Consider the following 57,508-nt stretch of genomic DNA (forward strand, 5'->3'; position numbering starts at 1 on the left):
GGCTCGATGGAAAAGCCGGTGCGCGGCAGGATGCGACGGGTGTCGTGGGTCTCGAGGTTGTCGAGATTGACGCCAAGCCCGTGCAGCCGCTTGCCCGGCCCCATGCTATGGCCGGTGCGATGGTGGAAATACTCGCCGTAGCCGGCCGCGGCGATGAGGCCGCGCGAGACATCGTCGACCTGCCAGCCTTCCAGCACCTCGCCCAATTGCCAAGCTTTCTCAATGACTTGCAGCGCCGCGTCACGAGCGCGGCGGACGATGTCGAAGATTTCCTGCAGCCTCGGCGGCACGATCGCGCCGGCATAGGCGCCCCAGGCGATGTCGGAATAGACATTGCGCTCGCCGGGATAGCGGGCCCAGAAATCGATCAAGAGCCAGTCGCCGGCGCCGATATGCGCCGAGCCCTCCGGCTTCGGCTCGTAGGAGACGATGCCGGAATGGCCGTTCACCTGCACGACCGGTTGGCCTTCCGTCTCCAGGCCGAGGCGGTCGAACTCGGAGAAGATGAACTGCTGCAGCTCGAATTCCGTTAGCGGTTTGTTAACCCGGATGGCCGTTTTCACGCGGTCGAAGGCGGAGTCCTTGATGCCGGCGACGACGACGCAGGCGCGCTTGTGGCTTTCGATCGCAAAGTCGTCCCAGGCAGCGGCCGAGACCTGGAACAGGTCGGCCGAGGTGACGATCTGATAGTGCCAGCTCCGCAGCAGCTCGACCGTGCCGGCATCGGCCCAGGAGACGGTCGGCACGCCGCCCTCTTCCGAATATTCGAGCGCCAGCCGCCGCGCCGGTCCGAGCAGCTCGCGCAGCATCGCCCGCATCTCGACCCAGCCGCGAAAGATCCGCTTGTCGAGTTCGACGTCGTGGAAGAAGAACTGGTCGACGGTATGGATCAGCAGCACCGGCGGACCGGAGCGCGGCACAACCAGGAAGGCGCGCCGGGTCGGATTCCGGACGACACCGAGGATGTGCCAGAGCAACGGATTGCTGCCGCGATAATCGACCAGCAGCCAGGCATCGATGCCCTCGGCCTGCATGAAACGCTGGGCGGTGTCGAGATCGAACATGGTGTAATCCTCGGTCGGCCCCCTCTCCCTTCTGGGAGAGGGTTGGGGTGAGGGTCTTCCTGAAGATCGAGACAGGAGAAAGAAAGGCCCTCACCCAACCCTCTCCCGGAGGGAGAGGGCTTTCGTGGGCCCTCCCCGATATCGGCGCCGGTACCCTCTCCCCAGCCCTCCCCACAAGGGGGAGGGAGAAGGGAGAGCCCCTACCCGCGCCGGTACTTCTTCCCCGGATGGTCGTCGCGGAGCTGCTTCTGGCCGGCGCCGAGGAGGTTTTCGCGGAAGGTCGAGCCCGCATAGGCCGGGCGCAGCAGGCCGCGCCGGCGCAGTTCCGGCACGACGTATTTCACCGTGTCGACGAAGGTGCCGGGGCGGATCGCATAGGTGATGTTGAAGCCGTCGAGATCGGCGATATCGACCCAGCGCTGCATCTCGTCGGCAACCGTCGCGCCGGAGCCGACGAATTTCGGGCCCATGCCGCCGACGCCCATGTAATGGGCGATGTCGCGCAGCGTCCAGACGACGTCGGGATCGGCGTCGGCGAAGAGATGGCGGGCGAAATGCGCCGCGTTCGGATTGATCTCGGTCAGCGGCTGGTCGGGATCGAATTTCGCAACGTCGAGACCGAGCGGCCCGGCGAACTGCACCATCGCGCCCTCATAGTCGGCATAGGAGAGCAGCTCGGCATATTTCTCGTCCGCCTCGCCGTCGGTCGCGCCAGCGACGATAGTGGTGACGGCAAAGACCTTGAGGCTCCTCGGGTCACGCCCCTGCGCCGCCGCGCTGGCGCGGATGTTGGCGACGACAGGCGCGATCACCTCCGGCCGCGTGCCGTGCACGAAGACGGCCTCGGCATGGGTGGCAGCAAAAGTCTGGCCGCGCGAGGAGGACCCGGCCTGGAACAGCACCGGGGTCCGCTGCGGCGACGGCTCGGCGATGAAGGCGTCGGGCACGTTGAAATAGCGCCCGGCATGCCGGATCGGATGCACCTTGGCGGGATCGACATAGATGCCGCGCGCCTTGTCGATGACGACGGCGCCGTCCTCCCAGGAGCCCTCCCAGAGCTTGTAGAGCACCTCCATGAACTCGTCGCCGCGATCATAGCGCTCGTCATGCGAGAGCTGCTCGCCGCGGCCGAGATTGCGGGCGGCGCTGTCGAGATAGGAGGTGACGATGTTCCAGCCGACGCGACCGTTGCTCGCGTGATCCAGGCTCGTCATCTTGCGGGCGAAACCATAGGGCTGCTCGTAGGTGAGCGAGACCGTCGCGGCGAAGCCGAGATGCTTGGTCGCCGCCGCCATGGCGGAGATGATCGACAGCGGGTCGTTGATCGGCACCTGAATCGCATTGCGCAACGCCGCGTCCGGCTTGCCCTCATAGACGTCGAGCATGCCGAGCACATCGGCGAGGAAAATCGAATCGAACCCCGCCTCCTCCAGCATCACGGCGAGCTCGGTCCAGTAGGAAAGATCCTTGTAGCGATGCGACTGGTCTTCCGGGTGACGCCAGAGGCCGGCCGAGATGTTGACTGGCGAGCAGTTCTCGAAGGCGTTCAGATGGATGGTGCGGGCGGTCATGGGCGGGATCCGGTCTGGCTTCTCACCTCTCCCTGAGGGAGAGGTCGGCTCGTAGAGCCGGGTGAGGGTTTAGGGAACTATCCGGTGAGGCCGTAAACCCTCACCCGCCGGCCTGCGGCCGTCGACCTCTCCCTCAGGGAGAGGTGAAGAAAGCTTGGCCAACACCAGCCTCTACTCGACAGAGCCGGCCGGCTCGGCGTCCTGGTAGGCCTTGGCGACGGCTTCGATCGCCGCGTCGACGTCGACCTTGTGGCCGAGCGAAGCGAGCGCCCTGCCATAGGCGACGACATTGGCGAGCACCGGCCGATAGGCGGCGCGGAGGCCGGTGTGGTTGAGACGGACCAGCAGCGTCTCGACGCCACCGACGCCGGGACTGATGGCCGCGTCCTCGATCGCCTTCGTCGCCGCGACCAGCTCCTCCGGCACGATGCCGTCCGGGATCGGCGCCGCCGTCACCAGCGCCGAGGCGCTGGCGTCGTCCTCGATCCACGGGGTGATACCGAGCGCGCGCAGGCCGGCGCGGGTGGCGCGGGCGGCGATTTGGTGGCGCTCGACCACCGTCTCGATGCCGTCCTCCTCCGCGTCGATCCGGTTCAGCGCCGCGTCGAGCGCCCAGAATTCCAGCGGCGCCGGCGTGCCGGGCAGCGCATCGGCGCCGCGATCCAGCCAGTTTTCCTTGAGATCGAGCAGGGACAGCGTCGAAAGCCGCAGCGCCGGCGCCTCGGCAATCTTCGCCCAGGCCGCCTCGCTGACCGAGATGGCAGAGAGGCCGGCAGGCCCACCCAGCCCCTTCTGAGGCCCGATGACGGCGATATCGATGCCGAGCGTCTGCACCTCGAACGGATGCGCGCCGATCGACGCGACCGCGTCGACCACCAGCAACGCGCCGCGCGCCTTGGCGGCTTCAGCGATCTCCGGCAGCGGGTTCAGGACGCCGTTGGCCGCCTCGCCATGCACGAGCACGACGACGTCGACCTGCTCCATGGCGTCGAGCGCGGCCTGGAACGCGGCGAGTTCGACCGGGCGGCCGAGCTTGGCGACGACGTTCTCGACATCCGCGCCACCGCGGCGCAGCCAGGTGGCGAAGTAGTCGCCATACATGCTGGTGACGACGTTCAACACCCTGAGGCCCGGCTTGGCGAGGCTGGCCGCGACGGCTTCCAGCGCCACGACCGCTTCCGCCTGCACGAAGACGATATCGTCGAAACTGCGCATGACCACGCCGATCTGGTCGGCCAGCACGGCATAGCCGACGCTGGGATAGGCGGGCGGATCGAGCAGGTCTTCGGTGGAGAACTGGGTCATCGTCTTCCGTCTCATGCTGGCGCCGGATCCGGGGGGAAGATCCGGCTTTTCAACTCGTGCTGAGGGAACCCCGCCCCCAACATCCTGAGAAGGCCCAAAGGGCCGTCTCGAAGGACGCAGGGTGTCGGTGCGCTCTCAAAGGGGAACTCGCCCAATCATCGTGCGTCCTTCGAGACGGCCTTCTGCGAAAGCCTCCTCAGGATGTTGGGGAACGGGGACTGCAATCTCGCCGCCTCCTTCTTTCAGCGCGCCGCGGCGCGATCGGATTTCCGGCTCAGGCGGAAGCAGAGCGCCGCCAGCCCGAGCAGGGTGACCGTGAAGAGAAACACGACCGTCGCCGCCGCGTAGACGGAGGGCGCCGGGCCGTATTGCAGGCTGCCATAGAGATAGACCGGCAGCGTGTTGACCGCCGGCGTCGTCAGAAAGGCGGCGACGACGAGATTGTCGAAGCAGAAGGCATAGGACATCAGCCCGCCGGCGAGGATCGCTGGCAAAAGCTGCGGCAGCACGATGAACCAGAGCGTCTTCAGCCGCGTGCTGCCGAGATCGGCGGCCGCCTCCTCCAGCTTTGGGTCGAGCGTCAGCGCCCGCGCCCGCACGATCAGCGCCGTGACCGCGATCGCCGCCGGCGTGATGCCGGCGATCAGCGTCGCCGCGCCGAGCGGCACGCCGGTGACGGCGTAGAAGAGCAGCAGCGACACGCCGATGACGACTTCCGGCACGATCAGCAGGATGTAGGTCAGCCCCGAGAGCCAGCGGCGAACGCGCGGGCTCGGATGGCGCACAAGCGCGTAGCCGAGCGACGCCCCCATGGCGAGGGCGATCAGCGCGGCCCAGAACGCGACATAGAGGCTGGTCTGCACCGAACGGCGCAGCGCCAGGTCGTTCCAGGCGGCCGGATACCATTCGAGCGTCCAGCCGGTGAAATGCGAGGTCTGCTTGCCGACCACGCCGAGATTGAACGAGTAGAGGATCGAGACGGCGATCGGCGCGAACAGGAAGAGGATCGCCAGCACGAACCAGATCGACAGGCCGGCGTCCGTCGCCCGCCGGCGGAAATCGCCCTGCCCCGGGCTTGCCGCGCTCATGCCGACACCTCGGCAAAGCCCTTGGTGAGGCGCGCCAGCGCGGCGACGACGACGGCGACCGCGATCAGCACCAGCACGGCCATGGCGGAGCCGAGCGCATAGTTCTGAGATTGCAGATACTGCGACGAGATCGCCTGCCCCATCAGCACGCCGCGACTGCCGCCGAGCAGTTTCGGGATCACCATCTCGCCCAGCATCGGCACGGCGGTGAGCAGGACGGCGGTGGCGATGCCGGGGCGCGCCAGCGGCAGCGTTACGGCCCAGAAGGTCTGGAAACGGCTGGCGCCGAGATCCCGGCTCGCCTCCAGCAGCGGGCCGGGAATGCGGTCGAGCACGACGAAGAGCGGCACGATGGCGATCGGCAGATAGGCGTAGACCATGCCGATGAAGACGGCGGTCTTGGTGTCGAGCAGGTCGAGCGGCCCGTCATGCAGATGGAGGAAATTCAGGATCACCTCGACCACCCCGCCGCGCGCCAGCAGGATCTGCCAGGACATGACGCGGACGAGGAACGACGAGAAATAGGGGATGAGAATGAGGACGAGCGCCAGCGTCCGGAACCGCCCCGCCTTGCGCGCGATGAAATAGGCGACCGGGAAGGCGACGCCGAGGCAGAGCGCCGAGGCGGTCACCGCGAACTGCACGGTGCGCAGGAAGGTGGTCAGGTAGAAGCCGGACAGCGCGGTCTGGTAGTTCTTCAGCGTGAAGCCGAGCTCGACCGCGCCGAACAGCGAGTTTCCGAAGGAATAGACGACGGTGAAGCCGAGCGGCGCCAGGAAGAAAAGCGCCAGCCAGATCGTCGGGATGGCGGCGAACAGGTGATCGGAAACGCGCGCCGAGGGCGCGCGTTTCGATGGGGTCTGACCTGTTTTGTTCGCGGAAGTCATGAGTCTCTTGGATCGGCCATCTGCCAGTTCACCTCATCCAGGAGCGTCGTCCCTAGCGCAACGCCGCTCCGGATAACGCTCCGCCATCATCCTGAGGTGCTTCGCGGAGCGAAGCCTCGAAGGAGGGTCCAGCCTGACACTCCAGTATGCCGACACGGACCAGAACTCCGTAGAGATCCGTCCGCGATCGGCATCAAGGCGTTCCCTGGACCCTCCTTCGAGGCCCGGCTTCGCCGGGCACCTCAGGATGATGGTCGAGTTGTGCAACGCTATTCCTCAGAGAGGATGGGCTTGCGCTTAACCGCCGGCCGCCGCCTGGATCTCGGTCTGCACCTCGAGATAGACGCCGACAGTTGCCGGATCGACGACGAAGGAGGTGAGCTTGTCGAAATCGAGGTCCTTGCCGCCGAAGATCAGGTCGACGTCCTTGGTGTCGGCCGGCAGCTTGTCGCGGAGGCCCGCCAGCGCGGCCGGGAAGCCGATATACTGCGTCTCCGAGATCTGTACCGCGGGCTCGAGCTGGTAGGCGAGGAAATCATAGACCTGGTCGAGGTTCGGCGCCTTGGCGGGAATGGCGTAATTGTCGACCCAGAGCTCGCTCATCGGGCCGGGCACGACGAATTTCAGCTTCGGATTGAGCGCGATCGCGGCGCGCGCCGTGCCCTGGTTGGTCTGGGCCAGCACGATGGCGCCGTTGGCGAGCTGGTTCGGATCGAGGCCGCCGAAGGTCTTCACATGCTTGGCGAAGGCCTTGATCTCCTCGCCGGCGGCGCGGATTTCGGCCTCGGTCGCCTTGTTCCAGTCCTTGCCATGGGTCCAGAGCGACATGCCGATCGTCTCCCAGCCGGAATCCGACAGGCGGACCTTGCCGCTAACGCCGGGCTTGGCGCCGGCATCGAGGAAATCCTGCCAGGTCTTGATCTCGCCGCCGACGGCTTCCGGGTCATAGACGACGCCGAGAACGCCCCAGTCCTTCGGGATCGAGTACTTGTTGCCGGGATCATAGTCGCGGTTGAGCAGCGAAGGATCGAGCGAGCCGAAGTTCAGGCGGCTGTGGTCGATCTCCTGCAGCAGGCCGCGATCGGCCAGCTGCTTGATCCAGCTCGAGCTCGGGATGACGAGATCGAAATCGGCGCCGGCCGGGCTGTTCAGCTTGGCGAACAGCGTCTCGTTGGAATCATAGGAGGTGATGTTCGGCGTCACGCCCGACTTCCGCGCATATTCCGCGAGGCTGTCGTTGGAAAAGTAGTTCGGCCAGGAGAAGACGTTGAGCGCGCCGCCGCTGACCGGCTCCGCGGCGGAGGCCCGGCCCGGAAACGCCGATTGCAGCGCCAGCGCCGCCGGCGCCGCACCGAGGAGGCCGAGCATGGAGCGCCGGCTGAAGCCCGCGCGCTTGGAAGATCCCTGGGGAAGAAGCAGATGCCGGGTCATGACACGTTCCTTTCAAGAGGACGGGCGGGAGGGTAGCGGCTCCGCGCGATAGGCGCGCGCGGCGGAAGCGTCGAAGCTGACGGTGACCGGATCGCCCGCCTGCAAAGGCGCATACTCGGACGGGGCGTCGCCGCGCGGCTCGATCGATTCGAACTCCGTACCGCCGGCCGTGACGGCGCGGAGCCGCAGCGACGGCCCGAGCGCGACGGCGTCGACGAGGCGGGCGGATATCGCGTTGGGCCCGGCGACGGGCGTGCGGGAAAAGCGGGTCTGTTCGGGCCGGACGATGACCAGCGCAGGGTCGCCGGCGGCGAGATCGGCGGCGACATGGCCGGCGGCGAGCGGGCCGAGATCCGAGGCGAGCGCGTCGCCCTCGCCCACCGTCGCGGCGATGCGGTTGGCGCTGCCGAGGAACAGCGCCACCCAGGCGTCGGCCGGCTGGTCGTAGAGCGTCGCGGGGTCACCGATCTGGGCGAAGCGGCCGTCGCGCATGACGGCGAGGCGGTCGGCCATGCCGAAAGCCTCTTCCTGGTCGTGCGTGATGTAGATGAAGGTGGCGCCGAGCTCGGTCTGGATACGACGAAGCTCGCGCTGCATCTCTTCCCGCAGCTTCCGGTCCAAGGCCCCGAGCGGCTCGTCGAGCAGCAGCACGGCCGGCTGGTTGGCGAGCGCGCGGGCAAGCGCCACGCGCTGCTGCATGCCGCCGGAAAGCTGGGCGGGCTTGCGATCGGCGGCGCCGGAAAGGCGGACCAGATCGAGCAGCTCGCCGGCCTGGCGCCGCCGCTCGGCCCGCGGCACGCCGCGCATCCTCGGGCCGTAGGCGACGTTGTCGAGGACGGAGAGATGCGGAAACAGCGCGTAGCTCTGGAACACGGTGTTGACGTCGCGCCGCTCGGCCGGCAGCCCGGTGACGTCCTCGCCGGAAATCCAGACCGAGCCCTCGTCCGGCGTCTCGAAGCCGCCGATCAGGCGCATCGCCGTGGTCTTGCCGCTGCCGCTCGGGCCGACGATCGCCAGGAACTCGCCGCGCGGCACGTCGAGCGAAAGCCCGTCCAGCACCGTCTGCTCGCCAAAGCGCTTGACGACGCCCCGAAGGGCGACGGCGGAGGTATCTGGCCTTTGCGTCATCGACTGTCGACCAAGCGAAGCGGGATGGAGGCGCACAGCGGCTCGGGGGAAACCGCGACGGCCCGGATTGAAACTAGTACGGCGGGCATTACGAAGAAGCGAGTTGGATTGTTCCGAAATTCGCCCTGCCCGGGGTATCTTGTGCTCCCCCGGACCGGCATTTCAGGCAGCGTTGGAACTGCCGTTGCGTCAGACCCGCGCTCCCGGCCCGGTGAGCTGCCCGGCGGCGCGGCGCACGATCTCCACGACCGGCACGTCGACAGCGACGGCGAGCACGTCGGCCTCGTCCGCGCCCGGCCGCTCCAGCGTCGCATACTGGCTGGCGAGCAGGCTCGGCGGCATGAAGTGGCCCTTGCGGGCGCCGAGGCGGTCCTGCACCAGCGATTGCGGCGCGTCGAGGAAGACGAAGCGGATCGGCTGGCCGGCCGCGGCGCGGATGCGGTCGCGATAGATCTTCCGGAGCGCCGAACAGGCGACGACGATGCCGGCGGGATGCGCGGCGCGATCGCCGAGCGTCCGGCCGATCTTGTCGAGCCAGGGCCAGCGGTCGTCATCGACCAGAGGCGTGCCGCTCGCCATCTTGGCGACGTTCTCCGGGCTGTGCAGGCCGTCGCCATCGACGAAATCGATGCCGAGCGCCGCCGCCAGCCCCTCGCCGACGCTCGACTTGCCCGAGCCGGACACGCCCATCACGATGATGGCCGTGCGTGCCTGTTCCGATTGCGTCGCCATGAAATCCGCCTGCTCCCCCGCTCGCGTTTCGAGACAGCATTATCGCGGAGACGGCCGCCGGTCCACCGGCGAAGGCGGGTTCCGGAGGATGCCGGATCACCCCTCCATGGCGCGCAGCAGCGCGTCGATCCGCATCGTCGCGAAAGTCGAGGCGGTGTCCGAAACGGCATAGGGCAGGATGATGTGCTCGCCATGCCGCATCGCGCCGCAGGTATAGACGACATTGGGCACATAGCCCTCGCGCTCCGACGGCTCGGGCCGGATGATCGGCTCGCTGGAGCGGGCGAGGATCTTCGACGGATCCTTCTTGTCGAGCAGCGCCGCGCCGATCGAATATTTGCGCACGGGGCCGACGCCGTGGGTGAACAGCAGCCAGCCCTCGTCGAGCTCGATCGGCGAGCCGCAATTGCCGATCTGCACGAATTCCCACGGAAAGCGCGGCCGCATGAAGGGCACGCCGCCCTCCCACGAATACAGATCGTCGGAGTGGATCAGATAGAGGTTCTCGTTGTCCTGCCGGCCGATCATCGTGTAGCGGCCGTCGATCTTGCGCGGAAACAGCGCCATGCCCTTGTTGCGCGCGGCGCTGCCATAGAGCGGCGACATGCGGAAATGGATGAAATCGTCCGTCTGCAGCAGCTCGGAGCGGATCGCGCTGCCGCTATAGGCGGTGTAGGTCGCGAAGTAGGTGCGCTTGCCCTCGTCCTCGAAGCGGACGAAGCGGGCATCCTCGATGCCGTTCGACTGCGACAGGCTGAGCGGGAAGATCAGCCGCTCGGTGATGTCCTCCTCGGGCGTGAAGGCGAGATCGATCACCTCGCCGTCGAGCACCGGCGCGCGGTTGACGACCTTCGGCACCGAAGCGAGCCGCACGGTCGGCTCGACCGCGACGGCGCCGTCGCGGGTGATCGTGCCGGAGCGAAAGGTCAGCGACGAGATGTGCCCCTCGCCGACCGAGCGCAGGCTGAGGATGAAGCGGCAGCCTCCCGCCGGCGCGCCGCTCTGGTCGGGATGCAGCACGATGCTCGGATTGAACAAAGCCGCCGATTCGAACGAGTATTCATGCAGGAAATAGGCGCCGATCAGCTGGCGCTGGATCCGGCTGAACTCCTGATGCGACGAGAAGGCGTCCTCCATCTCGTCGGCACGGTTCTCGAACGTCTTCAGGAGGTTGCGGTGCCGGCCGTCGAAATTCTCCAGAACGTCGATCAACTGGCTGGCCGCAGCCTCCGGGCTGAGGGCGAGGACGCGGTCGACGATATGGTTCGCCCGCGTCTTCTCCTTCGGATGCAGATCCCTCGGCTCCGTCGCCGGCTTGAACGGCCGCACGACCACGCGCGAGGGATCCGGTCGCAGAAACAGAGCCTGCCGGTTCAGGAACGAAGCATGAGACAAGGCGTCCTCGGCTGTTTTGACGGTATTTAACACGGTCGTCACGCGCGCACGGCGCGCAGCTCGCGCCGCACATGATCGCCGTCAAGCCGCGCCAGCTGGCGCATCTCGGCAAGGCTGAGCAGGTAGGACACCACGGATTCGCCTCCACGGTTCTCGTTGGCCCGGTCCGGATGCAGCCCGTCCCGGCAGCTGCCGGTTTCCGGATCGACCAGCGACGTCTTGAGATCGTTCTCGCCGAGGAACCAGGCGAAGGCGCGCCTCGCCTCGCGGATCCAGGTGCGGGCGCCATCGGCGCGCCACGCGGCGAGACAGGCGGAGATCGTCGCCGTTGCCTCGAGCGGCTGCTGGTCGAAGGCGAGCGGCGGCTTGCGGAGGTCGCCGAAAGTCTCGCTGCCCACCGGGCGGAAGCATCCGCTCGGCGCCGTCTGCACGCTGGTGAGCCAGCGCAGCGAGCGCAGCCCGGCCTCGACATGCGACGCCGTCCCGCTCGCCATGCCCGAAAGGATCAGGGCTTCGGACAAGCGGGCATTGTCATAGGCCAGCCCGTTCTCGAACCAGACCCAATCGGGCGTCTCAGTCCCAGCGAATATCGACATGAGCTTTTCAGCCAGCAGATCCCGGTGACGACGGGCGACAGGATCGTCCGGAAATGCGGCACAAAAAGGCGCGAGCCCCAGAAGCGTGAACGCCCAGGCGCGCGGCGACCCGAAATCGGCCACCGTCGGCAACGCTGCGATGAACAGCGACGCCGCCCAGCGCCTCCGCGACGGGCTGCTGTCGCTCGCGGCCGCCTCGCCCAGCGCCCAGAGGGTGCGGCCGTGGCTGTCCTCCGAACCGCGCTCTTCCAGCCAGCGCCGGTCGAAGCTCATGAAATTGCGGAAATGCCGGTTATCCGGGTTCCACGCATGCTGGATGAAGGCGGCGAAACGGGCCGTCAGCCCCTCGGGCAGGCGCTGCTCTCCGGTCCGGTTCAACGCGCAGGCGACGAGCAGCGCGCGGGCGTTGTCGTCGACGCAATAGCCGTGATGGCGATCCGGCACCGAATGCACGGCGTGCTGGAACAGGCCGGTATCATCGCACATGGCGAGGAAATGGCCGAGCTGCATGGCCGGCGGCGTCGCGTTGGCGAGCGCGCGCGCGTCCGAGCCGAACCGGGAAATCAGCTTGAGGCGATCCATCGGCCGACGTGCCGTCTCGAAGGCGGCGAGATAGCGCTTGGCGGTATTCTCCCAGGTCATGGCGCGGCTGGACGAATAGGCCCGCTTGCGCATGGCGTCGCGACGATCGCCGTCGGTCAGGAGATCGGCGATCGCATGGCCGGTCGCGGCCGCGTCGCCGAAGGGCACGAGCACGCCGCGTCCCTCCGCCAGAAGCTCGTTCGCATGCCAGTAGGGTGTCGACACGACCGCCTTTCCGAGACCGAAGCTGTAGGCCAGGGTCCCTGAGGTCATCTGTGCCTCGTTGAGATAGGGCGTGACGTAGAGATCGCACATGGCGATGTAGTCGAGCAGCGTGTCGCGGTCGACGAACTGGTCGAGGAAGACGATGTGGTCCTCGATGCCGAGATCGCCGGCGCGCGCCTTCAGACGGTCGCGATAGCTCTCGCCCTGGTCGCGCACGAGATTGGGGTGGGTCGCGCCGAGCACGACATAGACGGCGTCGGGCCGGCTCTCCAGGATCTCCGGCATCGCGTCGATCATCACCTCGATGCCCTTGTTCGGCGACAGCAGGCCGAAGGTCAGGATGACGGTTCGTCCGGCGAAGCCGAGCTTCTCCTTGACCGGCTCGGGATCGACAAGGTCGAAATCGGGGATGCCGTGCGGGATGACCTCGATCTTCTCGTCCGGCACCCGGTAAATGGTCCGCAGCATTTCGCGGCCCTTCTCCGCCATGACGACGAGGCGGGCCGAGAGATCGATGATCCGGTCGAGCACGCGGCGCTGCGCATCGGTCGGCTCCGCCAGCACCGTGTGCAGCGTCGTCACCACCGGCATGTCGAGCCGCGCCAGCAGCGCGATGACATGGCTGCCGGCCTCGCCGCCGAAAATGCCGAATTCGTGCTGCAGCGAGACGACGTCGAAGTCGCCCTGGTTCAGGTAGTCCGCCGCGGCGACATAGTCCTCGAGCCTCGCATCGTCGATCTCGACGGTGACGGCCTCCGGATAGTCATAGCTTCGGCCATGATCCGTCATGGCGACGACTTCCGTCTCGGCGGCGACGGAATCCGCCATCGCCTGACGCAGATCCGTGGTGAAGGTGGCGATGCCGCATCGGCGGGGAAGCGAGTTGCCGATGAACGCCACACGCAGGGTCGAAGGCCGGCGTACCGATTTCATAGGGTATTCTCCGCGATGCGGGAGGGCGCCGGGGCACTCCCCCTGGGTTGGGAAATCGACGCGCCTCGGGGTTGCTCCGCGGAAGGGTCGACACGGGTCTGGTCGGGGATACGCAGCAGGTCGCGACGCGGCTCGGGGCCGAGATAGGCGACGAGCGCCCTGAGGCCGGCGTGGCCGGCGTGGATCGTGCAGCGTTCCTGATCGAGGAAGGCCGCCTCGCCGACCGAGATATCGGTCGACCCGAGGGAGGCATCGCCGGAGAGGCCGAGCATCCAGGTTTCCTGCGACGCGTTCAGGACCCGCGTCGCATCCGGCGCCAGTTCCACGCGCTCCAGCACGAAATACGGATTGGTGACCAGCAGGGTGCGGCTGTCGCCCAGCGAACGCGGCGCCTCCGCCGGCGCCATCGGACCGGCTTCCGCGACGGCGACGCCGGCGTCGACATGCAGCTCGCGCTTGCGGCCATAGTCGAACAGGCGGAACGTCACGTCGCTCCGCTGCTGGATTTCGGCGAGCACCAGCCCGGGGCCGATCGCATGGATGGTGCCGGCGGGGATGAAGATGGCCTGGCCGGCGCGAACCGGATGCCACGCCACCAGATCGGCGATCGAGCCGTCCTCGATGGCGGCGCGCAGCGCCTCCGGCGTCAGTTCCTGCTTGAGACCGGCCGCGATGGCGGAATCCGGCTCGGCCGAGAGGATGTACCAGGCCTCGGTCTTGCCGTGCGGCTCGCCCATCGTGCGGGCATAGGCATCGCCCGGATGCACCTGGATCGACAGGGCCTGGCGGGTGAACAGCAGCTTCAAAAGCAGTTCCGGCGTCGGCGCAGCCGCATCCGCCCGTTCAAACCACAGTTCTCCGATCGGTTCGGCATCGGGCCTGAGCGCACTCCAAGGACGAAGGTTCCAGCTTCCCCAAGGTTTTTGCACAGCCCGTATCAAGGCATGTTCGATTGCCATGAAACGCTCCTGTTCTTTTGCTTTTCAGACGTTTCGACGTGGCAGTCAGCGGGAAGAATCCCGACTTCGGCTGCACGGAAGACAGGGACTAAACGTCACCGTCGCCGCTCCGTTCCCAACGAAACTGCCCGAATAAAGAGCTCTTTCTGCGGGACGGCGCGGCAGGCGAAGGCCGATCGGCGGCGGCAAGCGGCCGGAACGGGCAGGCTCCGGCCGCAAGCGCACCGGTAATGACAGCGCAATCATTTGGCGGCTTGACAGGCGATGGCGTCGCCTGTTTAACAAACTGGTCTGCTGGTCCGATCAGTCAATTAGTGGTGCGATGACGGTTTCGACGAAGAACCTGGATCCTGCGCTTCTCGCCGAGCTCCCGAGCTTTCGCGAGGCCATCGTCAAGCGCCCGATCACCAGCGTCATCAGCGACAAGATCGCCGCGCTGATCGCCTCCGGCATCCTGCAGGTCGGCGACGCGCTGCCGAGCGAGCGCCATCTCGCCACCGCCCTCAATGTCAGCCGCGACGCCGTGCGCGGCGGCATCCAGATGCTGGCGGCGCGGGGCATTCTCGATGTCTCGCATGGCGCGCGGACGCGGGTGCGCAGCAATGAGGTCGGCCCGATCGGCGTCGGCTTTGCGACCGCCCGCGCGGTGAATTCCTACGACATCGAATCCGTGCACGCGGCGCGCCTGCTGGTCGATCGCCAGGTGGTCGCCGACGCCGCCCGCAACATCGATGACGCCGGGGTCGCGATCCTGCAGTCGCTGCTGGAAGCGCAGGTCGAGGCGCTCGACGACCCCGTCCGCTTCCTGATCTCGGACCGTGAATTCCACGTCGCCATCTACCAGGCCTCCGGCAACCCGCTGCTCGCCGACATCAGCACCGACCTCTACGCCTACATGATGGAATATCGCCGCGAGGCGCTGACCAGCCCGGGCGCCATCGCGACCAGCTATGCCGACCACGTCGCCATCGTCGAGGCGATCCGCGCCCGTGACCCGGAGGCGGCGGCGGAAGCCTTCATGACCCATACCGGCCGCATCTACGTGACGACGCAGCCCTTCCTGAAGGGAGGCGGCTGACCGACCGACCGGCGCGCGCGAACGGGGGATCGCAGCGCGCGCACCGGCGCATCCATTTCTGCAACGCAGCCGATTCCGGCTGATCCAATGGGAGGAACTCTATGGAACGTCGCACATTCCTGAAGCTCGCGGCCGGCACGACGCTGCTCGCGGGCTCCGGCCTCGCCGGCATGTCCGCCGCTTCGGCGGCCGGCAAGGAAATCGTCTATCTGACGCCCGGCCTCGACCTGCCGTTCTGGCGCTACCTGTCGAAGGGCATCGAAGCCACCGTCAAGGAGAAGGGCTTCAACTTCCAGGCGCTCGACAGCCACAACAGCGCCGAGACGCAGCTGCGCAACGCGCAGGATTCGATCGCCCGCGGCGTCGCCGGCATCATCATCTCGCCGACCGATTCCTCGACCGCGCCCAGCGTGCTGGCGCTGGCCCAGAAGGCCAACATCCCCGTCGTGATCGGCGATATCGGCACCAATAGCGGCGACTATTCCTCCTTCATCATCTCGGACAACTACAAGGGCGCGCATGACGTCGGCGTCGCGCTGGCCGAAGCGCTGAAGGCGAAGGGCTGGGAAGGCGGCTCGGTCGGTATCGTCGCCATCTCGCAGGCGCGCAAGAACGGCCAGGCCCGCACCAAGGGCTTCCTCGACGGCCTGAAGGAAGGCGGCTTCACCGGCAAGGAAGCCGGCCTGCAGCAGATGCAGAGCTACACCGCCGACGAGACCTTCAAGTTCACGCAGGACTTGTTGACCGCCAATCCGGACATGCGCGGCCTGTTCATCCAGACCGACCAGCCAGCGATCGGCGCGCTGCGCGCCATCAAGGCGGCCCGCCGCAACGGCGAAGTTCTGCTCGCCGCCTTCGACGGCATTCCGGAATTCGTCGACCTGCTGAAGTCGGGCGACCTCGTCGTCTCCGGCATGCAGCAGCCCTACCTGATGGGCGTGAAGTCGGGCGAAGCGCTGCTCGAAGTCCTCGACGGCAAGACGCCGGAGAAGGAAATCACCGTGCCGATCGTCGCCATCACCAGCACGAACATCGAGCAGGAACTGCCGACGATCCGCCAGACGGTCTTCGCCAACGAAGTCTGATCATAGCCTGCCGCGCGGCGCCCGTCGTCGCGCGGCCGGTTGCGAGCCCTCTCGCCACCCGTGCCCGTCGCGGCGCGCGCGTGGCCGTGCCCAGGAGCATGACCCTTGCAGCCCAACACTGCCCCCCTCGCGGAGACGGGCCACACCACCCTTCTCACCGCCCGGGACATCACCAAGACCTTCGACCGCACGCGGGCTCTGCAGGGCGCGAATTTCGAACTGCGCGAAGGCGAGGTGCACGGCCTGCTCGGCGCGAACGGCGCCGGCAAGTCGACGCTCTCCAAGGTGATCTCCGGCCACTACACGCTTGATACCGGCGAGCTCACCTATCGCGGCCATGAGATCCGCCTGCGCTCGACCCGCGACGCGCTCAGGATCGGCATCGGCATCGTGATGCAGGAGACGAGCCTCGTCCCCGACCTGACCGTGCTCGAAAACATCTTCCTGCCAGAACTCGGCCGCCCCGGCCGGCTCGACTATGGCCAGCTGCGCAAGCGCGGCCAGGAAATCCTCGACGATCTCGGCCAGGGCGACAGCCTGCCCTTCGACTGGGAAGTGCGCCGCCTCTCCTCGGCGCAGAAGCAGCTCGTCGAGATCGCCAAGGCGCTCGGCGTGCGCGCCAAGCTTCTGATCTTCGACGAACCGACCGCGTCGCTCAGCCCCGGCGAGGCGGAGCGGCTGTTCGACATCATGGCGCGGCTGCGCGCCTCCGGCCACGGCCTCGTCTTCGTCTCGCATCGCCTCGAAGAAGTCTTCGCCATCACCGACCGCGTCACCGTCATGCGCGAGGGGCGCACGGTGATGAACGCGCATCCGACCGCGACGCTGTCGCAGGCGGATCTGATCCGCGCCATGGTCGGCGCCGAGCTCGGCGCGATCTACGAGCGCGGCGAGACCCACCACGTCGCCGAGACCGACGCGCCGGTGGCGCTTGCCGTCCGCAACCTGGCCTCGGCGCCGGAAGTGCGCGACGTCTCCTTCTCGGTCCGCAAGGGCGAGATCCTCGGCCTCGGCGGCCTCGTCGGCGCCGGCCGCTCGGAGACGGTCGAAGCGATCTTCGGCCTCCGGCCCCGCACCGGCGGCACCGTGACCCTCAATGGCAAGCCGCTCAAGGCCGACAAGCCCCAGGCGGCGATCCGTGCCGGCCTCGGCTTCGTCGCCGAGGACCGCCGCACGCAGAACATCGTCCCCGACCTCTCGGTCAAGGAGAACCTGCTGCTCGCGCATCTCGGCGCGCATCGCGGCTTCTTCTGCAGCTACGCCTCGCGCGAGAAGAAGGTGAAGGAGCTGCTCGCCAAGCTCGGCATGCCGGAGGACCGGGTGACCGACGCCTCGATGCTGAACTTCTCCGGCGGCATGCAGCAGAAGATCATCATCGCCCGATGGCTGCTGCTGGAGCCGGACGTACTGATCCTCGACGAGCCGACCAAGGGCGTCGACATCGGCACCCGCGCCTCGATCTACGCCATGCTGCGCGACATCGCGGCCGAGGGCGTCGCCCTCGTCGTCGTCTCCTCCGATTTCGAGGAACTCCTCGGCCTCTCCGACCGCGTCGTGGTGATGAGCGACGGCCGCACCATCGCCGATCTGCCGAGCGCCATGCTCGACGAGGAGAGCCTGACGCTGCTGGCAGCACCCCGCACCTCGATGGTCCGCAACACGGCGATGCTGAACGATCTCGCCCGCGAGCATGGCGGCTCCGGCTTCTGGGCGCTGATCGAGGGCGAGCGGCTGATCTGCCTCAACGCCGTCGTCGACAATCCGGCGCTCGATCCCGGCTTCAAGGCCGGCCAGGCGCGCGAACTCGGCGCCACCCAGATCCCCGAGGCGCTCCGCCGCCGCGAGCCGATCTTCGTGCCCGAGGCCGACCGCGCCCGCACCACGCTGGTCGTTCCGATGACGAGCCCGCGCGGCCACGACCTCGGCTGGGTCGGCCTGTCGCTGCCGGCCGATCGGCCGCTGCCGGCGCCGGAAACGATCAAATCCCGTATCGACACCATGGCGGCAACGCTGTGAGCAAGGATCTTTCGCCCATGGCTACTCAAACCCTGAACCGACAGGCCCCCGCTTCGCCGCTGAAGAAATTCGCGCAGCGGCTCGAAGTGCGCATGCTGCTTTTGGCGCTGCTGATCGCCGTCTGCCTGTCGTTCCTGTCGCCGTTCTTCCTGACCAAGTCCAACATCTTCAACCTGCTCGACCAGTCGGTGGTGATCGGCATCGTCGCCGTCGGCATGACCTTCGTCATCCTGACCGGCGGCATCGATTTGTCCGTCGGCTCCGTCGCGGGCCTCACCGGCATCATCCTCGGCCTGTCGCTGCAGCATGTGCCGATCGTGCCGGCGATCGGCATCGCCGTGGTCGCCGGCGGCTTCATCGGCCTGATCTCGGGCACGCTGATCACCGTCTTCGGCCTCGCGCCCTTCGTGGTGACGCTCGGCGTCATGGCGATCGGCCGCAGCCTCGCCTACATCTTCTCCGGCCAGACGGCGATCTCGAACATCCCGATGGGCATGCAGGACATCGTCTACACGAATTTCCTCGGCATCCCGTCCAACGTGCTGTTCCTGATCGCGCTCTATGCCGCCGCCTGGGCTTACCTGACCTATACCAAGGGCGGCCGCACCATCTACGCTGTCGGCTCCAACAAGGAAGCCGCCCGCGCCGCCGGCCTCAACACCACCTTCTATTCGATCCTGCCCTATGTGCTCTCCGGCGCCTTCGCCGCCGTCGCCATCACCTTCTCGATCAGCCAGCTGCTCTCCGCCGATCCGCTGATGGGCAACCAGATGGAGCTCGACGCGATCGCCGCCGTCGTCATCGGCGGCGCCAGCCTCTATGGCGGCCGCGGCTCGATGATCGGCACGCTGTTCGGCGTCTTCATCATGGTGATGATCCGCAACGGGCTGAACCTGATGGGCGTCTCGCCCTTCTGGCAGGGCACCGCGATCGGCACCATCATCATCCTGGCGCTCCTGGTCGAACGCCTGGTCTCGTCGAGGATCAGCCGATGAGCAAAGCCCCCTCCCTCGAAATTCGGCTCTTCGGCACCGACGAGCCCGTCACGCCGCTCCGCATCCTGAGGGCGGGGGCGCTCACCGCCGAGCTCGACTCCGGCAATCTCCGCCATATCCGCTATGCCGGCGTCGAGATCATCCGCGCCGTCTCCTTCATCGTCCGCGACAGGAACTGGGGCACCTACAACCCCATCCTTTCGGACCTCGTCGTCGACGAGCGCGCGGACGGCTTCACCGTCACCTACAAGGCGCTCGCCCTCGACGACAACCAGGCCTTCCGATATGCCGCGCGCATCGAGGGCTCGGCCGACGGCACACTCGATTTCTCGGCCGAGGGCTATGCGGAAAACCCCTTCCTCACCAACCGCACCGGCTTCGTCGTGCTGCATCCCATCAACGGCGTCTCCGGCCATCCGGTGACGATCGAGCATGTCGACGGCTCCATCGTCGAAAGCCGCTTCCCCGACATCATCGATCCCGTGCAGCCGATGATGGACCTGCGCGCCCTGACCCATGAGGCGGCGCCGGGACTGAAGGTGACCTGCCGGATGGAGGGCGACACCTACGAGATGGAGGACCAGCGCAACTGGACCGACGCCTCGTACAAGACCTATGTCCGGCCGCTCGCCCTGCCCTGGCCCTACACGCTGCAGAAGGACGAGACCATCCGCCAGGCGGTGCGCGTCACCGTCGAGGGATCGCTCGCCGACACCGGCGCCGGCGGGCAAGCGGGCGTGGTCGCGCTCGGCGAGCGGATCGGCACGGTGCCGCCGCTCGGCCTCGGCCTCGATCCCACGGAGATCACCGACACGATCGCGCAGGCCGACACGCTGCGCCTTGTCGGCGCCAAGGTGCTGGTCGGTTATTACGACCCGTCGCGCGGCCATGACGAGGCGACGCTCGCCGGCATCGTCGAAGCGGCTGATGCCATCGGCGCCGAGCCTTGGCTGGAGGCGGTCGTCCAGTCCGTCGACGGCTTCGAGGCGGAGATTTTCGCACTCGGCAAGACCGTCGCCGAAATGGGCTCGCCGTTTCCGACCGTGCTGCTGTCGCCGCTGCCGGATTTGAAATGCACGCTGCCCGGCAGCGTCTGGCCGCCGGCGCCGCCGCCTCGCGACTTTTTCAGCGTCGCGCGAAAAGCGTTCCCGAAGGCGCGGCTCGGCGGCGGCATGTTCAGCCTGTTCACCGAGATGAACCGCAAGCGGCCGCCGGTCGATCTGATCGACCTCGTCTCGTTCACGACGACGGCGATGCTGCATGCCGGCGACGACCACTCGATCACCGAGGGGCTGGAGACGCTGCCGGCGATCGCGCTCAGCGCGTCGGCCATCGCCGGCGACAAGCCCTATGCGGTGGGCCCGAGCGCCATCGGCATGCGCATGAACCCCTATGGCGACGCGCCGTTCCCGAACCCCGGCAATATCCGCCAGGCGATCAACTTCAACGATCCGCGCCATCGCGGCCTGCTCGGCGCCGCCTGGGCGCTCGGCTTCTTCGCCCGCTTCGCCGCCGGCGGCGCCACGGTGATCACGCTCGGCGGCACCACCGGCGCCTTCGGCCTGGTCTTCGTGAAGCATCCCTGGACGCAGCCCTGGTTCGACGAGTCCGGCGGCGTGTTCCCGATGTTCCACGTGCTCACCGGCCTGGCGCGGCTCGCGGGCAAGCCGCTCCGCGCCGTCGCAACACCGGACACGATCGAGGCGATCGCCGCCGAGACCGGGGATGGCGCGGAACTCTGGCTTGCCAACCGCACGGGCACAGAACAGTCTGTCGCCCTGCCCGGCGCGCCGCGCGACCTGTTCCTGCTCGACGCCGACAGTTTTGTCGCCGCCACGCGGGATCCGGATGCGCTCGACACGCTGACCAAACCTTTCGACGGCCGGACGCTCGTGCTGGCCCCCTATGCGGTAGCCCGTCTCCGACTGTCCTGATATCGTTTCATAATTCGAGGTTATACTATGCATATCCTTATCATCGGCGCGGCTGGCATGGTCGGTCGCAAGCTGACGGAAAAGCTCGTCGCGGACGGTCATCTGGGCGGCAAGGAAATCAGCCGGTTCACGCTTGCCGACGTCGTCGCCCCCGACGCGCCCAAGGGCTTCACCGGCCCGGTCGACACGCTGACGATCGACCTCTCGGCGCCGGAAGCCTCTGAGACGCTGATCGCCAACCGCCCCGACGTGATCTTCCATCTGGCGGCGATCGTCTCCGGCGAGGCCGAGGCCGATTTCGACAAGGGCTACCGCATCAATTTCGACGGCACGCGCTACCTGTTCGACACGATCCGCCTCGAGAACGGCAAGTCGGGCTACAAGCCGCGCGTCGTCTTCACCTCGTCGATCGCCGTCTTCGGCGCTCCCTTCCCGGAAAAGATCGCCGACGACTTCTTCACCACACCGCTGACCAGCTACGGCACGCAGAAGGCGATCGGCGAACTGCTGCTCGCCGACTATTCGCGCCGCGGCTTCTTCGACGGCATCGGCATCCGCCTGCCGACGATCTGCATTCGTCCCGGCAAGCCGAACAAGGCGGCCTCGGGCTTCTTCTCCAACATCCTGCGCGAGCCGCTGGTCGGCCAGGAGGCCGTGCTGCCGGTGTCGCCGGATGTCCGCCACTGGTTTGCGAGCCCGCGCGCCGCGGTCGGCTTCCTCGTGCATGCCGGCACGATCGATCTCGACACGGTCGGCCCGCGCCGCACGCTGAGCATGCCGGGCCTTTCGGCCACGGTGGGCGAAGAGATCGAGGCGCTGCGCCGCGTCGCCGGTGATGCCGCCGTCAAGCTGATCCGCCACGAGAAGGACGAGACGATCGACAAGATCGTCGCCGGCTGGGCGCGCGACTTCGACACCAAGCGCGCCGAGGGCCTCGGCTTCAAGGCCGAGACCTCGTTCGACGAGATCATCCGCGCCCATATCGACGACGAGCTCGGCGGCAAGATCGGCGGCTGAGCCGTCCCAATCCCACGCCAGAACTGAACGGAACACCGATGGCGACCGACTTCTTCTCCCTCTCCGGCCGCGTCGCCGCGGTGACCGGTGGCGGCTCCGGCATCGGCCTCGCGGGCGCGCAGGCGCTGGCGCAGGCCGGCGCCCGCGTCGTCCTGCTCGACCGCAATCCGGTGGCAGACGACATCCTCGCGACGCTTGGCGGCGACGCTGAACACTTCGCCCTCGTCGCCGACGTCGCCGACGAGGCGAGCCTCGAGGACGCCTTCGGCACGATCGTCGATCGCGCCGGCCGGATCGACATCCTCGTCAACAGCGCCGGCACGGCGATCCGCCGCCCGGCGGTGGAGCTTTCGCTCGCCGACTGGGAGACGGTGGTGAACGTCAACATGACGGGCACCTTCCTCGCCTCGCGCATCGCGGCGCGCCACATGATCGCCGCCGGCACCGAGGGCGCGATCGTCAACGTCTCGTCGATCATGGGTTTTTCCGGCGGCGGGCTCTACCCGAACATCTCCTACCAGACGACCAAGGGCGCGATCGTCAACATGACGCGGGCGCTCGCCGTCGAATGGGCGCCGAACGGCATCCGCGTCAACGCCGTGGCGCCGACCTATGTCCGCACGCCCTTCATCGCGGGCCTCGTCGCCGATCCGGAACTCGTCGCCCGCATCGAGGCGATGACGCCGCTCCGCCGCCTCGCCGATCCGGAAGAAGTGGCGGCCGCGATCCTCTTCCTCGCCAGCCCCGGCGCCGCGATGGTCACGGGCCACACGCTGCCGGTCGACGGCGGCTTCCTCGCCCAATAACGAACGACTTCTGGAAGGAAACCCCATGTCCAACAATGGCAAGATCGCCCTCGTCACCGGCGCCGGCACCGGCATCGGCAAGGCCGTCGCGCTGGCGCTCGCGAGCGCCGGCTACACCACCGTCGTCACCGGCCGCCGCGCCGAGCCGCTCGAGGAAGTCGTGAAGGAAGCCGGCGGCAACGCCGTTGCGATCCCGTCCGACATCACCGACGAAGCCTCGGTCGCCGCCCTCTTCGGCGAGATCAAGAACCGCTTCGGCCGCCTCGACGTGCTCTTCAACAATGCCGGCGTCAACGCGCCGAACGTCAACATCGAGGACCTTCCCTTTGCGCAGTGGAAGGCCGTGATCGACACCAACGTCACCGGCGTCTTCCTCTGCACCCAAGCCGCCTTCCGCATCATGAAGGACCAGAAGCCGATGGGCGGCCGCATCATCAACAACGGCTCGATCTCGGCCGTGATGCCGCGCCCGAACTCGGCGCCCTACACGGCTTCCAAGCACGCCGTGCTCGGCCTGACGCGCTCGACCGCGCTCGACGGCCGGAAGTACGACATCGCCTGCGGCCAGATCGACATCGGCAACACCGAGACGCCGATGGCCGCCAAGATGAAGAGCGGCGTGCTGCAGCCGGACCTCTCGATCAAGGTCGAGCCGACCTTCGATGTCGAGCACGTCGCCAACGCGGTCGTCCACATGGCCAACCTGCCGCTCGACGCCAACGTCCTGCAGATGACGATCATGGCCACCAAGATGCCGCTCGTCGGCCGCGGTTGATCCTGCCCCACTTATGACATGACGGTTCCGGCTCAGGCCGGGACCGTCATCCCGCCTCCGCGCAGACGATCTGGACCGTGAAATCCCGCCCGCGGGCGGCGATATCCGATGCCGGCATCTTGGCGTCACCAGCGGCCGCGCTCGGCTCGATGCCGTTGGCGCGCAGGAAGCTCATCACGAAATCCGCGCGAATGGCGAAATTCACGTTCTGCGGCAGGCTTCCCGAGTTCTTCAGCATGTTGATGTCATTGAGGCGCGCCGTGACGACACCGGCGACGGTGCCGAACTCGTCCATCAACGGGCCGCCGGAATTGCCCGGCTGCACCGCCGCCGTCACCTGAATGTAGCGGCTGTCGTTCTGGATGCCCGCCAGCGAGCTCACCAGCCCGTTGGTGAAATTCAACCCGTTGTCGAGCGTGCCGGCATAGGGATAGCCGAGCGCATAGACCGCCTCACCAAGCTGGATCGGGCTCGACCGGAACCGGACGGAATGCCCCTGCCCCGCCGTGCGCAGCAATGCCAGATCATTGCTGACGTCGCGCGCCAGGATAGTGGCGGCCCCGACCTTCAGCACGTCGATCGACGTGCAGTTCTCGACCACATGATTATTGGTGACCAGCAGTCCGTCATCCCGAACGAAGAAGCCTGAGCCCGTGCTCACGCCGCCGCGCGATCGCTCCGGCGGAGCGGGCGCGGGAGCCGGCGCAGCGGCGATCTGCGCCGGCGCCGGTTCCGACCGATCTTCCGCGACCGGGGAGGACTCTGGCGCCACGCCCGGAAAGAAGGTGTTCGACATCAGCACGGCGAGACGGTCGCCGACGCCCATACGGGTTGGATCCCAGGCAAGCGTAAAGCCGACCAGATAGCCGCGATCATAGGCGTATTTCGTGTAGTAATCGCGCGAGCCGAGCGAGCCGGAGACGACGAAAAAATCATCCCGCAGGACCTTGTACTTCACCGCCCGCCGGCCGGCCGACTTAGAAATCTTGCCATAAAGCTCGGCGAGCGAGTATTCGCCGGGCGAATAGACCGACAGATCGATCGCAACGGAGCTATCCGCCGCCTCGTAGGCCCGCCCCCGCGCGGTCGCCTGCGGGTAGCCAACGAGATTGAGGGGCAGATAGAGCACGCCGCGCCCCATCGGCAACTCGCTGCTCTGCAGGCCCCATCGACGCCAGATCTGAAAACCCTCGCGATACAGGATGTCGGTCTGGCTCGGGGTCAGGATGCCCGTCGGCGCCGCCCGCAAACTGGCCTGATACTCGAGAATGCCGCGATAGATCCGCTTGTTCAGCTCGCCGCTCACCATGCCGTTGTAGCGGCCGATGGTGACGAGCATCAGCGGGATGGTCAGCCTGGAACCGGCATCCAGACGATTGAAGGCGGCGCGCGCCTCGGCATAGTCGACGGCCTGCGTCCGGGCAGGCGCCCAGAACATCACGATCAGCAGAAAGAGAATGAAACGCCGCACAATGCCCAGCCAAGTGTGGCCGCCCCCCCGGACGACAAGGCCTTGATCGTAGGAGATTGGCGCGCCGAGTTCCAGCAGCGCGCCGATCGGATCAGCGCGCCGCGAGCTCTGCGACGTGGTCCGCCAGCGCCAGCGAGGCGGTCAGGCCGGGGGATTCGATGCCGAAGAGGTTTATGAGGCCGGCGACGCCGTGGACGCTTTGGCCCTGGACGACGAAGTCCTGGCCTGGCGCGCCCTTCGGCACGATCTTCGGGCGGATGCCGGCATAGCCGGGCTGCAGGCGGCTGACGTCGATCTCCGGCCAGTAGCGCTTCACCGCCTCGACGAAGAGCGGCATCCGCGTCGCGTCGACGTCGTAGTTGATCGCATCGATCCACTCGACATCCGGCCCGAAGCGCGCCTGGCCGCCGAGATCGATGGTCAGATGCGTGCCGAGGCCGCCCGGCACGGGGACGGGATAGATCAGCCGCGAGAAGGGCGAGCGGCCGGACAGCGTGAAGTAATTGCCCTTGGCGTAGTATTCCGTCGGGATATGCGCCGGATCGAGGCCTGCGATCGTGCGGGCGACGGCGGGGGCGAACAGGCCGGCCGAATTGATCAGGAGCCGCGTCTTGAGCTGCATCGGCTCGGCCCCGCCGACCGAGAGCACCAGTCCGTCGCCGTCCGGCGTCGCCGCGACGAGCGGGCTTTCGAACACAACCATGCCGCCTGCGGCTTCCAGGTCGCCCTGCAACGCCAGCATGTAGGCGTGGCTGTCGATGATGCCGGTCGAGGGCGACAGCAGCGCGCCGGAACTCTGGAGATTGGGTTCGAGCGCCAGGGCCTCGGCCGCCGTCAGCTCGACGAGATCGTCGACGCCATTGGCGGCCGCGCGGGCGATGATCGCCCCGAGCTTTTCCCGCTCGGCCTCGTCGGCGGCGACAATCAGCTTGCCGCAGCGGCTGAACGGCACGCCGCGCTCGGCGCAATACTCATAGAGCGCCAGCTTGCCGGCGACGCAGAAGCGCGCCATCAGGCTGCCGGCCGGATAGTAGATGCCGGCGTGGATGACTTCGCTGTTGCGCGACGAGGTCTGCGTGCCGATGGCGTCCTCGGCCTCGATCACCAGCACCTCGCAGCCGGCATTGGCGAGCGCCCGCCCCACCGCGAGACCGACAACGCCCGCGCCGACAACGACGCACTCGACTTCATCCATCAGAGCACCCTGCAACCGCTCACGCCCGACCCGGCGCGTTTCCGGCTCTATAGAGCAAGATCCATGGGGGTGGAATCCGGTTGTTGGGAGAGCCCGGTAGAACGCGGTTTCCGAGCTCGCCCCTTTCGACGGCCCCGCACAGCCATCATCCTGAGGTGCCCGGCGCAGCCGGGCCTCGAAGGAGGGTCCAGGAAGCTCCCTTCGGCGAACCGAAGGGGAGTTTCCAAGCTCCGCTGGACCCTCCTTCGAGGCTTCGCTTCGCGAAGCACCTCAGGATGATGGGCGGGGGTTAGTTCAGAGGGGGAGCGAGCTGACGTCCGGAACCCTCCCCTTGAGGGAGGGTCAAGACCGCCTACAGGCGGTCTTGGGGAGGGGTCGCTTCGTCGGAATTGCCGCGAGCCGCGCGAATACCCCCTCCCGAAAACGCAAAGGCGTTTTCGACCTCCCCTCAAGGGGGAGGTTCAAGCAAGGAGGACGGCTCCATCCGGATATTGCAGACCGGCCCCTCAGGAGGCTTTTGCAGAACACCACCCCCATCATGCTGAGGAGGCCCGCAGGGCCGTCTCGAAGCACGCAGGCAGGCCGTGCCATCGAAGCCCCGCCGAGACCGTGCGTCCTTCGAGGCTTCGCTTCGCGAAGCACCTCAGGATGATGGCTGGAGTGAGTGAAGGCGCTCCGACGCCGCTTACGCGCTCTTGCGCGCCTCCATCCGCAGGCCGCCGTTTTCGACGATGAAGTCGACGACGGCGTCGAGGCCCTTGCCGCGCGACAGGTCGGTGAAGCCGAAGGGCCGGGTCCCGCGCATCCGCGCCGCGTCCTTCTGCATGACGTCGAGATCGACGTTCACATAGGGCGCGAGGTCGCTCTTGTTGATGACGAGGAAATCCGAACGCGTGATGCCCGGCCCGCCCTTGCGGGGGATTTCCTCGCCCTGGCAGACGGAGATCACATAGAGCGTCAGGTCTGCGAGATCGGGCGAGAAGGTGGCCGCCAGATTGTCGCCGCCGGATTCGATGAAGACGATGTCGAGGCCGGGGATGCGGCGGTTCATCTCGGCGATCGCCTGCAGGTTGATCGAGGCGTCCTCGCGGATCGCCGTGTGCGGGCAGCCGCCCGTCTCGACGCCCATGATGCGCTCTTCCGGCAGCGCCTGACGGCGCGCCAGGATCAGCGCGTCCTCCTGGGTGTAGATGTCGTTGGTGACGACGGCGATCGAGAATTCGTCGCGCATCGCCTTGCAGAGCTTCTCGGTCAGCATGGTCTTGCCGGAACCGACGGGTCCACCGATACCGACGCGCAGGGGTCCGTTCTTCGATGTCATGGTCTCAAGCCTCCGAGGGCATCGGGTCCTGACCGGACGACGCCCCGCGCCGCCGGTCCTCGCTCAGTCGTGACGGTGACCATGGCTATGGTCATGCGCATGGTCATGGCCGTGATGGTGGTCGTGCCCATGGTCGTGATCTTGCCCATGATGACCGCCGCCATGCGCATGATCATGAGAGTGACCCTGCGCGTGCTCGCCATGGCCGGAATAGGCGCCGCGCACCGGATTGAACTGGGCGACGATGTCCTTGACCCGCGCGCCGAGCCCTTCGAGCATCGCCTTGATGACGTGGTCGCGCAGGATGAGGATGCGCGTCGGCTCGATCGCCGCCGCGAGATGGCGGTTGCCGATGTGCCAGGCGAGTTCCATCAGGTGCACGGGATCCTTGCCGTAGATCTCGTAGAGCGGCTCATAGGCGGCCGCGACGACGATCTCGCCGCCATCCTCGATCACCAGGCGGTCATCCGCCTCGAGAACGACCGGCTCCGCCAGATCGACCAGCACCTTGCGGCCGTCGACCAGCTCGATGGCGCGGCGGCGCAGGTGCCGCTCGTCATGCGGCAGCACGGCCCGGCCGAGCGGCGTCGCCTCACCCTCGCCCGCGACTTCCCCTGCCCGCCGGATGGCGATTGCCCTCAACATCGAAATTCCCCGCTTCCTGATCCCGGCTGCCGAATCCCGCCTTGCGGACGGCACAGTCCGCTGCACTATATCAGCGCCGCGCGTGCTGATCGCCAGCTGCAATCTGCGCCATTTTCGACGCGGAAGGAAAGCGGCGGCGCGGATTGCGGGACGGCAGGTCATGTGGCGGGACCCAGCGCCTAGCTGCCGTCGTTTTGGGCAGCGGCGACTGGAATTTGTGATTGTCCCGGGCATTCGGCCGTGTGATAGCCTGACGGCACAACCCCGCTGGATGCCCGCCCGACTTCCGTTCCGGAGCCGACCAAGTGAAGCCGCTGCTGCTCGCTGAAGGTGCCATGCCCGACGCCGTCGTCACGGCGCGCGCGCACTATGACGCGGCGCCGAGCCACTGGAACGCCGAGCTGGAGCTCTGGTTCGCGCCGAACGCCGGCAAGACGCGGCTGATGCGCCGCCGCCATCTCGGCCCCCTTGTCGTGCAGAAGCCGTTTCATCCGGAGAAGGACGGCACCTGCCACGTCTATCTGCTGCATCCGCCGGGCGGCGTTGCCGGCGGTGATCAGCTCGACCTCCGCTTCCACGTCGCGGACGAGGCGCGCGCGCTGCTGACGACGCCGGGCGCGACGAAATTCTATCGCAGCGAGCACGGCCGCAGCACGCAGCGGACAGTGATCGATGTCGGCGCCAAGGCGGTCTGCGAATACCTGCCGCAGGAGACGATCCTGTTCGACGGCGCCAATGCGGTGATCGACACCCGCGTCACGCTGGCCGAGGGCGCCACCTATGTCGGCTGGGATTTCATCTGCCTCGGCAGGCCGGCCGCCGGCGAGCGCTTCGAGAGCGGCAGCCTGAGCCAGCGGATCGAAATCCTGCGCGACGGCAAGCCGATCTGGTTCGAGCGGATGCAACTTCCAGGCGGCTCGGAACTGACCCATGCAGCTTATGCGCTTGCCGCTCAGCCGACATGGGGTACGATGATCTATGCTGGGCCGCTCGCCGAGGACGCTGCCGAGCGCGTCCGCAATGCGATCGGGAGCCGGGGGGACGGCGTGTTCTCCGTCAGCCAGCTCGAGCAGGGCGTGGTGTGCCGCTATCTCGGCCCCCGCGTTTCCGAGGGAAAGTCGCTCTTCGTTCAGGCGTGGGATGCGCTGCGGACGTCATGCCAGGGAAAGGCGGCGAACGCGCCGCGCATCTGGGCAACCTAGACACGTTACGATTGGGGACCGCCGATGGAACTTCTGCCACGCGAGAAAGATAAGCTCCTGCTGTTCACGGCGGCTCTGCTCGCCGAGCGGCGCCTCGCCCGGGGCGTCAAGCTGAACTATCCCGAAGTGATCGCCTACATCTCGGCGGCGATCCTGGAAGGCGCCCGCGACGGGCGCACGGTCGCTGAGCTGATGTCCTACGGGGCGACGCTCCTGACCCGCGACCAGGTCATGGACGGCGTGCCGGAGATGATCCACGACATCCAGGTCGAAGCGACCTTCCCCGATGGGACCAAGCTGGTCACCGTCCACAATCCCATACCGTAGGGGCGTGTCATGATCCCAGGCGAATACATCCTCGAGGACGGCGACATCGAATACAATGTCGGCCGCGCCACCATCTCGATCGACGTCGCCAATTCCGGCGACCGGCCGATCCAGGTCGGCTCGCACTATCATTTCTACGAGACCAACACGGCGCTGCATTTCGACCGTGACAAGGCCAAGGGCTACCGGCTGAACATTCCGGCCGGCACCGCCGTCCGCTTCGAGCCGGGACAGGCGCGCACGGTCGAGCTGGTTGCGCTCGCCGGCGACCGCGTCGTCTACGGCTTCAACGCCAAGGTCATGGGAAAGCTGGAGGTCTGAGATGGCGCGCATCACCCGCGAAAACTACGCCTCGCTCTATGGCCCCACCAAGGGCGACAGGGTCCGGCTGGCTGATACCGACCTGATCATCGAGATCGAGGAAGACCGCACCGTCTATGGCGACGAAGTCACCTTCGGCGGCGGCAAGGTCATCCGCGACGGCATGGGCCAGAGCCAGAAGAATGCCGCCGAGGTCGCCGACCTCGTGATCACCAACGTGATCCTGCTCGATCACTGGGGCATCATCAAAGCCGATGTCGGCGTCAAGGACGGCCGGATCTCCGGCATCGGCAAGTCGGGCAATCCCGACATCCAGCCGGGCGTCGACATCATCATCGGCCCGGGCACCGACGTCATCGCCGGCGAAGGCAAGATTCTGACCGCCGGCGGCATCGACACCCACATCCACTTCATCGCACCGCAGCAGGCCGAGGAAGCGCTCACCAGCGGCACGACGACGCTGGTCGGCGGCGGCACCGGCCCCTCGGTCGGCACGCTCGCCACGACCGTGACGCCCGGCCCCTGGTACATCCACCGCATGCTGGAGGCGATCGAGGCGCTGCCGATCAATGTCGGCCTGCTCGGCAAGGGCAACGCTTCCCTGCCGGAGCCGTTGCGCGAACAGATCCGCGCCGGCGTCATCGGGCTGAAGCTGCACGAGGACTGGGGCACGACGCCGGCGGCGATCGACAACTGCCTTTCGGTCGCCGACGAGATGGACGTGCAGGTCGCCCTCCACTCCGACACGCTGAACGAGAGCGGCTTCGTCGCCGACACCTTCGCGGCGATGAAGGGTCGCGCCATCCACTCCTTCCACACGGAAGGCGCCGGTGGCGGCCATGCACCCGACATCATCACGGCGGCGGGCCAGGAGAACATCCTGCCCTCGTCCACCAATCCGACCCGGCCCTACACGATCAACACCATCGACGAGCATCTCGACATGCTGATGGTGTGCCACCACCTGAGCCCGCAGATCCCGGAAGACGTCGCCTTCGCCGAATCGCGCATCCGCAAGGAGACGATCGCGGCCGAGGACATCCTGCACGATCTCGGCGCCTTCTCGATGATGTCGTCGGATTCGCAGGCCATGGGCCGCATCGGCGAGACGACGCTGCGCTGCTGGCAGACCGCACACAAGATGAAGGTGCAGCGCGGGCCGCTGCCGGAAGATAGCGACCGCAACGACAATTTCCGCTGCAAGCGCTATGTCGCGAAGTACACGATCAACCCGGCGATCACGCATGGCTTCGCGCATGAGATCGGCTCGATCGAAGTCGGCAAGCGCGCCGACCTCGTGCTCTGGAAGACGGCCTTCTTCGGCGTCAAGCCGTCGCTGGTGCTGCTCGGCGGCATGATCGCCACCGCGCCGATGGGCGACCCAAACGCCTCGATCTCGACGCCGCAGCCGGTGCATTACCGCCCGATGTACGGCGTGCTCGGCCGGGCGCGCGGCAAGACCGGCGTCACCTTCGTGTCGCAGGCGGCGCTCGACGACAATATCGGCGAGAAGCTGCAGCTGCAGAAGCAGCTGGTCGCGGTCAAGGGCACCCGCGGCGTGCGCAAGAAGGACATGATCCACAATTCGCTGACGCCGAAGATCGAAGTCGATCCGCAGAACTACCAGGTGCGCATCGACGGCGAGCTGATCACCTGCGAACCGGCGGAAACCCTGCCGATGGCGCAGCGCTACTTCCTGTTCTGACGGGAAGCCGGCGGCGACAGACACAGACCCCATCGGACCGGAAACGTCCGGTGGGGTTTTTCTTTGGGGGCCAGCTTGGCTGGCCTCTCACCTCTAGGAGACCTTTGCACAACACTGCCTTCGTCGCGCTAGTCAGACCGTCCCACCCTCCGCCGCCATCCCGGCGAAGGCCGGGATCCAGACACACCGGCCTGTGGCCGATAGGCTGGGCCAAGCTTTCTGGGCCGGTGTTCATGGGCCCCGGCCTCCGCCGGGGCGACGGTGCCCTGCCCAGAGGCCATGGGCTGCATGGCGAGCGTTCGTGTTTTGCAAAGGCCTCCCTCAGGGAGAGGTGAAGAATAGCTTCGGTGTTCCAAGACCAATTTGACCTGCTCCAGGGGGGGGGAGAGATGACCCAGACAGAATTTCCGTTTCAGGACCGTTTTCGCGACCACCCGACGCTCGGTTTCGTCGACTGGAGCTTGCGCGGCATCGGCCAGGTCGTGTTCCAGAACAATCCGCTTTCCGGCCTGATCATCCTGCTGGCGCTCTATTTCAACTCCGCCGTCTACGGCACGATCTGCATTCTCGGCGTCGTCGTGGCGACGGCGACGGCGATCCTCTTGAAGGCGGACAAGGGCCTGATCCGCGACGGGCTGTTCGGCTTCAACGGCGCGCTGGTCGGGCTGGCGCTGGTCGCCTTCACCAGCGCCGATTTCCGCACCGGCGCCGTGCCCTCAGCCGCCATGACGGTCTACATCATCTTCGCGGCGGCGATGACCACCATCGCCTTTTCGACGATCGCGACGCTGCTTGGGGCCCACAAGGTCGCGGCGCTGACCTCACCCTTCGTGCTGATCGGCTGGCTGTTCCTATTCGCCGTGCTGAAATTCGCCAATATCGAGGCCGGGCCGCTGGCGAAGCCGGTATCGCCCGACCAGTACGCCCTCGACGTCGCCTATGCGCTGCCGACCTGGTACCAGGGCATCGGCAACGCCATCGGCCAGATCTTCTTCCAGGACAACTGGATCTCCGGCTACCTGATCGTCATCGGGATTGCCGTCAATTCGCGCATCTCGGCCGGCATGGCGCTGATCGGCGCGGCAGGTGCTGCGCTGGTCGCGGTGATCTTCGGCGGCCCGGAAGGCGCGATCCGCGACGGCCTGTTCGGTTACAACGCGGCGCTGACGGCGATCGCGCTCGGCGGCTTCTTCCTGGTGCTGACCTGGCGCAGCTTCGTCTACACGCTGTTCGGCATCGTCGTGACGACCTGGCTCTGGGCCTCGATCGCCATCTTCCTCGGCCCGATCGGCATGCCGGTCCTGACCTCGACCTTCGTGCTCGTCACCTGGCTGATGCTGCTCGGCCAGTACGGCTTCAAGGCGCTGGTGCCGGTGCCGCCGGCCGAGGCGACGACAGCGGAGGACAACCGCGCCCGCTACCTGGCCGGCGGCGCGTCCTAGCACCGACTGGGGACGGCCAGCCAGTCACGGAGCCACCGGGCGACCACGCATTGCGATTGTATCCGGCCGTCTTCAGCCGGTAGAGTTGCCGAAACTGATTTGCGGCGGGTCCGGACCGGGCTCGCCGCCTCGATTCGGAGCTCGATATCCCATGGCGTCCTGGCTGCACCCTTCCCGCCGTTCCCTGCTTCTCGGTTCCGGCGCGCTGGTCGCCACGGCGGCGCTGGAAGGCGCCGTCGCCGAGATCGTCGAGACGGTGGAGCAGCTGAAGCCCGGCGAATTCACCTGGCACCCCGAGCGCTCGCCGGTCGGTCCCGTCGCCGTCGTCGTCTCGCTGCCGGATCAGCGCGTCTATGTCTATCGCAACGGCGTGCGCATCGGCGTCTCGACCTGCTCGACCGGCAAGCCCGGCCACGAGACGCCGACCGGCGTGTTCACGATCCTGCAGAAGGACAGAGATCACCACTCGACCACCTATGACGACGCGCCGATGCCGAACATGAACCGGCTGACCTGGTCGGGCATCGCGCTGCATGCCGGCAAGCTGCCGGGCTATCCCGCCTCGCATGGCTGCGTCCGCCTGCCGATGGCGTTCTCGGACAAGCTCTTCGGCGTCACCCATGTCGGCACGCCGGTCATCATCGCCGACACCACCGCCTTCCCGTCGAGCGTCATCCATCCGGGCATGGTGCTCTCCGACACGGCCGAGCAGGATTTCGACCACGCGGTCGCAAACCTGAAGGACAAGAACATCCCGACCTCGGCCGAGCATCCCTACCAGCCGCCGGCGACCTCGATCCTGGTCTCGAGCGCCGACAAGCGCATCCTGGTGCTCGACGACGGCCATGTCGTCGCCGAGGGCAAGGTCACGCTGATCGCCCCCTCCGAGCCGCTCGGCAACCACGTCTTCGTGCTCTCGCATCTCGATACCGGCGACAAGGAACTGCACTGGAAGCCGATCGGCTTCAGCACCAACCCGCAGCAGCCGGCACGCGGCGCCGGGCAGGACACACTGACCCGCATCCGCGCCGATCGCCCCGTCAACGACGCCATCCGCGCCCGCATGAAGCCGGGCGTCGTGATGGTCACGGTCGACCTGCCGCTCTCGGCCGACAGCCGCTCGGGCCGGGATTTCGTCATCCTGAACGACCAGCACACGGTGTGAGGGCGGCGTTCCCGTCGGTCTTCAGCCCAGTCTGATGGGTCTCCGTCCTCCCCGCATGGTTTCCGTCATCCCCGCGAAGGCGGGGATCCATGCAGCCGAGGCATCGGGCGTCTCGCACGACGAGCAACCCGGCCGAATGGATCCCGGCTCGAGGCCGGGATGACGGCGAGTGTGGGGCTGGCGGCGGAGAATGGCTGGCGATGGAGAGTGGCTGGCGGCCGGTGGCGTACGAGTAATGGTAGGCCGGCTTTCCTTTCATCTCGCCCTCAGCCTTGCCCGTCGCAAAACTCGACCATCATCATGAGGTGCCCGGCGAAGCCGGGCCTCGAAGGAGGGTCCAGGGAGCGCCCCTGCTTGGATCGCGAAGGGCTTAGCCGGACTTCGTCTGCGAACCGAAGCGCCTCGCTGGAGCCTCCTTCGAGGCTTCGCTGACGCGAAGCACCTCAGGATGATGGCGGAGCCGGTCGATTGGACCGGAAGGTCCGGCGATTTGGATAGCCACCGCCCCCTACGATCTAAACAGCCGCGAATACTGCGTTTCGTGCCAGGCGCTGGCCATCGCCATCGCCACCGAGACGTTGCCGATCTCATCGTCGTCGAGCGTCCGCGCCGTCGCGACGCTGCGCTCGATCACCGGCGTCGCCGCGATCAGGATGCGCTGGCCGGCCGTGTGGCCGAGGCGGACGAGGCGCATCGCCGCCGCCACCTGGCCCTCGACGATCGTCCACATCAGGCCCTTCAGCGCCGCGGCTGGCGAGACTTCCCAATGATGCGCGGCGATGGCGAAGGCGGCGGGATAGGTGAGCGTCTCGCCCCGGACGCGGAGCGCGCGGGGCACCTCGAGATCGGCGAGGAGCGTCAATAGCGCCTCGCCCATTCGGCGGTCTTCGAGCTGCAATTCACGGCTCTCGCGGCCGGCGGCGAGCCAGGCGTCGAAGCGCAGGAATTCGCCATGATCGGCGGCGGCCAATGCCGCCATCATCCGCCAGAACAGCGCGCCGTCGAGGCGGGCGAAGCTGTTCTCCAGCGTCCCGAGGATCCAGTCTTTCGCGGATGCCTCGTCCGTGACCCAGCCGGCCTCGGCCGCGAATTCCAGCCCGCGCGAATAGGAGAAGGCGCCGACCGGCAGGCTGGGACTGACCAGCCGCAGCAAATGCAGCGGAATGGCCCCGTCCTGATCCATCGAGCCCTGATTTGTCGTCGTCGTCATTGTCAGCCTCCGACCCAGAACCCGGCCGGTCCCAGGCTCGCGGCGTAGAGCGCGAGGAAATAGATGAGAACATAGAGCGCGTAGGTCTGGCCGTTGCCGGTATAGACCTGCCGAACCGTGGCCGCCGTCGCCAGCGTGAAGCCGGTGACGCCGTTCCAGAACTCGGTCGCGACCGGCGGCAGCGCGCGCTCGATCACCGAGCGGTAGTAACCGTAGAAGCGCGAGAGGCTGCCGGCCCCGCGGCCGGCGCCGCCGCGATAAGCGAGCCAGGCGAGGACGCCGAGAACCGCCGCGACGGCGACGGCGCCGATCATCACCGGCGTCGGGTTCCAATAGCCATAGATCGTGTAGAGCGACATGCCCTCCCAGACCAGCGTCGCCGCGAACTGCGGGTCGATCGCCGCCGAGACCGGATCCATCAGCAGCTTCGGCCAAAGCGACAGCACGAGAATGCCGGCGACGAGCACGAGCTGCGGCACGATCAGGGTGAGCGGCACCTCGCGGATCGTCTCCTGCCCGGCCGGGCGCTGGCCGAAGAACAGGCCGGCGATGAGCCGGATCATGTAGAGGAAACCGAGGAAGGTGGCGACGAGGCCGGCGACGGCCAGCCAGATCCAGCCCTTCTCGGTCATCGCCGAAAGCAGCAGCCACTTGCCGCCAAAACCCATCAGCGGCGGCAGGCCGGACATCGACAGGATGGCGAAGGCGACGAGGATGAAGGTGACGGGCATGGCGCGGGCGAGCCCGCCGGTGCCGGCGAAGTCGCGCGTGCCGGTTCTGAGGATGATGCCGGCGACGGCGAGGAACAGGATGCCCTTCACCATCAGATGGTTGGCGACGAGGTAGAGCGCCGTCACCCAGCCGAGATGGCTCATCAGCGCGATCGCGGTGACGATGTAGCCGAGCTGGCTCATGCTCGAATAGGCGAGCAGGCGCTTGAAGTCGGTCTGGCGCAGCGCCAGCAGCGCGCCGGCGATCGTCGTCAGCATGCCGATCCAGGCCATGCCATGCGCGAGCTCGATCGAGACCTCGGAGCGGATCGCCAGATAGGTGCCGATCAAAAGGCCGAACATCGCCACCTTGCTGACGACGGCCGAGAGCATGGCGGTGAAATCATCGTCGGCTTCGGCATAGGCACCGGGCAGCCAGACATGCACGCCGATCGCGCCGGCCTTGATCAGGAAGCCGATCGCCAGCAGCACGAAGGCGATCGTCGCGTCGGGGCCGGCGGTGACCAGCGCCGTCAGGCTGGTGGTGCCGGAGAGCGCGGCGATGCCGGCGAAGCCCGCGAGCAGGAAGAAGGCGGAGACCAGCGAGAACAGGAGGAAAGTCAGTACATGCGGCCCGGCGCCCCGGCCCTTGGCGATCAGGAAGCAGGAGGCGAGCGTGATGATTTCCCAGTGGTAGAAGAATTCGAGGCTGGTCGAGGAACGCAGCAGCGCCGGGATCGAGATCAACAGCACCGCCAGCATCGGGTAGTAGCCGGGGCGAAGGTCGTCGCGGTAGAGGCCGCCGGCGGCGATGACGACGCTGCCGGCAAGCAGCAGCACGGCGAAGAGCCAAGCGATTCCCTCCGCGCTTTCGGCGAGCCAGCCGCCGACGAGCGCCACCGCGATCAGCATCAGCACGGCCTTGACCCGGCCGGGCAGCCGGTCGAGCGCATAGAGCCCGACGCCGACGGCGAGCGGCGCGAACAGCCAGAGCGCGCCGGCACCGGAAACGCGTGCCGCCACATAGCCCGCGCCGACGAGGAGCAGCGCGACGCCATAGACCGGCAGCAGCGCGATCGTGTCCGGCCCCTCGCCCGCCCGCGCCTCGGCGGGACGCAGCGCGCGGACGAACCAATTGAACATGTAGGCGGCCTCGAGCAGCGAGCCCACGAGGATCAGCGCCACCCAGGGCAGCCGGCCGATACTGGTCAGCTGCATCACCAGCTCCCACTTGGCCCAGAAGCCGGGGAAAGGCGGCAGGCCGGCGATCGCCACCATGAACAGCGCCAGCAGGCCGAGCAGCAGCGGCCGGCCGGACAGGCTGGTGCGCGCGTCGACATCGTCCTGGCGGAGCACGCCGGCGAGCCAGAACAGGCCCGCCTTGGCAAGGAGATGGTTGATGAACAGCCCGCCGACGACGAGCGGGATCGAGGCGGTCGCGCCGATCTGGGTCAGGAGCGCCAGCGCCAGCGCCATCAGGCCCATCTGGCTGATCGACGAATAGCCGAGCAGGCGCTGCACCTTGGTCTGCTTCAACCCGACCAGGTTGGAGAACAGGAAGGTGATGCCGCCGGAGACGGCGATGATGCCGAGTTGCCCCTCGAATAACGGCAGCAGCTTCCAGAGCGCGAAGAACACGCCGGCCGAGACGCCGACCGAGACCATCGAGGCGACGCCGCTCGGCGCCGTCTCGTAGACATCGAGCCCCCAGCCATTGGCCGGGAACGGCTTCAGCTCGAGGATCAGGCAGGCGAGGATCATCAGGAGCGCGGTGGCGCCGATCGGGCCGGTGATCCCGGCGCGCTCGGCGATCAGCGTGTCAATGTTGAGCGTGCCGGTGACGTAGTAGAGCAGCACCGTGCCGAGCAGGAAGAAGGTCGAGGCGATCACCGTCGCCATGATGAACTTGAACGCCGCGCCGATCGCCGCCGGCGTCCGCTCCAGCGCCAAGAGGCCATAGGTGGCGATCGAGACGATCTCGAGGAAGACGAAGAGATTGAAGAGATCCCGCGTCATCACCATGCCGTCTATGCCCATCACCAGGATGAGGTAGAGCAGCAGCGCGCCGTAATTACCCCTGAGCCGGTCCCAGAGATGCAGCGCGCCCAAGAGCGCGACGAGGCCGACCGAGAACGCGAAGAAGCCTTCCTGCAGGCCGAAGCGCAGATTAATCGAGAGCGGCGGCGCGAAGCCCGCCGTCAGAACCTCGATCGGCGCGCCGCTCAAGTAGACCTCGACGAGCGAGATGCCGCTGACCGCGACGATGCCGGCGAGCGCCAGCCAGAAGCCGGCATGCAGCCACGCCTTGCCGAGCCGGTAGAGCAGCGGGATGACGAAGCCGCCGCCGAGCCCGAGCAGGAAGATGTTCAGCGGATGGAACAGGGACGCTACCATTTCGACTCCGTGAACGCGTCGATCGAGAGCGTCTTCTTGGCGGCATAGAGGCGGATGGCGAAGCCGAGCATGACGGCGGTCACCGCGAAGCCGATGACGATCGCCGTCACCACCAGCGCCGACGGGATCGGATCGATGGCGCGCCGCGCGGCCTCGGCCTGGCTGAGCGCCGCGTCGATGATCGGCGCGGTGCCGGCGGTGATGTAGCCCGTCGCGACCATGACCAGGCGGAGGCCGGTATCGAATACCGTGAAGCAAATGATGATCCGCATGATGTTGCGGTGGGTCAGCATGCCCCAGAGCCCAATCAGCGCCAGCAGGAAGCCCGTCACCAGCAGGATGGTGGAAACCGGAAGGCCCGTCATTGTCCCTCTCAGCTCCTGAACCGGTCGATGATGACGGAAAGCTCGGCCCCGACCTTGATGCCGAGGAGGGCCGAGATCAGCGGGATCGCGCCGGCGCTGATGAAGGCGCCGAACTCGCCCTTGGGCAGGAAGCGCGGATCCAAAAAGCCGGCCGCGAAGATCAGGCCGAGAATGCCGAGCGACACGTAGAGCACGCCGGCGAAGGATTCGATCACGCTGAGCAGCGCCACGTTGAGCCGCGAGCCCGGCCGCGCGAGCAGCAACAGCATGGCGCCCGACGCGACGATCGCGCCGCCCTGGAAACCGCCGCCGGCCGAGAGGTGGCCGTTGACGATGACATAGGCGCCGAAGGTGAAGATCAGCGGCAGCAGCACCTCGGTGCCGGTGCGCACGATCTCGCTCGGCGCGCCGGGCTGCGCCTCGGCGGGCTCGCCGGCGGCGGGCGGTTCGGCGCTTGCTGGCGAAGGATTTGCCGAGGCGGCCTTGCTGGCCGCCACGGCGGCGGCGCGGGCGGCGGCTGCCTTGGCGGCGGGGGTGTGGCCGGTGGCGCGCCTTGTGCCAGATGCCTTGGCCGCCGCCGTCGGGGCGGCCGCCGTCTTCGTCTCGTCGTTCTTGAGCAGCAGGCCGATGCTCGCCGCCACCATGAACAGCACCGCCACCTCGCCCAGCGTGTCGAAGCCGCGATAGGTGATCAGGATGCCGGTGATGATGTTCGGCGTGCCGAGATCGATCGGCGCCTCGGTCACATACCGCTCGGCGAGCGGCCGGAGCGCCGACAGCTCGACATAGCCACCGATGAGGCGGGCGAAGACCAGGCCGAACAGCAGCACGACGAGCGCGACGACGATGTGGCGGATCATGACCGCTTCCTCCCGGCCGGCTTCCGGGGCTCGGGCGGCGCGCCCTCGCCGGCCGCCTCGTCCTCGGCGAGCGCGTCGGTCATCGTGGTCGAGGTCATCGGCGTGCGGATGCGATAGGCCGCGCGCGACAGCGCGTGCGACGAGATCGGGTTGGTCATCAGCACGAAGTAGATCACCAGGATCAGCTTGAACGTCCAGCCCGGGTGGTAGAAGGCGAGCCCGGTCAGGACCAGCATGTTGCCGAGCGTCGTCGCCTTGGTGCCGGCCTGGATGCGGGTATAGGCGTCGGGCATGCGCAGGAGGCCGAGGCCTGCCGAGAACAGGAACACGGCGCCGGCGAGGATGAAGAGACTGCCGATCAGCTCGATCATGCGCCGCCCCTCGCCTTGCCGGTAGCGCCCCGGACCGGTTTGCCGCTCGCACTCTTGGACGCCGGCTTATCGTCCTCGTCCTTGCCGTTGCCGGTCTTGCGGATGGCGTAGAGGAAGATGAAGGTCGCGAGCCCCGAGCCGATCGCCGCCTCGGCCATCGCCACGTCGGGCGCGGCGAGCAGCAGGAACGACACCGCCGCGAACAGACTGGCGAGGCCGGATGCGACCATCGCCGCCAGCAAATTCTTCAGACAGACGGCGAGGACGCCGGCGGCGAGGATGCTGGCGCAGACCAGGAGGAGCAGGAACTCGAGCACGCTAGAGCCCCTTTTCCAGGAAGCGCGCGATCGCCAGCACCGCCAGGAAACTGAGCAGGCCGTAGACCAGCGCCACGTCGACATAGGCGAAACGGCCGGAGACATGCGCGTAGAGCGCGATCAGCGACAGCGAGATGACCGTCAGCGCGTCGATCGCGACGATGCGGTCGACCAGCGTCCGGCCGAGGATCAGGCGGATCACGGCGAAGAGGATCGCGAAGAAGATCAGGACCGCGGCGATCTGGATCAGGAGCTCAGCCAAAGACCTTCTCCAGATGATCCTCGAAGGGGCCGGCCATCGCCGCGCTTGCCACCTCGACATCGGTCGACTGGACGTCGAGCCAGTGGATGTAGAGGATCTCGTCCTTCACATCGATGACGAGCGAGCCCGGCGTCAGCGCGATGGTGTTGGCGAGCGCCAGCCGGCCGATCGGCGACTTCAGCTTCGTGCGCACCCGGACGATGCCGGGCTTGATGTCGATGCGCGGCGAATAGACGATCTTCATCATCGCGACGTTCGCCTTCACCAGCTCGACCAGGAAGGTGCCGGTATAGGCGAGGAAATGGTAGAAGCCGGACGGCGTCCAGTGGATCCGCTGCCAGCCGTCGCTCGATTTGGTGAAGGCGTAGGCGAGCGCATAGGTGATCACCGCGCCCAGGATCGCCACCTCGATGGCGAGTGTCGAATTGGCCGCCATCCAGACGACGAACAGCACGACCCACAGGCTCAGCAAGCCCTGCGGCGCACCGGTTTTCCGACGATTCGAATCCACCATGTCCGCCCCCGGCGAGTGGTCAAAACTCTAGATTGCAGCCATCTTCAAATCAATCGACGGCCAGATCGATCGGCGACGAACAGGCGATTTCGCGCCCGTCCTGTGGTAACCCTCACGATCAGCGAAGGAGTATGAGCCATGCAGCGCGTGACGGTGACGATCGACGACGATCTTCTGGAAGGGATCGACGCGCTCTGCCAACGCAAAGGCTACCAGAGCCGCTCGGAAGCGCTGCGCGACATCATCCGCTCGGAATTCTCCCGCGCCAGCGCGGAGGCGGCCAGCGTGCCGGACGGCGACGAGATCTGCCACGCAACGCTGACCTACGTCTACAACCATGAGACGCGGGCGCTGGCAAGCCGGTTGACGACCAACCACCACCATCATTCCGACATGTCGATCTCGACGACGCATGTGCATATGGACCATGACAACTGTCTCGAGGTCTCGATCCTGCGCGGGCCTGTCAGCAAGCTGCAGACCTTCGCCGACAGCGTGATCAGCCAGCGCGGCGTCCGCCACGGCGCCCTGCACATCATGCCCGCCGAGGCGAGCGAGCCGGAAGAAGGCCACACGCATCGCCATCATCACCATGACCACGATCACGGGCACAGCCATGGTCACCGGCATGGGGATGGGCACGGCCACGATCACGACTAGAGCTTCTCTTCCGGGCGATCGGCCTTGCGCCACTGGATCGCGGTGATCACCGGCGCCAGCACCGAGGCGACGATGCCGGCGGCGAAGCCGTTGTTGTAGAGATTGAGCCCGCCATGCAGCACGCCGACCGCCTGCGCGGCGGAGGAGTGCACGAAGCCGGCGACGATGCCCCAATGCCAGCCGAAGCGACCGGCGATCGGCGCCAGCGTGGTGCCGAACAGCGCCGCCAGCACGATCGACGGATCCGCCGCGCCCCAGGGCTTCGCCAGCGAGCCGAGGAAGACGCCCGCCATGATCGGCACGATGTTCTTCGGATGCTTACCATAGGCGGCGAAGCCGACGAGCGTGAAGATGGCGCCGATGACGGGGCCGTTCAAATCGCCGCCGACGAGCAGCACATAGATCATGCCGATGGCGCCGGTGAGGCCCATGTTCACCAGCGTCGGCGCGATGCCGACCTTCTCGACGAAGTCGGATGGCGCCTGCCCTGTCAGCGCCATGATGTCCTTCATCTTCGCGAGCGCCGAGCGGTCGAGATAGAGCCCGCCGCCGACCAGCGCCACGAAGAGCAAGGTCAGGAAGCCGCCAAGCAGCACATTGTTGCCGGTCGTCCAGATGAACACCGGATCGGGCACGAAGCCGTAGGACTTGTAGATCGCGACGACGAGCGTGCCGACGATGCCGGCCGTGAAGCCCATATTGTACAGGCTGAAGCCCATATGCGCCTTGAAGAGCTGCGCCGCGGCGGGCGGCAGCATGAAGCCCATCAGGAGCCCGGTGGCGAGGCCGAGCGGCAGACCGAGCGAGACCGGGATCGCCGTCGAGAACAGGATCTCGGAGAAGACCGGCGCCAGCGCGCAGCCGAAGAAGGCCGTGTTGATATGGGCCGAGAACGGCTCCTGCTTGTAGAGCGCGTAGAGATAGACGCCGCCGATGATCGGCCAGATGTTGAGCAGGTTCTTGCCGAACAGGCCGAAGCCCAGCACCAGCATCAGGCAGGCGATGGCGCCGCCGCCGATCTTGGCGCCGGAGAACCGGTAGATCGCCGCCGTCACCCAGGTCAGGAGCCCGGCATTGACGAAGGCGGCACCCATGCCGCCGACGCCGATATAGTCGGTGATCAGCGTGTCGCGCGCGAGCAGGATCTTGACGAGGCCCGGGACAATCTCGGCCCATGGCGAGACGACCAGCCCGAACAGGATGAAGGCGCCGGCGACGGCGGCGACGACCAGCAGCAACTGGTCGTCGGAAAGCTCGGCCCTGGCTTCGTCCCCGGTCGCGTTCAAGGCATTCATGGCGGCACCCCGTCGCACAGTTCCCCCGCGGCGGCCCGGCGGCAAGTGGCAGGGCGGCAAGTGGCTGGGCGATATCATGGTCGAAACGCGGCGGGAATGAAAACCTGCCGTCGACGGTCAAACTGAGACGCAGCGCACAAGCCGGGGACGGATCGTCATCCGGCCCCTGCCTCAGACGCCGTGTGCGCCAAAACCGATCGAGGTCTCGCCGGAAACCTCGTGTTCGAAATGGACATGCGCGTGGCTGTGATGATGCGCGTGCTGGTGCACCGTGCCGCGATGGCCGCGCCCATCCCTAAGCAGCAGCGCCGTGGTGGCGAGCCGCGACATGAAATGCGCGTCGTGGGCTACGATGATCATCGCCTGCGGCAGCGACTCCAGGATGTCGCCGAGCCGCGCATAGGCGTCCGGGTCGAGCCCGACGGTCGGCTCGTCGAGCAGCAGCACCTCGGGACGCATCGCGAGCACCGCGGCGATCGAGACCAGGCGCTTCTCGCCGCCGGACAGGCGGTGGGTGACGCGATCGGCCAGATGCAGCAGCTCCAGCGAGCGGAGCGTGGCGCGCGCCGTCTCATAGGCCTCGTCGCGCGTCTCCCCGAGATTGAGCGGGCCGAAGGCGACGTCTTCTATCACGGTCGGGCAGAACAGCTGGTCGTCGGCGTCCTGGAAGACGAGCCCGGCGCGGGCGCGAACCTCGCGAAAATCGGCTTCGCTGCGCCGGGGGGCGCCGAACGCCTCGATCGTGCCGGCGCGGACGGGAATGAAGCCGGTGATGACATGCAGCAGCGTGCTCTTGCCGGCGCCGTTGGCGCCGAGCAGCACCATGCGCTGGCCGGCGCGCAGCTCGAGATCGAGACCGTCGAGCACCGGCACGTCGGCATAGCCGGCGACGATTCCGGAGAGCCGGATCAGGGGGGCTTCTTCCGTCTTTTCCGTTCCGGTCATGCGAACTCCAGCCATGCGAGAGCCACCAGCACCAGCGGCCAGAGAAGGATGACGCGGTGATCGGCGCGATCGAGCGGCCGCTGCACAAAGGCGGGGAAGCTGCCGGTGAAGCCGCGCGCCCGCATCGCCCAGGCGACCCGCTCGGCCCGCTCGGCGCTGCGCACCACCAGCATGCCGAGGAGATGGCCGAGGCCGCGCCAGCTGTGCCGGTTGCTGCCGGCGCGAAAACCGCGCGCCCGCATTGCCCGGCGCAGCCGGGCATATTCCTCGTGGAAGACGGCGATGTAGCGGACCGTCAGCTGGAACAGATGCGCGATCGGCGCCGGAATGCCGATGCCGTTCATGGCGCCAGCGAGCCGCATCGTCCCCATCGTCGAGAGCAGCGCCGCCGCCATCAGCACACCGGCATTGACCCGGATGATGATCACGATTGCGCGGCGCAACCCTTCCGCCGATACCGGCAGGCCGAACAGACTGAACAGCGCCGGACCGGGCACCGTCAGCGGCAAGGTCAGGAGCAGGAAGACGAGGAAGCCCTCGACCGCCGTCATCCGGCGCAGCGTCGCCCGGAGCGGCAGGCGGGCATAGATCGCGGCGGCGAGCGCCAGCGCCAGCGCGGCCGCCAGCGCCGGGGCGGAATGCAGCACGGCGAGCAGGGCGAGAAAACTCAGCGCGGCGGCGAGGCGGACGCGCGGGTCGATCGCCGAAAGCGGCCCGATGTCCCGGTCCTCGGCGAAGATCGCCGCGGCGCTCGCCTTGCCGCTCATGCCGCGCCTCCCTTGCGACGGCTCTTCACGAAGGCGAGCAGGCCGAAGAGACCAACGATGTAGCCGACGCCGCCGATGATGTCGCGGAGCCGCAGCGAGGATTCGAGCGCATCGATCTGCTCCGCCAGCGGCGCCACCTTGCGCGCCACCGCGAGCTCGATCTCCGCGAGCGGCACGGTCGCTTGCGCCGGCGCGGCGGTCGGAGCGGCGGCTCCCTCCGGCGATGGCTGCGCAGCAGGCGGGGCCGATGTGTCGCCGGCGACGGTGAAGCGGGCGACGTGGCCGTCATGCGCGTCGACGATGACCTGGACGTCGCCATTCGCGGAGACCGGCAGGGCGAAGCGGCCGTCGGTGCCGGTCATGCCGGTCTGGAGCGCCTTGCCGGCGTTGTCGCGGAGCGTGACCGAGATGTCGGCGGCAGGGCCGCTGCCGACGAAATAGGCCTCGCCCTCGATATTCCCGCCGATCGCCGAGGCGAACACCTTGAGCCGGTGCGCCGAGGCCGGCGCGACGAGGAGCGCGAGCAGAACGAGCGCCGAGGCGGCGCGGCCGAGATGGCGGAGGGCGTCAGGAGACCGCAAGCTTGCCTCCCCGCCGGCGCGAACCCGCCAGCATCTCCGGGCTGACCTTGGCCAGGAAGGCGCAAGCGAAGCCGGTGATGATCGCCTCGCCGACGAGGAGCGGGCCATAGGAGAGCAGCACGATCCGCGCCGAGAGCTCATAGGCCGTGTCGGTCGCCGTCAGCACCAGCGCCACCAGCGCCGCCGTGGAGGCGACGGAGAGCGCCGCGACGACGGCGCCGAAGAGGCCCGCCCGTCTTGGCGTCGCGCCGGCGATCCACGGCGCGAACGCAAGCGCCCAGAACACGCCCGGCAGCGCGATGTTCACGGTGTTGACGCCGAGGGTGGTCACGCCGCCGAAGCCGAAGAAGACCGCCTGCAGCACCAGCCCGACGAAGACCGCCGGCACCGCCGCCCAGCCGAGCACAATCCCCATCAGCCCCGACAGGAGCAAATGCACGCTGGTCGGGCCGATCGAGACATTGATCAGGCTGGCAACGAAGAACAAAGCCGCCACCACGGCGACGCGCGGCAGGCTGTCCTCGTCGAGCCGCTTCAGCGCATAGCCGAGCGCCACGGCCGTGATCACGCCGTCCGAGGCGAGGACAGGGATGGAGAGAATGCCGTCCGGAATATGGGCCATGTCGGCGCTACTTCATGTCCACGGCCTTGACCCAGATCAGCCCGCCGAGCTCGACCGGCTTCGGATTGCCTTCGGGATCCGGCAATTGATAATCGGCGTCGACCAGCGCCGCGAAGCCCCACCAGCCGGCGCGCGGCAGGGCATAGTGGAACACCCCCTGCCCGTCCGCCTTCACCACCTGCGTGACGAAGGCGTCGGCCGGCGGCGTGACGGAGCCGTCGTTGACCCATTCGACCTCCACCTCGGCGAAGGGCACCGGCTCGCCATTGCGGCGGACGATGCCGCTGAAGAGGTTGCCGGTCCACAGCCCATAGGGACGGGCCAGCGGCTCGATCTCGACGGGAAGGCCGACGGCGCGGTCCCAGTCGGAGCCCCAGCCGAAGCCGTCGACCACCACCTTGGCGTAATGGATGATCGACTTGCCCTCGGCCGGCTCCCAATAGGGCTTCGGCTCGACAAAGAAGGTGTAGTTCCCGGGCTTCGCCGGCTTGTAGGTCGCCTTCCAGGCCGTCTTGCCGTCATGCGGCGCCTCGACCAGCGTCGAGAGCAGGTCCGTCTCGCCGGCCTCGGTGACGACGCCGAAGCGCGCCGGCTTCGCCATTTCCATGGTCGGGCCGCGATCCATCGGATGGGTGAAGACGAGATCGAGCACCAGCTCCGTGTCGTCCTCGCCGAAATTGTCGGTCGAGGGCAGGATTTCCTGGAAATGCGCGCTGGCTGAGGCGGCGGGAAGGACGATGGCGGCCGCCAGGGCCGCGACGCGAACGATTCTCAAAGGAGACCCCCAACAGACTTTACGTCATGCGGTATGAGGATCATCAACAAACGTCACACGCGTCAAGCGGACGAGACACGATACCTGCGTCGGGCACCGATTTATCGCGCGGTGTGGTTTGGGGGCAGCGAGGTCGAAATGCCTTCCCTTCACCTCGTCGGCGAAGCGCGGCGCCCGCAACGCGCTCGCCGTCATCCCGGCCTCCGAGCCGGGATCCATTTCCGCCGGGTTGGCCGACGCGAAACGCCCGAGGCCTCGGCTGCATGGATCCCCGCCTTCGCGGAGATGACGACGGAGGGTGAGGAAGGGGCGGAGCCTTCTGGCAGTCCTCCTCAGTACGAGATATGCACGCCGAGCTGGACGGCGTGGCTGTCCTCGCCCGCCGCGAAGCGGCCGGCATAGTTCAGGAAGCCGCTGGCGCCGTGCACCATGCCGAAATCGACGCCCGCGTCGACCGTCGCGGCGTCCTTGGCGGCGCCGATGCCGGCGATCTGGAAGGGTCCGCCGCCGGCGAACGCCATGTCGAGGACCGGCGTCGTGCCGGAGAGCGAATGCGACCAGGCGGCGGCGATGCGCGGCCGGATCCAGAGCCCGTTGTCGAGGGCGAAGCGATGGCCGGCGCGCAGGCCCAGCGTGGTGACGCAGCCGGAGAGCGACGAGCCGTCGGAGGAGAGGTTGGCGGCGCCCGCCCCGTCCTCGCTGAAGCCGTCGAGCTCGGTCCGGGCGCAGGCAAGACCGGCCATCGGCTCGACCTCGCTGGCGCCGAAGCGCACGACATAGCCGAGCTCGCCAAAAGCCTGCGCCGTCCAGCCGTCATACTGGCTCTTCGCCGTGCCGGCGAGCGGCGCGACGTCGATCCGGCGCTCGACGTCGAGCTGGTGCAGCGCCATCGCCGCGCCGCCGCGCACGCGCCACTGGTCCTGGTTCCACTGGCCGTAGCCGGCGAGAACGTAGGAATCGATGTCGGCCTTGCTGGCGCGCTCGTCGACCGTGACCTTGCCCTTGTCCGCCCCGAAGGCGACGCCGACGCGAAAATTGTCGGTCGTCCTGTCGATGCCGGCCATGATGCCGGCCGAGGACCGCGATCCGCCGGCCGCGTTGCCGTCGCCGTCGAAATCGGTCTTGGCGCCATAGCCGGTCATCCAGGGCGTATAGCCCTCGACCCAGCCGGCATTGCGCATCCGGTTCAGCAGCGTCGCCCGGGTCTGCTCGCTCTGCGCCTGCAGGCTGCCGAGCGCGGTGGCGTGGATCTCGCCGGAGAGGTTGTCATAGGCCGCGCGGGCGCCGGCGACGTCCTGCGTCAGCACGGCGTCGTAGACGGGATTGCCGCTCGCCAGCTTCTCGATGGCGCCGCCCGTCGCCCTCTGGTTCGGCGTCGCGCCGACCGAGGCGAAGCTGGTGGCGTTGCGATCAAGCGTGATGGCGACGGAGGCGAGGTTGTAGTCGATCGTCGGGTCGAGGAAGGCGTAGTCGGAGAAGGTGCTCCCGAACGTGCCGGTGATTTGCCCGGTGGCGGAAAGGATGGTGTAGGAGGTGCCGACCTGCAGCGGCACGGCCGAGACCGCGAGGCGCAGGCTGCCGCCGTCGAGCTGGATGTCGCCCTCGACCGCGACCGCGCTCATGCCGGTCGCGTTGACGACGGTGCGCAGCATCGAGCTTTCCTCGAGCACGAGCGTGCCCTTGACCGTGAGCGTGCCCGGCGCGACGCCGTCACCGCCCATCAGCACGCCGGCGATGGTGGCGGGGCCGACCGTGCCGGTGCCGCTCAGCGTGCCGCCCACGCCGACGACGACGCTGGCGGAAGTGGAGATGTCGCCATCGACGCGGAGCGTGCCGCCGGTGACCGTCGTGGTGCCCTGGTAAGAATTGGTCGCCGTCAGCGCCAGCGTGCCGGAGCCGAACTTCACCAGCCCGCCCTCGCCGGAGATCATGCCGGAGAAGACCGTCGAGGTGTCGTCGCCGCCGACGCGGAGTTCGCTCGCGACATTGTTCAGCGTCACCGCGCCGGCGCCGGCGAGCGAGCCGATCGTCGCCTTGAAGCCGGCGAGATCGAGCGTCGCCCCGTCGGCGACCGTGAAGGCGGAGCGGTGCGCCAGCGCGTCGTCGGCGCCCGCCTGCAGCGTGCCCTCGCGGATGTCGGTGCGGCCGGTATAGCTGCTGGTGCCGCCGAGCTCGAGGGTGCCGGTGCCGACCTTGACCAGCGAACCGCCCTTACCGCCGCCGATGCCGCCGTCGGTGATGGCGCCGGCGAAGGTGGTGGCGAGGTTGTTGCTGCCGACCGAAAGCTGATTGCCGCCGAGGCGCAGATTTCCGGCGCCCGCGATGGAGCCGACGCCGATCGAGCCGGTCGTCACCTGCGAGATATCGACGGTTCCGGCAACGCCGGACACCGGGTCCTTGTCGATCTGCAGGCTCGCCGTACCGCCGGACGCCGCATCGGCGAAGGTCGTCACGCCGCCCGGCCCGGTCGTGATCTTGGCCGAACCGGCCGAGCTTTGGCCGGAGAAGGCGAGCGAGCCGCCATTGTTGATGGTCGCCTGGTCGGCCGTGCTGGTGCCGGAAAAGCGGATGGAGCCGGAGCCGTTGTTGATCAGGTCGGCCGAGCCGGCCGAGCTTGTGCCAGAAAAGGCGAGCGAGCCGTCATTGACGAGCCGGGCGCTGCCGGCGGTGCTCGTCTCGAGGAACTGGATGGAGCCGCCGGCATTGTTGACGACGAATTGCGTCTCGCCGGCGGTCGCGTTGCCCTTGAAGGTGACGGCGCCATTGTTGAACAAGGTCGCCTCGCCGAGCGAGCTTGAGCCCGCGAAGACGATCGCGCCGGTCGCGTTGTTGGTGATGACGGCCGTGCCGGCGCCGCTCGTACCGGAGAAATTGAGCGCGCCGCTGTTGTTGACCCGGGCGGCGCCGAGCGAGCTCAAGTCGAGGAAATCGACGATACCGGTCTGGTTGTTGGTGATCTCCGCCCCACCGGCCGAGCTCGTGTTCTCGAACTCCATCCGGCCGTTGACGGTGAGGATCGAGGTGCCGGCCGTGGCGTTGTCGGCAAAGGTCAGCACGCCGCTGGCATTGGTGACGAAGGTGGCGCCGCCGGCCGTCGCATTCTCGTTGAAGAGCGTACGGCCATTGTTGGTGACGATCGCGCCACCGGCGCTGGCATTGCCAGAGAAGGAGAGTTCGCCGCCGCCATTGTTGACGATGGTGGCGCCGCCGGCGGAGCTGTCGCCGGAAAAGGTCAGGCTGCCGCCATTGTTGGTGAGCAACGCCTGGCCGGCCGTGCTCTCGTCGTTGAAGCTCGTGCTGCTGCCGGAATTGTTGATGATGTTGGCCTGACCCGCCGTGCTCTGATCGTTGAAGATCACGGCGTCGCCCTGGTTCGCGGTGATCTCGGCCGAGCCGGCCGACTGCGTGCCGTCATAGACCGTGGTCTCGGCCGCATGCGCGCCGCCCGGCAGCGCCAGGCCGAGCCAGAGCGGCGCGGCGCCGAGGGCGAGCCGGCGCAAGCGCCTGGCGGAAGGACGCGTCTCGTCCCCCGCCGACCGACCCGATCCGCAACCGCCCCGAACCATCATTCCGCGCCCCAAACCCCTCGCCGCCCGGCCGCTGGAGAGCCGCCGGAGCCTCCGCGAAACTGCCTCGACGCGGCTTAAACTATGGTTAACAAGCGGTTGATTTTCCCGCGTTTCGGGGCGAAGTGCCGGTGGGTTAAGGAAGAAGAAACCAGCACCGGGGGATCAAGGCAGAGAATGCCGGCCCGCGGCATGGAGATGCCGTAACGGAATGGGAACGATGATGCGGGCATCACGTTGGATGGGAATAAGTCGCTCAGGGGTACTTCGATCGTGCGTATCGGAGATCGAGGCGGCGACGTGAGGGTGATAATGCCGGGCTCTTTGTCGTGACGAGTAGAAAAACGCCCCCTGTCGTCCTCGTTGTCGAGGACGAAGGACTGGTCCGGATGGCGGCGGCGGACGAACTCAGCGATGCCGGCTTCACGGTCCTCGAAGCCGCCAACGCCGACCAGGCGATCCAGCTTCTGGAAACCCATCCCGAAATCACCGTCCTGTTCACGGACGTCGACATGCCGGGATCGATGGACGGCATCCGCCTCGCCCATGCCGTGCGCGAGCGCTGGCCGCCGGTCAAGCTGGTGCTGGTCTCCGGCCACCAGTCGCCGAAGCCCGACCTGCTGCCGTCCGAATGCGCCTTCTTCGCCAAGCCCTACGACATCCAGACGGTGTCGGAAGCGCTGTGGCGGATGACGGGTTAGCGTCGTTCACCCGAGCCGGGCGCGGTCCAGCTCCAGCAGCAGGCGCAGCCCGTCGCGCTGCCATTCGCGCTCCAGCGTTCCGGCAAGCTGGCCCGCGATGATGCGATCGGCCAGCGTGCTGCCAAAACCGCGGCGAACCGGCGGCTGCTCGATCGCCGGGCCGCCGGCCTCCTGCCACAGCACGCGGACCTTGTCGCCCTCCACCGTCCAGCGAACCCCAACGCGCCCGCCCTCGGCGGTCAGCGCGCCATATTTGGCCGCGTTGGTCGCGAACTCATTGAAGACGAGGGCGAGATTGGAAACGGCGCCGCCGCCGACACGCACATCCTCGCCTTCGAGGTGGATCTGGCCCGTCCGGATGCTGCCGTCTCTCTCGGCGACATAGGGCAGGAAGATCGCCTCGAGCAGCTCCCTCAGGCTGCTGGCGCCGCTGCGCGCAACGCCGTTATCGTCGATCAGTCCCGGCCGCGTCAGTTCATGCGCCCGCGTCAGCGCGTCGAGGCGCTGGCGCACCGATCTCGCCAGCTCGGCCGGGGTTTCGGCGACACGGGCGTTCATCGCGAGGATCGACGCGGCGATGGCGAACAGATTCTTGATGCGGTGGCTCATCTCGCGGAGGATCAGCCGCTGCTGCTCCTCGGCGACCCGACGCTCCGTGATGTCGTGGGCCACTTTCGACGCGCCGACGATGACGCCGGATGGATCCTTCACGGGCGAGATCGTCAGCGAGATATCGACGAGGCTGCCGTCCTTGCGCCGGCGCACGGTCTCGAAATGGTCGACGAGATCGCCGCGCCGGATCCGCTCCAGGATCGCCGGCTCCTCCTCCAGACGATCGGGCGGAATGATGATCGTCATCGGCTTGCCGATGACCTCCTCCGCCTTGTAGCCGAACAGCGCCTCCGCGCCCTTGTTCCAGGTCGCGATGATGCCGTTCAGATCCTTGCTGACGATGGCGTCGTGCGAGGATTCGACGATCGCCGACAGCCGCGCGGCGGAAAGGTCGCTCCGCTTCTTCTCCGTGATGTCGACGAGCATGTCGATGGCGCCGGTGACCCGCCCCTCCGCATCGAACAGCGGCTTCGGATAGGAAAGGTAGAAGCCGCGGCTACCGTCCGGATGCTCCGCGATCACCTCGGCGGCGACGATCGCCCGTCCCTCCCGAAGGGTCGTGACGACGGGGCTTTCCTCGAGCGGCATCGGCGTGAGATCCGGGCGCAGCAATCGATGAAAACCGCTCCACATCGCCTCGCGCGGGGCCGGCCGGCGCCCCCAGAGCGCTGAAGCCGCCTCGTTGTAGGCCGTGATCCTCCCGGCGGCGTCGACGACGTAAATCGCAGCCGGAAGCGCATCGACGAACCCGCTGATCGGATTCGTCTCGCCGCTTTCGGCTGGCTGTACTTCATCGTCTCTCACCGACGGGGCCAATGGCCGCGCGGCGTCAAATGGCGAACCCAACACGCTCCTCCCCGCGCTTTCCCGGATTCAATTTGGTGCCGCAATGCCCTTCAAATCAAGACGCGAACCGAACCTTCCCGGCAGGGTTAATCCTTCGTGAATGTCGGGGCCGGCCGGATAGGCCGCCGCGTCACTCCGCATATTTGAATTCCGGCGCCGAAGTCAGGCTTTCCTTGGTCGCGCCCTTCAGGATCGTCTTGCCCTTCTGGGTCGTGTCGAGGTCGAGATAGGAGATCGCGACGAGCTTCGAGCCGATGCCGAGGAAGCCGCCGACGGAGAGGATGGCGAACGGCACCTGCTGGTCGGCGGTGAGGATCAGGTCGTCCACCGTGCCGATCGTGTCGCCGTTCTCGTTCTCGACCGTCGAGCCGATGATCTTGGAAGCGCGCCAGCCGGTGGCGATCGTCGACGGATCGACCTTGGCGATGCCCACCGTCTCCTGCGGCGCCGGCGCATCCTGTGCCAAGACGGGACCGGCCATCACAGGACCGGCAAGAGCGGCGAAGACGGTCAGGGCGATGAGATGCTTGTTCATGTCGGAGTCCTTTCGAATTGCTCGACGAACAATGCATCCGCCCGGCGCATGGTTCCGCACGACCCAACTCGACAGGCGCTGCCCGAGCAGCAAACATCGATGAATATTCACGAGGATCGGACCCTCGGGGCGATCCCGGATTCTCGCGAAGCCGCGATGGAACCAAAACACTTGCCACATCGTTTTCCAGCGCAATCTCGAACAGGAGGCTGGCATGGGACGCGGTATATTGCTCTGGCTGCTTGGGGTTCCGATCCCCATTATCATTCTTCTCGCCCTCTTCTTCCGATAGGGGGACGAAATGGCCATTCTCGAAGTCGAAACCTCGGCGGCACAAACCGAGTCGTCGCAATCCGCCGTATCCTGGGGCGCCATCCTGGCCGGCGCGGCGGCCGCCATGGCCGTGACGCTGGTCATGGCCCTGCTCGGCTCCGGGCTTGGCCTCGCCGTCGTGTCCCCCTGGGGCAGCGGCGCCTCCGCCACCACCTTCGCCGTCTCGACGGTGATCTGGCTGGTGGTGATGCAATGGGTCGCCTCGGCCTTCGGCGGCTACATCACCGGCCGCCTGCGCACCAAATGGACGGGGCTGCACACCGACGAAGTCTTCTTCCGCGATACGGTGCACGGCTTCATCGCCTGGTGCGTCGCGACGCTTCTGGTTGCCGTGCTGCTGTCGTCGGCGATCGGCGCCGTCGTCTCTCAGGGTGTCCAGACGACGACCTCGCTCGTTTCCGGCGCGGCGCAGGGTGCTGCCCAGGGCGCGACGCAATCGGCCGGCTCCAGCAATGCGGATCCGACCGGCTATTTCGTCGATCTGATGTTCCGCCCGAATGCCGGCCAGGCCGCACCGCCGCCGCAGGGTGACTCCGCCGCGACGCGCAGCGAAGTCACGCGCATCCTGATCCAGGATGCGGCCGCGGGCGAATTCCCCGCCGCCGACAAGGCCTATCTCGCCCAGATGGTCGCGAGCCGCACCGGCCTGCCGCAGGCGGACGCCGAAAAGCGCGTCAACGACGTGCTGGCCCAGATCGACGCGCTCAAGGTGAAGGCCAAGGAAGCCGCCGACGCCGCCCGCAAGGCCGCGTTGACGACGGCGCTGCTGACGGTCGTGTCGCTCCTCGTCGGCGCCTTCATCGCCGCCGTCGCCGCCGCCTATGCGGGCCGGCTGCGCGACGACAACGAGGTCGTGGTCGACATCCGCCGCCAGGCGTGACGCTCACGAGCCACTCGGACGCCGTCGCTGCGAAGCGGCGGCGTTTTTCTGTCTCGTCCGCTCAGGCGGCCGCCTCGATCTCGGGCTGCGCCAGCACGGAAATCGGCGCCGCCTCCTGCTCGTGGCGCGACACCTCGACCAGGCAGGTCTGCGCGCTCGGCCCCTGGCCGAGGCGCGACGTGCCGATATCCTTGGTCAGCGCGTTCGGATTGCCGTGGTTCTCGATCCAGCCGCCCTTGCCGTCCGAGACCGGATTGAAGGTGGCGCCGGTCGGCAGGCAGACGACGCCCGGCATCACGTCCTCGGAGACCCGCAGGCCGGCGAGCGAGACGCCGCGATCGTTGAACACGCGCACGACGTCGCCATCGATGAGGCCGCGCGCGGCGGCGTCGGCCGGGTTCATGATCAGCCCGGCGCGGTCCCGCACCTTGTTGCGGCGGCTCGGGCCGCTCGCGTCCATCTGGCCGTGCAGCTTGTCTTCCGGCTGGTTGGAGATCATGTGCAGCGGATAGTGCCGGGCGAGTTCCGAGCCAAGGAATTCCGACGGCGCGCGCCAGACCGGCATGCCCGGGCATTCCGCATAGCCGAAGCCGGCGACCGTCTCGGAGAAGATCTCGACCTTGCCCGAGGGCGTATTCAGCGGATGCGCCTTCGGATCGTTCCGGAACGCCTCGTAGAGCGTGAAGCCCTGCTTCGGATCGGGAATGCGGACGTGGCCGGCCTCCCAGAAGGTGTCGAAGTCAGGCGGGTTGAAGCTCCGCTTCGACATCGCCTCGCTGAAGCGGTCGTAGATCAGATGCAGCCATTCGGATTCGCTGCGGTTCTCGTGGAACGCCTCGCCGACGCCCAGGCTATCAGCCAGCGCGCAGAAGATGGCGAAATCGTCGCGCGCCTCGCCGACCGGCTCGATCGCCTTGTGCATGGCGAAGAGGTAGGGATCGCGCGAGGAGCCGCCGATGTCGTTGCGCTCGAGCGGCGTCGTCGCCGGCAGCACGATATCGGCATGGCGGGCGGTCGCCGTCCACCACGGCTCGTGCACGATGATCGTCTCCGGCCGCTGGAATGCCTCGCGCAGGCGGAACAGGTCCTGGTGGTGGTGGAACGGATTGCCGCCGGCCCAGTAGATCAGCTTGATGTCGGGATAGGGGAAGGTGCGGCCGTCGAACTCGCAGGGCTCGCCCGGCTTCAGGAGCAAGTCGGTGATCCGCGCCACCGGGATCTTGATGTCGCCGGCCCGCTTCGGCACCGCCATGCCGGCGATCGGCAGGTCGTAGACGGGATTGCCCATGCCGTTCATCGAGCCATAGCCGAAGGCGACGCCGCCGCCGGGAAGGCCGATCTGCCCCAGCATCGCCGCCAGCGCCACCAGACCCCAATAGGGCTGCTCGCCATGCTCGGCCCGCTGCAGCGACCAGGCGGCGCTCAGCATGACGCGGCGATCGAACAGGCTCTCGGCGAATTCCGTGATCGCCTCGACCGACAGGCCGGTGATCGGCGCCGCCCAGGCGGGATCCTTGGCGATGCCGTCCTCGGCGCCCTGCAGATAGGCGAGGAAGCGGTCGAAGCCGACGCAGTGGCGCGTGACGAAATCCATGTCCGTCTTGCCGCGCGCATGCACGAGCCAGGCGGTGGCGAGGATCAGCGCCATGTCGGTGCCCGGCCGGATGGCGATCCATTCGGCGTCGAGCACGGAAGCCGTGTCGGAGCGGAGCGGCGAGATGTTGGTGAAGCGAATGCCGCTTTCCGCCGCCTTCTCCATCCACTCGCCATAGGGATGCAGGCCGGCGCCGCCCGACTGGATCTTCCAGTTCTTGCCGGCGATGCCGCCGAAGGCGACGAAACGCTCGCAATGCTCGAGGATCGCCGGCCAGTCGGTCACAGGACCCGACACCGCCGCCTCGGAGCCGAGCACATGCGGCAGCAGCCGCATCGCCGCGCCATAGCTGTAATTGGTGACCTGGCCGGTGCAGCCGCCGAGCGTGCTCAGGAAGCGATGCAGCAGCGTGCGGGCATGGTGCAGGCGGCCGGCGCTCGCCCAGCCATAGGAACCGCCGAAGATCGAGGCGTTGCCATATTCGCTGCGCACGCGCTCCACCTCGCGCCCGACGAATTCAAGCGCCTCGTCCCACGGCACCTCGACGAAGCTGTCGTCGCCGCGGCCATGGCCGGGATGCGGCAGGCCGCGCCCGACCGTCTCGAGCCAGCCGCGCCTGATCGACGGGCGGCGGACGCGATTGTCGGCATAGACCATTTCGGGCCAGGCCTCGATCAGGTCGTTCGGCTGCGGATCCTCGGAAAAGGGCGACACGCCGACCAGCCTTCCATCCTCGACATGCGCGGTGAACGCGCCCCAATGGGCGAGCGACTGGAAGCTGCGGCGGGCGGTCATGGGTCACCTCTGATCGGATCGCTCGTCGGGCTCGTTCGGCTCGCCCCGGGGGAAGGCGACGCCGCGGCCGGCGCGATGTCCTCGATGCCCGAAACATCGCGGGCGCGGGCGCGGATGGCAAGGGCAAGCGTTCCAAAATCGGCCGGCCGGCGGGTCGAAAACGCGCGGCATTTTTCCGCGCTGCTCCCGTGGCGGATCGAACGGGAACCAACGCCGGCCGAACCGGTTGCCTCTCTGGATGCGGCGCGCGTCAACCGGACGTGGCGGCATGGGGAACAGGGCGATTTTTCCGGTTTCTTGCCCTGACCAACGCAAGGGTAGTCGAGCCCCTGTCCCGCCCGCGCCGCATCTGACAGCTCTCCGCCTGGTGTGAGGCATCCGTTTGACAGCCGGAAAGCCGCGTGCACAGCTAGCCGAGGCCAGAAAACACAAGGGGTCGCTGCGGAACGTCCGAAGGACGACGACGCCAGAACCAGCCGCGGACGGGCGCGCCAACGCCGTCCCGCGGGAGCGGATCGCCGGAGGGGCGGATCGCGACGACCGGAACAATCGGCGCCTCGCGGCCGGGGCGCGTCAGGGAGGCGGAATCATGGATCTCGGAC

Annotated in this window: 51 protein-coding genes (2 of these 51 running past the window's edge); 18 read left to right on the top strand and 33 right to left on the bottom strand. The window is 67.4% G+C overall.

Features of this window, described 5'->3' with window-relative positions; genetic code table 11:
• The 11 genes from AC6HZP_RS19385 to AC6HZP_RS19435 form a co-directional block, all read right to left on the bottom strand.
• A protein-coding gene (locus tag AC6HZP_RS19385; protein ID WP_497524166.1) for a M24 family metallopeptidase crosses the window boundary here: on the bottom strand, positions 1-1,064 show its 5' portion. 115 nt of this gene lie to the left of the window's left edge; only the first 1,064 of its 1,179 coding nucleotides appear in the window; it begins with the start codon at positions 1,062-1,064; its stop codon lies off the left edge, out of view.
• Positions 1,065-1,264: 200 nt separating this feature from the next.
• Positions 1,265-2,635: an LLM class flavin-dependent oxidoreductase gene (locus AC6HZP_RS19390; RefSeq protein WP_497524167.1), complete on the bottom strand. Its 1,371-nt coding sequence runs from the start codon at positions 2,633-2,635 to the stop codon at positions 1,265-1,267.
• A gap of 171 nt (positions 2,636-2,806) precedes the next feature.
• The gene (locus tag AC6HZP_RS19395; protein WP_497524168.1) at positions 2,807-3,940 is read right to left on the bottom strand and encodes a pyridoxal-phosphate-dependent aminotransferase family protein; all 1,134 of its coding nucleotides are present in this window, start codon (positions 3,938-3,940) and stop codon (positions 2,807-2,809) included.
• A 242-nt stretch (positions 3,941-4,182) separates the two neighbouring features.
• A complete protein-coding gene (locus tag AC6HZP_RS19400; protein ID WP_497524169.1) occupies positions 4,183-5,028 on the bottom strand; it encodes an ABC transporter permease in 846 nt (281 codons plus the stop codon).
• Positions 5,025-5,915 (bottom strand): ABC transporter permease, encoded by an 891-nt coding sequence (locus AC6HZP_RS19405; RefSeq protein WP_497524170.1) that lies wholly within the window; start codon positions 5,913-5,915, stop codon positions 5,025-5,027. Before AC6HZP_RS19405 ends, AC6HZP_RS19400 begins: the two co-directional genes overlap by 4 nt.
• Before the next feature lie 297 nt (positions 5,916-6,212).
• Positions 6,213-7,346, bottom strand: coding sequence for a polyamine ABC transporter substrate-binding protein (locus tag AC6HZP_RS19410; protein WP_497524171.1), 1,134 nt, complete (start codon positions 7,344-7,346; stop codon positions 6,213-6,215).
• A gap of 12 nt (positions 7,347-7,358) precedes the next feature.
• A complete protein-coding gene (locus AC6HZP_RS19415) occupies positions 7,359-8,474 on the bottom strand; it encodes an ABC transporter ATP-binding protein (RefSeq protein ID WP_497524172.1) in 1,116 nt (371 codons plus the stop codon).
• Between the two features lie 189 nt (positions 8,475-8,663).
• Positions 8,664-9,206 (bottom strand): gluconokinase, encoded by a 543-nt coding sequence (locus tag AC6HZP_RS19420; protein WP_497524173.1) that lies wholly within the window; start codon positions 9,204-9,206, stop codon positions 8,664-8,666.
• 96 nt (positions 9,207-9,302) lie between these two features.
• Positions 9,303-10,601: a glycoside hydrolase family 130 protein gene (locus tag AC6HZP_RS19425; RefSeq protein ID WP_201400649.1), complete on the bottom strand. Its 1,299-nt coding sequence runs from the start codon at positions 10,599-10,601 to the stop codon at positions 9,303-9,305.
• Between the two features lie 38 nt (positions 10,602-10,639).
• Positions 10,640-12,937 carry a glycosyltransferase family 4 protein gene (locus AC6HZP_RS19430; protein WP_497524174.1) on the bottom strand — a complete coding sequence of 766 codons (2,298 nt, stop codon included), beginning with the start codon at positions 12,935-12,937 and terminating at the stop codon, positions 10,640-10,642.
• Complete coding sequence (locus tag AC6HZP_RS19435; RefSeq protein WP_497524175.1) at positions 12,934-13,743, bottom strand: class I mannose-6-phosphate isomerase; 810 nt, start codon at positions 13,741-13,743, stop codon at positions 12,934-12,936. The genes AC6HZP_RS19430 and AC6HZP_RS19435 overlap by 4 nt, the downstream gene beginning before the upstream one ends.
• Before the next feature lie 475 nt (positions 13,744-14,218).
• On the opposite strand from AC6HZP_RS19435, the gene AC6HZP_RS19440 reads away from it, so the two are divergent.
• The 8 genes from AC6HZP_RS19440 to AC6HZP_RS19475 all read left to right on the top strand — a co-directional run bounded on the left by AC6HZP_RS19440 (position 14,219) and on the right by AC6HZP_RS19475 (position 23,602).
• Entirely contained in the window at positions 14,219-14,974 is a 756-nt protein-coding gene (locus tag AC6HZP_RS19440; RefSeq protein WP_497524176.1) for a FadR/GntR family transcriptional regulator, read from the top strand.
• Between the two features lie 101 nt (positions 14,975-15,075).
• Positions 15,076-16,059, top strand: a complete 984-nt coding sequence (locus tag AC6HZP_RS19445) for a substrate-binding domain-containing protein (protein ID WP_497524177.1) — start codon at positions 15,076-15,078, stop codon at positions 16,057-16,059.
• Positions 16,060-16,164: 105 nt separating this feature from the next.
• Positions 16,165-18,075 carry a sugar ABC transporter ATP-binding protein gene (locus tag AC6HZP_RS19450; protein WP_497524178.1) on the top strand — a complete coding sequence of 637 codons (1,911 nt, stop codon included), beginning with the start codon at positions 16,165-16,167 and terminating at the stop codon, positions 18,073-18,075.
• A gap of 17 nt (positions 18,076-18,092) precedes the next feature.
• Positions 18,093-19,070 carry an ABC transporter permease gene (locus tag AC6HZP_RS19455; RefSeq protein ID WP_201400655.1) on the top strand — a complete coding sequence of 326 codons (978 nt, stop codon included), beginning with the start codon at positions 18,093-18,095 and terminating at the stop codon, positions 19,068-19,070.
• Positions 19,067-21,004, top strand: coding sequence for a D-apionate lactonase family protein (locus tag AC6HZP_RS19460; protein WP_497524179.1), 1,938 nt, complete (start codon positions 19,067-19,069; stop codon positions 21,002-21,004). The genes AC6HZP_RS19455 and AC6HZP_RS19460 overlap by 4 nt, the downstream gene beginning before the upstream one ends.
• 27 nt (positions 21,005-21,031) lie before the next feature.
• Positions 21,032-22,021, top strand: a complete 990-nt coding sequence (denD, locus tag AC6HZP_RS19465; protein WP_497524180.1) for a D-erythronate dehydrogenase — start codon at positions 21,032-21,034, stop codon at positions 22,019-22,021.
• Between the two features lie 38 nt (positions 22,022-22,059).
• A complete protein-coding gene (locus AC6HZP_RS19470) occupies positions 22,060-22,827 on the top strand; it encodes an SDR family NAD(P)-dependent oxidoreductase (RefSeq protein WP_497524181.1) in 768 nt (255 codons plus the stop codon).
• A gap of 25 nt (positions 22,828-22,852) precedes the next feature.
• On the top strand, positions 22,853-23,602 hold the full coding sequence (locus AC6HZP_RS19475) for an SDR family oxidoreductase (protein ID WP_497524182.1): 750 nt from the start codon (positions 22,853-22,855) through the stop codon (positions 23,600-23,602).
• Between the two features lie 46 nt (positions 23,603-23,648).
• Here the strand turns inward: AC6HZP_RS19475 and AC6HZP_RS19480 are convergent, their stop codons facing one another.
• The 4 genes from AC6HZP_RS19480 to AC6HZP_RS19495 all read right to left on the bottom strand — a co-directional run bounded on the left by AC6HZP_RS19480 (position 23,649) and on the right by AC6HZP_RS19495 (position 28,234).
• Positions 23,649-25,073, bottom strand: a complete 1,425-nt coding sequence (locus tag AC6HZP_RS19480) for a S1C family serine protease (protein ID WP_497524183.1) — start codon at positions 25,071-25,073, stop codon at positions 23,649-23,651.
• Positions 25,074-25,164: 91 nt separating this feature from the next.
• Complete coding sequence (locus tag AC6HZP_RS19485; RefSeq protein ID WP_497524184.1) at positions 25,165-26,268, bottom strand: NAD(P)/FAD-dependent oxidoreductase; 1,104 nt, start codon at positions 26,266-26,268, stop codon at positions 25,165-25,167.
• 685 nt (positions 26,269-26,953) lie between these two features.
• Complete coding sequence (ureG, locus tag AC6HZP_RS19490) at positions 26,954-27,589, bottom strand: urease accessory protein UreG (protein WP_201400662.1); 636 nt, start codon at positions 27,587-27,589, stop codon at positions 26,954-26,956.
• 63 nt (positions 27,590-27,652) lie between these two features.
• The gene (locus AC6HZP_RS19495; protein WP_497524185.1) at positions 27,653-28,234 is read right to left on the bottom strand and encodes an urease accessory protein UreE; all 582 of its coding nucleotides are present in this window, start codon (positions 28,232-28,234) and stop codon (positions 27,653-27,655) included.
• Positions 28,235-28,569: 335 nt separating this feature from the next.
• Here AC6HZP_RS19495 and AC6HZP_RS19500 point away from each other — a divergent pair, with 335 nt between their 5' ends.
• From AC6HZP_RS19500 to AC6HZP_RS19525, 6 genes are all read left to right on the top strand, one after another.
• Positions 28,570-29,436, top strand: coding sequence for an urease accessory protein UreD (locus tag AC6HZP_RS19500; protein WP_497526829.1), 867 nt, complete (start codon positions 28,570-28,572; stop codon positions 29,434-29,436).
• Between the two features lie 24 nt (positions 29,437-29,460).
• Positions 29,461-29,763 (top strand): urease subunit gamma, encoded by a 303-nt coding sequence (gene ureA / locus AC6HZP_RS19505; RefSeq protein ID WP_201400664.1) that lies wholly within the window; start codon positions 29,461-29,463, stop codon positions 29,761-29,763.
• 9 nt (positions 29,764-29,772) lie between these two features.
• Positions 29,773-30,084 (top strand): urease subunit beta, encoded by a 312-nt coding sequence (locus AC6HZP_RS19510; protein WP_201400665.1) that lies wholly within the window; start codon positions 29,773-29,775, stop codon positions 30,082-30,084.
• 1 nt (position 30,085) lies between these two features.
• A complete protein-coding gene (gene ureC / locus AC6HZP_RS19515; protein ID WP_497524186.1) occupies positions 30,086-31,789 on the top strand; it encodes an urease subunit alpha in 1,704 nt (567 codons plus the stop codon).
• Positions 31,790-32,178: 389 nt separating this feature from the next.
• Positions 32,179-33,231, top strand: a complete 1,053-nt coding sequence (locus tag AC6HZP_RS19520) for an urea transporter (RefSeq protein ID WP_497524187.1) — start codon at positions 32,179-32,181, stop codon at positions 33,229-33,231.
• A gap of 151 nt (positions 33,232-33,382) precedes the next feature.
• Positions 33,383-34,396 (top strand): L,D-transpeptidase, encoded by a 1,014-nt coding sequence (locus tag AC6HZP_RS19525; RefSeq protein ID WP_497524188.1) that lies wholly within the window; start codon positions 33,383-33,385, stop codon positions 34,394-34,396.
• Between the two features lie 508 nt (positions 34,397-34,904).
• On the opposite strand, the gene AC6HZP_RS19530 is transcribed toward AC6HZP_RS19525, so the two are convergent.
• From AC6HZP_RS19530 to AC6HZP_RS19565, 8 genes are read right to left on the bottom strand one after another with little or no spacing between them, the layout of a single operon-like run.
• Positions 34,905-35,606, bottom strand: a complete 702-nt coding sequence (locus AC6HZP_RS19530; RefSeq protein ID WP_497524189.1) for an urease accessory protein UreF — start codon at positions 35,604-35,606, stop codon at positions 34,905-34,907.
• Between the two features lie 2 nt (positions 35,607-35,608).
• Entirely contained in the window at positions 35,609-38,710 is a 3,102-nt protein-coding gene (locus AC6HZP_RS19535; RefSeq protein ID WP_497524190.1) for a proton-conducting transporter transmembrane domain-containing protein, read from the bottom strand.
• On the bottom strand, positions 38,704-39,075 hold the full coding sequence (locus AC6HZP_RS19540; protein ID WP_497524191.1) for a sodium:proton antiporter: 372 nt from the start codon (positions 39,073-39,075) through the stop codon (positions 38,704-38,706). The genes AC6HZP_RS19535 and AC6HZP_RS19540 overlap by 7 nt, the downstream gene beginning before the upstream one ends.
• Before the next feature lie 8 nt (positions 39,076-39,083).
• The gene (gene mbhE / locus AC6HZP_RS19545) at positions 39,084-39,935 is read right to left on the bottom strand and encodes a hydrogen gas-evolving membrane-bound hydrogenase subunit E (protein ID WP_497524192.1); all 852 of its coding nucleotides are present in this window, start codon (positions 39,933-39,935) and stop codon (positions 39,084-39,086) included.
• Positions 39,932-40,306, bottom strand: coding sequence for a monovalent cation/H(+) antiporter subunit G (gene mnhG, locus AC6HZP_RS19550; protein WP_497524193.1), 375 nt, complete (start codon positions 40,304-40,306; stop codon positions 39,932-39,934). Before mnhG ends, mbhE begins: the two co-directional genes overlap by 4 nt.
• The gene (locus AC6HZP_RS19555) at positions 40,303-40,623 is read right to left on the bottom strand and encodes a Na(+)/H(+) antiporter subunit B (protein ID WP_497524194.1); all 321 of its coding nucleotides are present in this window, start codon (positions 40,621-40,623) and stop codon (positions 40,303-40,305) included. The genes mnhG and AC6HZP_RS19555 overlap by 4 nt, the downstream gene beginning before the upstream one ends.
• A 1-nt stretch (position 40,624) precedes the next feature.
• Positions 40,625-40,885, bottom strand: a complete 261-nt coding sequence (locus AC6HZP_RS19560; RefSeq protein ID WP_497524195.1) for an MrpF/PhaF family protein — start codon at positions 40,883-40,885, stop codon at positions 40,625-40,627.
• The gene (locus tag AC6HZP_RS19565) at positions 40,878-41,399 is read right to left on the bottom strand and encodes a Na+/H+ antiporter subunit E (protein ID WP_201400673.1); all 522 of its coding nucleotides are present in this window, start codon (positions 41,397-41,399) and stop codon (positions 40,878-40,880) included. The genes AC6HZP_RS19560 and AC6HZP_RS19565 overlap by 8 nt, the downstream gene beginning before the upstream one ends.
• A 138-nt stretch (positions 41,400-41,537) precedes the next feature.
• Between AC6HZP_RS19565 and nikR the strand changes: the two genes are divergently transcribed.
• Positions 41,538-42,059, top strand: coding sequence for a nickel-responsive transcriptional regulator NikR (gene nikR, locus AC6HZP_RS19570; RefSeq protein ID WP_497524196.1), 522 nt, complete (start codon positions 41,538-41,540; stop codon positions 42,057-42,059).
• Here the strand turns inward: nikR and AC6HZP_RS19575 are convergent.
• From AC6HZP_RS19575 to AC6HZP_RS19605, 7 genes are all read right to left on the bottom strand, one after another.
• Positions 42,056-43,354 (bottom strand): DUF1576 domain-containing protein, encoded by a 1,299-nt coding sequence (locus AC6HZP_RS19575; RefSeq protein ID WP_497524197.1) that lies wholly within the window; start codon positions 43,352-43,354, stop codon positions 42,056-42,058. The two genes, nikR and AC6HZP_RS19575, sit on opposite strands and share 4 nt — an antisense overlap.
• Before the next feature lie 171 nt (positions 43,355-43,525).
• Positions 43,526-44,299, bottom strand: coding sequence for an energy-coupling factor ABC transporter ATP-binding protein (locus AC6HZP_RS19580; protein WP_497524198.1), 774 nt, complete (start codon positions 44,297-44,299; stop codon positions 43,526-43,528).
• Positions 44,296-45,066, bottom strand: coding sequence for a cobalt ECF transporter T component CbiQ (cbiQ, locus tag AC6HZP_RS19585; RefSeq protein ID WP_497524199.1), 771 nt, complete (start codon positions 45,064-45,066; stop codon positions 44,296-44,298). The genes AC6HZP_RS19580 and cbiQ overlap by 4 nt, the downstream gene beginning before the upstream one ends.
• Positions 45,063-45,647, bottom strand: coding sequence for a NikL family nickel/cobalt ECF transporter subunit (locus AC6HZP_RS19590; RefSeq protein WP_497524200.1), 585 nt, complete (start codon positions 45,645-45,647; stop codon positions 45,063-45,065). Before AC6HZP_RS19590 ends, cbiQ begins: the two co-directional genes overlap by 4 nt.
• Positions 45,634-46,269, bottom strand: coding sequence for a cobalt transporter CbiM (gene cbiM / locus AC6HZP_RS19595; RefSeq protein WP_497524201.1), 636 nt, complete (start codon positions 46,267-46,269; stop codon positions 45,634-45,636). Before cbiM ends, AC6HZP_RS19590 begins: the two co-directional genes overlap by 14 nt.
• A 7-nt stretch (positions 46,270-46,276) precedes the next feature.
• Positions 46,277-47,038: a DUF4198 domain-containing protein gene (locus tag AC6HZP_RS19600; protein ID WP_497526830.1), complete on the bottom strand. Its 762-nt coding sequence runs from the start codon at positions 47,036-47,038 to the stop codon at positions 46,277-46,279.
• A 338-nt stretch (positions 47,039-47,376) separates the two neighbouring features.
• Complete coding sequence (locus AC6HZP_RS19605; protein WP_497524202.1) at positions 47,377-50,544, bottom strand: autotransporter outer membrane beta-barrel domain-containing protein; 3,168 nt, start codon at positions 50,542-50,544, stop codon at positions 47,377-47,379.
• 395 nt (positions 50,545-50,939) lie between these two features.
• On the opposite strand from AC6HZP_RS19605, the gene AC6HZP_RS19610 reads away from it, so the two are divergent.
• Positions 50,940-51,311, top strand: coding sequence for a response regulator (locus AC6HZP_RS19610; protein ID WP_497524203.1), 372 nt, complete (start codon positions 50,940-50,942; stop codon positions 51,309-51,311).
• A 6-nt stretch (positions 51,312-51,317) separates the two neighbouring features.
• Here AC6HZP_RS19610 and AC6HZP_RS19615 read toward each other — a convergent pair whose 3' ends face one another.
• Entirely contained in the window at positions 51,318-52,727 is a 1,410-nt protein-coding gene (locus tag AC6HZP_RS19615) for a PAS domain-containing HWE histidine kinase family protein (protein WP_497524204.1), read from the bottom strand.
• A gap of 172 nt (positions 52,728-52,899) precedes the next feature.
• Positions 52,900-53,304: a PRC-barrel domain-containing protein gene (locus AC6HZP_RS19620; protein WP_497524205.1), complete on the bottom strand. Its 405-nt coding sequence runs from the start codon at positions 53,302-53,304 to the stop codon at positions 52,900-52,902.
• A gap of 301 nt (positions 53,305-53,605) precedes the next feature.
• Between AC6HZP_RS19620 and AC6HZP_RS19625 the strand changes: the two genes are divergently transcribed.
• Positions 53,606-54,517 (top strand): hypothetical protein, encoded by a 912-nt coding sequence (locus AC6HZP_RS19625; RefSeq protein ID WP_497524206.1) that lies wholly within the window; start codon positions 53,606-53,608, stop codon positions 54,515-54,517.
• A gap of 61 nt (positions 54,518-54,578) precedes the next feature.
• On the opposite strand, the gene AC6HZP_RS19630 is transcribed toward AC6HZP_RS19625, so the two are convergent.
• Positions 54,579-56,906, bottom strand: a complete 2,328-nt coding sequence (locus tag AC6HZP_RS19630) for a molybdopterin-dependent oxidoreductase (RefSeq protein ID WP_497524207.1) — start codon at positions 56,904-56,906, stop codon at positions 54,579-54,581.
• Positions 56,907-57,495: 589 nt separating this feature from the next.
• On the opposite strand from AC6HZP_RS19630, the gene AC6HZP_RS19635 reads away from it, so the two are divergent.
• On the top strand, positions 57,496-57,508 hold the 5' portion of the coding sequence (locus tag AC6HZP_RS19635; protein WP_497524208.1) for an SDR family NAD(P)-dependent oxidoreductase. It continues 779 nt past the right edge of the window; 13 of the gene's 792 nt are visible here — the first part of the coding sequence; it begins with the start codon at positions 57,496-57,498; the stop codon falls past the right edge of the window.

This window comes from Kaistia sp. SLG-1 (assembly GCF_059699055.1).

What these genes read in the sequence shown, in the direction of transcription:
- ureA (WP_201400664.1), top strand. Translation starts at nt 29,461, where the DNA reads ATGGAACTTCTGCCACGCGAGAAAGATAAGCTCCTGCTGTTCACGGCG.
- AC6HZP_RS19470 (WP_497524181.1), top strand. Translation starts at nt 22,060, where the DNA reads ATGGCGACCGACTTCTTCTCCCTCTCCGGCCGCGTCGCCGCGGTGACC.
- AC6HZP_RS19400 (WP_497524169.1), bottom strand. Translation starts at nt 5,028, where the DNA reads ATGAGCGCGGCAAGCCCGGGGCAGGGCGATTTCCGCCGGCGGGCGACG.
- AC6HZP_RS19405 (WP_497524170.1), bottom strand. Translation starts at nt 5,915, where the DNA reads ATGACTTCCGCGAACAAAACAGGTCAGACCCCATCGAAACGCGCGCCC.
- AC6HZP_RS19620 (WP_497524205.1), bottom strand. Translation starts at nt 53,304, where the DNA reads ATGAACAAGCATCTCATCGCCCTGACCGTCTTCGCCGCTCTTGCCGGT.
- AC6HZP_RS19510 (WP_201400665.1), top strand. Translation starts at nt 29,773, where the DNA reads ATGATCCCAGGCGAATACATCCTCGAGGACGGCGACATCGAATACAAT.
- AC6HZP_RS19430 (WP_497524174.1), bottom strand. Translation starts at nt 12,937, where the DNA reads ATGAAATCGGTACGCCGGCCTTCGACCCTGCGTGTGGCGTTCATCGGC.
- nikR (WP_497524196.1), top strand. Translation starts at nt 41,538, where the DNA reads ATGCAGCGCGTGACGGTGACGATCGACGACGATCTTCTGGAAGGGATC.
- mnhG (WP_497524193.1), bottom strand. Translation starts at nt 40,306, where the DNA reads ATGATCGAGCTGATCGGCAGTCTCTTCATCCTCGCCGGCGCCGTGTTC.
- AC6HZP_RS19520 (WP_497524187.1), top strand. Translation starts at nt 32,179, where the DNA reads ATGACCCAGACAGAATTTCCGTTTCAGGACCGTTTTCGCGACCACCCG.
- AC6HZP_RS19455 (WP_201400655.1), top strand. Translation starts at nt 18,093, where the DNA reads ATGGCTACTCAAACCCTGAACCGACAGGCCCCCGCTTCGCCGCTGAAG.
- AC6HZP_RS19580 (WP_497524198.1), bottom strand. Translation starts at nt 44,299, where the DNA reads ATGACCGGAACGGAAAAGACGGAAGAAGCCCCCCTGATCCGGCTCTCC.
- AC6HZP_RS19390 (WP_497524167.1), bottom strand. Translation starts at nt 2,635, where the DNA reads ATGACCGCCCGCACCATCCATCTGAACGCCTTCGAGAACTGCTCGCCA.
- mbhE (WP_497524192.1), bottom strand. Translation starts at nt 39,935, where the DNA reads ATGATCCGCCACATCGTCGTCGCGCTCGTCGTGCTGCTGTTCGGCCTG.
- ureG (WP_201400662.1), bottom strand. Translation starts at nt 27,589, where the DNA reads ATGACATCGAAGAACGGACCCCTGCGCGTCGGTATCGGTGGACCCGTC.
- ureC (WP_497524186.1), top strand. Translation starts at nt 30,086, where the DNA reads ATGGCGCGCATCACCCGCGAAAACTACGCCTCGCTCTATGGCCCCACC.
- AC6HZP_RS19445 (WP_497524177.1), top strand. Translation starts at nt 15,076, where the DNA reads ATGGAACGTCGCACATTCCTGAAGCTCGCGGCCGGCACGACGCTGCTC.
- AC6HZP_RS19410 (WP_497524171.1), bottom strand. Translation starts at nt 7,346, where the DNA reads ATGACCCGGCATCTGCTTCTTCCCCAGGGATCTTCCAAGCGCGCGGGC.
- AC6HZP_RS19535 (WP_497524190.1), bottom strand. Translation starts at nt 38,710, where the DNA reads ATGGTAGCGTCCCTGTTCCATCCGCTGAACATCTTCCTGCTCGGGCTC.
- AC6HZP_RS19500 (WP_497526829.1), top strand. Translation starts at nt 28,570, where the DNA reads ATGCCCGACGCCGTCGTCACGGCGCGCGCGCACTATGACGCGGCGCCG.
- AC6HZP_RS19495 (WP_497524185.1), bottom strand. Translation starts at nt 28,234, where the DNA reads ATGTTGAGGGCAATCGCCATCCGGCGGGCAGGGGAAGTCGCGGGCGAG.
- AC6HZP_RS19530 (WP_497524189.1), bottom strand. Translation starts at nt 35,606, where the DNA reads ATGACGACGACGACAAATCAGGGCTCGATGGATCAGGACGGGGCCATT.
- AC6HZP_RS19525 (WP_497524188.1), top strand. Translation starts at nt 33,383, where the DNA reads ATGGCGTCCTGGCTGCACCCTTCCCGCCGTTCCCTGCTTCTCGGTTCC.
- denD (WP_497524180.1), top strand. Translation starts at nt 21,032, where the DNA reads ATGCATATCCTTATCATCGGCGCGGCTGGCATGGTCGGTCGCAAGCTG.
- AC6HZP_RS19540 (WP_497524191.1), bottom strand. Translation starts at nt 39,075, where the DNA reads ATGACGGGCCTTCCGGTTTCCACCATCCTGCTGGTGACGGGCTTCCTG.
- AC6HZP_RS19625 (WP_497524206.1), top strand. Translation starts at nt 53,606, where the DNA reads ATGGCCATTCTCGAAGTCGAAACCTCGGCGGCACAAACCGAGTCGTCG.
- AC6HZP_RS19475 (WP_497524182.1), top strand. Translation starts at nt 22,853, where the DNA reads ATGTCCAACAATGGCAAGATCGCCCTCGTCACCGGCGCCGGCACCGGC.
- AC6HZP_RS19395 (WP_497524168.1), bottom strand. Translation starts at nt 3,940, where the DNA reads ATGACCCAGTTCTCCACCGAAGACCTGCTCGATCCGCCCGCCTATCCC.
- AC6HZP_RS19565 (WP_201400673.1), bottom strand. Translation starts at nt 41,399, where the DNA reads ATGGTGGATTCGAATCGTCGGAAAACCGGTGCGCCGCAGGGCTTGCTG.
- cbiM (WP_497524201.1), bottom strand. Translation starts at nt 46,269, where the DNA reads ATGGCCCATATTCCGGACGGCATTCTCTCCATCCCTGTCCTCGCCTCG.
- AC6HZP_RS19575 (WP_497524197.1), bottom strand. Translation starts at nt 43,354, where the DNA reads ATGAATGCCTTGAACGCGACCGGGGACGAAGCCAGGGCCGAGCTTTCC.
- AC6HZP_RS19420 (WP_497524173.1), bottom strand. Translation starts at nt 9,206, where the DNA reads ATGGCGACGCAATCGGAACAGGCACGCACGGCCATCATCGTGATGGGC.
- AC6HZP_RS19415 (WP_497524172.1), bottom strand. Translation starts at nt 8,474, where the DNA reads ATGACGCAAAGGCCAGATACCTCCGCCGTCGCCCTTCGGGGCGTCGTC.
- cbiQ (WP_497524199.1), bottom strand. Translation starts at nt 45,066, where the DNA reads ATGAGCGGCAAGGCGAGCGCCGCGGCGATCTTCGCCGAGGACCGGGAC.
- AC6HZP_RS19485 (WP_497524184.1), bottom strand. Translation starts at nt 26,268, where the DNA reads ATGGATGAAGTCGAGTGCGTCGTTGTCGGCGCGGGCGTTGTCGGTCTC.
- AC6HZP_RS19630 (WP_497524207.1), bottom strand. Translation starts at nt 56,906, where the DNA reads ATGACCGCCCGCCGCAGCTTCCAGTCGCTCGCCCATTGGGGCGCGTTC.
- AC6HZP_RS19460 (WP_497524179.1), top strand. Translation starts at nt 19,067, where the DNA reads ATGAGCAAAGCCCCCTCCCTCGAAATTCGGCTCTTCGGCACCGACGAG.
- AC6HZP_RS19440 (WP_497524176.1), top strand. Translation starts at nt 14,219, where the DNA reads ATGACGGTTTCGACGAAGAACCTGGATCCTGCGCTTCTCGCCGAGCTC.